Source organism: Nocardioides sp. J9, from assembly GCF_007829375.1.
Lineage (GTDB): Bacteria > Actinomycetota > Actinomycetes > Propionibacteriales > Nocardioidaceae > Nocardioides.
In genome coordinates, this window is the sequence record NZ_VLJQ01000002.1 from 1 (window position 1) to 56,849 (window position 56,849).

Annotated in this window: 52 protein-coding genes and 1 pseudogene (1 of these 53 running past the window's edge); 36 read left to right on the plus strand and 17 right to left on the minus strand. The window is 73.9% G+C overall.

Translation table 11 applies throughout. The annotated features are described in order from the left end of the window. Positions 1-116: 116 nt before the first annotated feature. The 4 genes from L615_RS00885 to L615_RS00900 form a co-directional block, all read right to left on the minus strand. On the minus strand, positions 117-695 hold the full coding sequence (locus L615_RS00885; protein ID WP_036518026.1) for a TIGR03086 family metal-binding protein: 579 nt from the start codon (positions 693-695) through the stop codon (positions 117-119). A gap of 3 nt (positions 696-698) precedes the next feature. After that, positions 699-1,724: a sigma-70 family RNA polymerase sigma factor gene (locus L615_RS00890; protein ID WP_084255219.1), complete on the minus strand. Its 1,026-nt coding sequence runs from the start codon at positions 1,722-1,724 to the stop codon at positions 699-701. A 94-nt stretch (positions 1,725-1,818) separates the two neighbouring features. Beyond that, positions 1,819-3,465 (minus strand): glycerol-3-phosphate dehydrogenase/oxidase, encoded by a 1,647-nt coding sequence (locus L615_RS00895; RefSeq protein WP_145723797.1) that lies wholly within the window; start codon positions 3,463-3,465, stop codon positions 1,819-1,821. After that, complete coding sequence (locus L615_RS00900; RefSeq protein ID WP_028656014.1) at positions 3,462-4,079, minus strand: TetR/AcrR family transcriptional regulator; 618 nt, start codon at positions 4,077-4,079, stop codon at positions 3,462-3,464. Before L615_RS00900 ends, L615_RS00895 begins: the two co-directional genes overlap by 4 nt. Before the next feature lie 17 nt (positions 4,080-4,096). Here L615_RS00900 and L615_RS00905 point away from each other — a divergent pair, with 17 nt between their 5' ends. After that, entirely contained in the window at positions 4,097-5,701 is a 1,605-nt protein-coding gene (locus L615_RS00905) for an FAD-binding oxidoreductase (RefSeq protein WP_261376513.1), read from the plus strand. Beyond that, complete coding sequence (locus L615_RS00910) at positions 5,698-6,621, plus strand: diacylglycerol kinase family protein (RefSeq protein WP_145723798.1); 924 nt, start codon at positions 5,698-5,700, stop codon at positions 6,619-6,621. Before L615_RS00905 ends, L615_RS00910 begins: the two co-directional genes overlap by 4 nt. 215 nt (positions 6,622-6,836) lie before the next feature. Here the strand turns inward: L615_RS00910 and L615_RS00915 are convergent, their stop codons facing one another. After that, positions 6,837-7,994, minus strand: a complete 1,158-nt coding sequence (locus tag L615_RS00915) for an acyl-CoA dehydrogenase family protein (protein WP_028656011.1) — start codon at positions 7,992-7,994, stop codon at positions 6,837-6,839. A 132-nt stretch (positions 7,995-8,126) separates the two neighbouring features. Here L615_RS00915 and L615_RS00920 point away from each other — a divergent pair, with 132 nt between their 5' ends. The 3 genes from L615_RS00920 to L615_RS00930 all read left to right on the plus strand — a co-directional run bounded on the left by L615_RS00920 (position 8,127) and on the right by L615_RS00930 (position 10,102). Next, entirely contained in the window at positions 8,127-8,804 is a 678-nt protein-coding gene (locus L615_RS00920) for a TetR/AcrR family transcriptional regulator (protein ID WP_145723799.1), read from the plus strand. 114 nt (positions 8,805-8,918) lie between these two features. Continuing rightward, positions 8,919-9,626, plus strand: a complete 708-nt coding sequence (ribA, locus tag L615_RS00925; protein WP_145723800.1) for a GTP cyclohydrolase II — start codon at positions 8,919-8,921, stop codon at positions 9,624-9,626. Beyond that, entirely contained in the window at positions 9,623-10,102 is a 480-nt protein-coding gene (locus L615_RS00930) for a MarR family winged helix-turn-helix transcriptional regulator (RefSeq protein ID WP_036518023.1), read from the plus strand. Before ribA ends, L615_RS00930 begins: the two co-directional genes overlap by 4 nt. Before the next feature lie 29 nt (positions 10,103-10,131). On the opposite strand, the gene L615_RS00935 is transcribed toward L615_RS00930, so the two are convergent. Beyond that, complete coding sequence (locus L615_RS00935; protein WP_145723801.1) at positions 10,132-10,821, minus strand: pirin family protein; 690 nt, start codon at positions 10,819-10,821, stop codon at positions 10,132-10,134. A 79-nt stretch (positions 10,822-10,900) separates the two neighbouring features. Here L615_RS00935 and L615_RS00940 point away from each other — a divergent pair, with 79 nt between their 5' ends. Then, the gene (locus tag L615_RS00940; RefSeq protein WP_145723802.1) at positions 10,901-12,262 is read left to right on the plus strand and encodes a GH1 family beta-glucosidase; all 1,362 of its coding nucleotides are present in this window, start codon (positions 10,901-10,903) and stop codon (positions 12,260-12,262) included. A 25-nt stretch (positions 12,263-12,287) separates the two neighbouring features. Here the strand turns inward: L615_RS00940 and L615_RS00945 are convergent, their stop codons facing one another. Then, complete coding sequence (locus L615_RS00945) at positions 12,288-13,232, minus strand: hypothetical protein (RefSeq protein WP_145723803.1); 945 nt, start codon at positions 13,230-13,232, stop codon at positions 12,288-12,290. Between the two features lie 31 nt (positions 13,233-13,263). On the opposite strand from L615_RS00945, the gene L615_RS00950 reads away from it, so the two are divergent. Then, entirely contained in the window at positions 13,264-14,232 is a 969-nt protein-coding gene (locus L615_RS00950) for an NADPH:quinone oxidoreductase family protein (RefSeq protein WP_028656006.1), read from the plus strand. A 145-nt stretch (positions 14,233-14,377) separates the two neighbouring features. Here L615_RS00950 and L615_RS00955 read toward each other — a convergent pair whose 3' ends face one another. From L615_RS00955 to L615_RS00965, 3 genes are all read right to left on the minus strand, one after another. After that, positions 14,378-14,908 carry a CAP domain-containing protein gene (locus L615_RS00955; protein ID WP_186449662.1) on the minus strand — a complete coding sequence of 177 codons (531 nt, stop codon included), beginning with the start codon at positions 14,906-14,908 and terminating at the stop codon, positions 14,378-14,380. Between the two features lie 116 nt (positions 14,909-15,024). Then, on the minus strand, positions 15,025-15,561 hold the full coding sequence (locus L615_RS00960) for a CAP domain-containing protein (protein WP_145723805.1): 537 nt from the start codon (positions 15,559-15,561) through the stop codon (positions 15,025-15,027). 159 nt (positions 15,562-15,720) lie between these two features. Continuing rightward, the gene (locus tag L615_RS00965) at positions 15,721-16,308 is read right to left on the minus strand and encodes a CAP domain-containing protein (protein ID WP_145723806.1); all 588 of its coding nucleotides are present in this window, start codon (positions 16,306-16,308) and stop codon (positions 15,721-15,723) included. Positions 16,309-16,493: 185 nt separating this feature from the next. Between L615_RS00965 and L615_RS00970 the strand changes: the two genes are divergently transcribed. From L615_RS00970 to L615_RS00980, 3 genes are read left to right on the plus strand one after another with little or no spacing between them, the layout of a single operon-like run. Next, positions 16,494-18,467, plus strand: a complete 1,974-nt coding sequence (locus L615_RS00970) for a M13 family metallopeptidase (RefSeq protein ID WP_145723807.1) — start codon at positions 16,494-16,496, stop codon at positions 18,465-18,467. Beyond that, positions 18,464-19,216, plus strand: coding sequence for a hypothetical protein (locus L615_RS00975; RefSeq protein WP_145723808.1), 753 nt, complete (start codon positions 18,464-18,466; stop codon positions 19,214-19,216). The genes L615_RS00970 and L615_RS00975 overlap by 4 nt, the downstream gene beginning before the upstream one ends. Positions 19,217-19,269: 53 nt before the next feature. Continuing rightward, positions 19,270-19,575, plus strand: coding sequence for a DUF2470 domain-containing protein (locus L615_RS00980; RefSeq protein ID WP_028656002.1), 306 nt, complete (start codon positions 19,270-19,272; stop codon positions 19,573-19,575). 67 nt (positions 19,576-19,642) lie between these two features. Here L615_RS00980 and L615_RS00985 read toward each other — a convergent pair whose 3' ends face one another. Further along, on the minus strand, positions 19,643-20,428 hold the full coding sequence (locus L615_RS00985) for a hypothetical protein (RefSeq protein ID WP_145723809.1): 786 nt from the start codon (positions 20,426-20,428) through the stop codon (positions 19,643-19,645). 187 nt (positions 20,429-20,615) lie between these two features. Between L615_RS00985 and L615_RS00990 the strand changes: the two genes are divergently transcribed. From L615_RS00990 to L615_RS01010, 5 genes and pseudogenes are all read left to right on the plus strand, one after another. Beyond that, positions 20,616-22,754 (plus strand): RecQ family ATP-dependent DNA helicase, encoded by a 2,139-nt coding sequence (locus tag L615_RS00990; RefSeq protein WP_028656001.1) that lies wholly within the window; start codon positions 20,616-20,618, stop codon positions 22,752-22,754. A gap of 200 nt (positions 22,755-22,954) precedes the next feature. After that, complete coding sequence (locus L615_RS00995) at positions 22,955-24,373, plus strand: hypothetical protein (protein WP_145723810.1); 1,419 nt, start codon at positions 22,955-22,957, stop codon at positions 24,371-24,373. 21 nt (positions 24,374-24,394) lie between these two features. Beyond that, positions 24,395-25,801 (plus strand): SNF2 helicase-associated domain-containing protein, encoded by a 1,407-nt coding sequence (locus L615_RS01000; RefSeq protein ID WP_145723811.1) that lies wholly within the window; start codon positions 24,395-24,397, stop codon positions 25,799-25,801. 59 nt (positions 25,802-25,860) lie between these two features. Then, positions 25,861-27,369: pseudogene (locus L615_RS01005) on the plus strand (DEAD/DEAH box helicase); the annotation flags it as partial. Then, a complete protein-coding gene (locus tag L615_RS01010) occupies positions 27,369-28,040 on the plus strand; it encodes an SWIM zinc finger family protein (RefSeq protein WP_036518016.1) in 672 nt (223 codons plus the stop codon). The pseudogene L615_RS01005 and the gene L615_RS01010, both read left to right, overlap by 1 nt. 147 nt (positions 28,041-28,187) lie before the next feature. Here L615_RS01010 and L615_RS01015 read toward each other — a convergent pair whose 3' ends face one another. Further along, the gene (locus L615_RS01015) at positions 28,188-28,907 is read right to left on the minus strand and encodes a PaaX family transcriptional regulator C-terminal domain-containing protein (RefSeq protein WP_261376514.1); all 720 of its coding nucleotides are present in this window, start codon (positions 28,905-28,907) and stop codon (positions 28,188-28,190) included. A 63-nt stretch (positions 28,908-28,970) separates the two neighbouring features. Here L615_RS01015 and L615_RS01020 point away from each other — a divergent pair, with 63 nt between their 5' ends. Beyond that, positions 28,971-30,002 (plus strand): crotonase/enoyl-CoA hydratase family protein, encoded by a 1,032-nt coding sequence (locus tag L615_RS01020; RefSeq protein WP_145723813.1) that lies wholly within the window; start codon positions 28,971-28,973, stop codon positions 30,000-30,002. A gap of 2 nt (positions 30,003-30,004) precedes the next feature. Then, positions 30,005-31,633: an acyl-CoA dehydrogenase family protein gene (locus L615_RS01025; RefSeq protein WP_145723814.1), complete on the plus strand. Its 1,629-nt coding sequence runs from the start codon at positions 30,005-30,007 to the stop codon at positions 31,631-31,633. A gap of 256 nt (positions 31,634-31,889) precedes the next feature. On the opposite strand, the gene L615_RS01030 is transcribed toward L615_RS01025, so the two are convergent. Next, a complete protein-coding gene (locus tag L615_RS01030; RefSeq protein WP_145723815.1) occupies positions 31,890-32,459 on the minus strand; it encodes a TetR/AcrR family transcriptional regulator in 570 nt (189 codons plus the stop codon). Between the two features lie 194 nt (positions 32,460-32,653). On the opposite strand from L615_RS01030, the gene L615_RS01035 reads away from it, so the two are divergent. The 6 genes from L615_RS01035 (at position 32,654) to L615_RS01060 (ending at position 40,297) form a co-directional block, all read left to right on the plus strand. Beyond that, complete coding sequence (locus tag L615_RS01035; protein ID WP_222430400.1) at positions 32,654-33,415, plus strand: polysaccharide deacetylase family protein; 762 nt, start codon at positions 32,654-32,656, stop codon at positions 33,413-33,415. A 58-nt stretch (positions 33,416-33,473) separates the two neighbouring features. Further along, on the plus strand, positions 33,474-35,063 hold the full coding sequence (locus tag L615_RS01040; protein WP_145723816.1) for a carboxyl transferase domain-containing protein: 1,590 nt from the start codon (positions 33,474-33,476) through the stop codon (positions 35,061-35,063). Positions 35,064-35,070: 7 nt separating this feature from the next. Beyond that, positions 35,071-36,960 (plus strand): biotin carboxylase N-terminal domain-containing protein, encoded by a 1,890-nt coding sequence (locus L615_RS01045; protein ID WP_145723817.1) that lies wholly within the window; start codon positions 35,071-35,073, stop codon positions 36,958-36,960. A 20-nt stretch (positions 36,961-36,980) separates the two neighbouring features. After that, positions 36,981-37,907, plus strand: a complete 927-nt coding sequence (locus L615_RS01050) for a hydroxymethylglutaryl-CoA lyase (RefSeq protein ID WP_051485861.1) — start codon at positions 36,981-36,983, stop codon at positions 37,905-37,907. An 81-nt stretch (positions 37,908-37,988) separates the two neighbouring features. Then, positions 37,989-39,068, plus strand: a complete 1,080-nt coding sequence (locus tag L615_RS01055; RefSeq protein WP_145723818.1) for a hypothetical protein — start codon at positions 37,989-37,991, stop codon at positions 39,066-39,068. 2 nt (positions 39,069-39,070) lie between these two features. Further along, entirely contained in the window at positions 39,071-40,297 is a 1,227-nt protein-coding gene (locus L615_RS01060; RefSeq protein WP_145723819.1) for a hypothetical protein, read from the plus strand. Here the strand turns inward: L615_RS01060 and L615_RS01065 are convergent. Next, on the minus strand, positions 40,258-40,956 hold the full coding sequence (locus tag L615_RS01065) for an EcsC family protein (RefSeq protein WP_145723820.1): 699 nt from the start codon (positions 40,954-40,956) through the stop codon (positions 40,258-40,260). The two genes, L615_RS01060 and L615_RS01065, sit on opposite strands and share 40 nt — an antisense overlap. Positions 40,957-41,034: 78 nt before the next feature. On the opposite strand from L615_RS01065, the gene L615_RS01070 reads away from it, so the two are divergent. The 4 genes from L615_RS01070 (at position 41,035) to L615_RS01085 (ending at position 43,735) form a co-directional block, all read left to right on the plus strand. After that, complete coding sequence (locus L615_RS01070; RefSeq protein ID WP_145723821.1) at positions 41,035-41,658, plus strand: hypothetical protein; 624 nt, start codon at positions 41,035-41,037, stop codon at positions 41,656-41,658. Between the two features lie 17 nt (positions 41,659-41,675). After that, positions 41,676-42,440 carry a leucyl/phenylalanyl-tRNA--protein transferase gene (aat, locus tag L615_RS01075; RefSeq protein ID WP_222430401.1) on the plus strand — a complete coding sequence of 255 codons (765 nt, stop codon included), beginning with the start codon at positions 41,676-41,678 and terminating at the stop codon, positions 42,438-42,440. Positions 42,441-42,538: 98 nt separating this feature from the next. Then, complete coding sequence (locus L615_RS01080; RefSeq protein WP_028655988.1) at positions 42,539-43,135, plus strand: hypothetical protein; 597 nt, start codon at positions 42,539-42,541, stop codon at positions 43,133-43,135. 174 nt (positions 43,136-43,309) lie between these two features. After that, positions 43,310-43,735, plus strand: coding sequence for a hypothetical protein (locus L615_RS01085; protein WP_028655987.1), 426 nt, complete (start codon positions 43,310-43,312; stop codon positions 43,733-43,735). A gap of 91 nt (positions 43,736-43,826) precedes the next feature. Here L615_RS01085 and L615_RS01090 read toward each other — a convergent pair whose 3' ends face one another. From L615_RS01090 to L615_RS01100, 3 genes are all read right to left on the minus strand, one after another. Beyond that, the gene (locus L615_RS01090; RefSeq protein WP_036518013.1) at positions 43,827-44,165 is read right to left on the minus strand and encodes a rhodanese-like domain-containing protein; all 339 of its coding nucleotides are present in this window, start codon (positions 44,163-44,165) and stop codon (positions 43,827-43,829) included. Between the two features lie 45 nt (positions 44,166-44,210). Further along, the gene (locus tag L615_RS01095) at positions 44,211-46,139 is read right to left on the minus strand and encodes a PKD domain-containing protein (RefSeq protein WP_145723822.1); all 1,929 of its coding nucleotides are present in this window, start codon (positions 46,137-46,139) and stop codon (positions 44,211-44,213) included. A gap of 80 nt (positions 46,140-46,219) precedes the next feature. After that, positions 46,220-47,065 (minus strand): IclR family transcriptional regulator, encoded by an 846-nt coding sequence (locus L615_RS01100; protein ID WP_028655985.1) that lies wholly within the window; start codon positions 47,063-47,065, stop codon positions 46,220-46,222. A 169-nt stretch (positions 47,066-47,234) separates the two neighbouring features. Between L615_RS01100 and kduI the strand changes: the two genes are divergently transcribed. The 9 genes from kduI to L615_RS01145 form a co-directional block, all read left to right on the plus strand. Continuing rightward, positions 47,235-48,050: a 5-dehydro-4-deoxy-D-glucuronate isomerase gene (kduI, locus tag L615_RS01105; protein WP_145723823.1), complete on the plus strand. Its 816-nt coding sequence runs from the start codon at positions 47,235-47,237 to the stop codon at positions 48,048-48,050. Then, entirely contained in the window at positions 48,047-48,817 is a 771-nt protein-coding gene (gene kduD / locus L615_RS01110; RefSeq protein WP_028655983.1) for a 2-dehydro-3-deoxy-D-gluconate 5-dehydrogenase KduD, read from the plus strand. The genes kduI and kduD overlap by 4 nt, the downstream gene beginning before the upstream one ends. 125 nt (positions 48,818-48,942) lie before the next feature. Then, positions 48,943-50,019 carry a sugar ABC transporter substrate-binding protein gene (locus L615_RS01115; RefSeq protein ID WP_028655982.1) on the plus strand — a complete coding sequence of 359 codons (1,077 nt, stop codon included), beginning with the start codon at positions 48,943-48,945 and terminating at the stop codon, positions 50,017-50,019. 2 nt (positions 50,020-50,021) lie between these two features. Further along, the gene (locus L615_RS01120) at positions 50,022-51,038 is read left to right on the plus strand and encodes an ABC transporter permease (protein WP_232221792.1); all 1,017 of its coding nucleotides are present in this window, start codon (positions 50,022-50,024) and stop codon (positions 51,036-51,038) included. Then, positions 51,035-52,594: a sugar ABC transporter ATP-binding protein gene (locus tag L615_RS01125; RefSeq protein WP_036518010.1), complete on the plus strand. Its 1,560-nt coding sequence runs from the start codon at positions 51,035-51,037 to the stop codon at positions 52,592-52,594. Before L615_RS01120 ends, L615_RS01125 begins: the two co-directional genes overlap by 4 nt. Next, positions 52,591-53,586 (plus strand): ABC transporter permease, encoded by a 996-nt coding sequence (locus L615_RS01130; RefSeq protein ID WP_028655979.1) that lies wholly within the window; start codon positions 52,591-52,593, stop codon positions 53,584-53,586. Before L615_RS01125 ends, L615_RS01130 begins: the two co-directional genes overlap by 4 nt. Positions 53,587-53,678: 92 nt before the next feature. Beyond that, the gene (locus tag L615_RS01135; protein ID WP_145723824.1) at positions 53,679-55,187 is read left to right on the plus strand and encodes an aldehyde dehydrogenase family protein; all 1,509 of its coding nucleotides are present in this window, start codon (positions 53,679-53,681) and stop codon (positions 55,185-55,187) included. Then, positions 55,184-55,846 carry a bifunctional 4-hydroxy-2-oxoglutarate aldolase/2-dehydro-3-deoxy-phosphogluconate aldolase gene (gene eda, locus L615_RS01140; protein WP_051485849.1) on the plus strand — a complete coding sequence of 221 codons (663 nt, stop codon included), beginning with the start codon at positions 55,184-55,186 and terminating at the stop codon, positions 55,844-55,846. Before L615_RS01135 ends, eda begins: the two co-directional genes overlap by 4 nt. 7 nt (positions 55,847-55,853) lie before the next feature. Beyond that, positions 55,854-56,849, plus strand: the 5' portion of a protein-coding gene (locus L615_RS01145; protein ID WP_028655977.1) for a sugar kinase. It continues 66 nt past the right edge of the window; the window shows 996 of its 1,062 coding nt (coding positions 1-996); the start codon lies at positions 55,854-55,856; the stop codon falls past the right edge of the window.

Consider the following 56,849-nt stretch of genomic DNA (forward strand, 5'->3'; position numbering starts at 1 on the left):
GACGCGCCTGCGGCGCGGGCGCCGCGCTGCCGCGCCGCGGTTGCCTCCGGCAGGTGGCACCGTCCCCCTGGCGGCAAGCCGAGGGCGTGGGGCCCAGGCGCGAGCTGGTCGCCGGCTCAGCGCCACGCGGCGTCGCGACCCAGCAGCGCCAGCACGTGCACCCCGGTGGGGGCGTCCACCGGGACCGGGCGCGGGGGAGCGAAGCGCGGGTCGTCGCCGAGCGCCACCTGGAGCGCCGTCGGGAGCAGGTCGGCGGCCAGGCGCTCGGGGATCGCGGACCCGCGCCCCGTCGTACGCCCGACGTCCCAGCCGTGGACCGTGACCTCGAGCGCGGCGATCCGCGCGACGGTGTCGACGGGCAGCGGGTGCCCGCCGACGTCGACGGTCGGGCTGGTCGCCTCCATCCACGCGTGCAGCAGGCCGCACGCCTTCACCTGCAGCCGCTCGACCCGCTCCACCAGCGGCGAGGGTCCGGAGCAGTGCAGGCCGACGGCACCGTCGGCGGCCTCGGCGAAGGCGTCGAGGGCGTCCTCCATGTGCGCCAGCAGGCCGGCGAGGGTCCACCCGAGACAGGGGGTGGGGCGGTCGACGTCGGCGCAGGTGGTCGTCGCGAGGGCGGCGCTGGTGTAGTCGAGCGCGCGCTGCAGGACGTCCAGGCCGGCGACGAGACCGGCCGGGGCCGGCTCGGCCGTCATGGCTCAGGCCGGGACGTAGTCGGCGGGCAGGCGGTCCGGCAGGCCGAACCGGGCGAACAGCCGCGGGTCGAAGAACGCGGTCACGTGCTCGACACGCAGCTCGTCGCCCGAGCCGGTCATCTGCAGCACCTGCAGGTGGAAGGGCTCGAAGTGGCCCTCGGGCTGGCGCATGTAGAGGCCGAACGCCGGCTGGCCGTTGGCGACCGTCTCGATCATCGGCATGTCGTTGGTGCCGCCGGGGCACTTGCTGCCGATCAGCTCGCCGATCGCCTCGCAACCGCGGTAGTGGTTGAGGAACGGCGGCATGTCCCACGTGGCGTCGTACTTGAGCAGCTGGACGATCTGGTCGATGTCCTTGCGCCAGAACGCCTGCAGGTAGGCGTCGAGCAGGGTGCGCTGGGCCTGGTCGAGGTCGGCCTCGACCGTGTCCGGGGTGAGACCGCGGTCGGCGAGCTGTGCGTGCGCGCGCTGCAGTGCCGAGTTCACCGCGGCGGTGGTCGTCTCGAGTGCCGCAGCGGTCTCGGCTGCTGACCAGCGCAGCACGTCGCGCAGGATGAGCACCGCGCGCTGGCGGGCGGGCAGGTGCTGCAGGGCGGCGACGAACGCCAGCCGGATCGTGTCCCGCTCGGCGACCTCGACCGCGGCGTCCGGGATCGGCTCGAGCCACGGCACCTCGTGGTCCTCGAGCAGCTCGTCGGCAGGGGAGGAGTCGGAGGTGCCGAGCCCGGTGGGCAGCGGGCGACGCGGCTTGCTCTCCAGGTTGGTCAGGCACACGTTGGTGGCGATCTTGTAGAGCCACGTGCGCACCGAGCTGCGGCCCTGGAAGCTCGCCGACGCCTTCCACGCGCGCAGGAAGGTCTCCTGGACCAGGTCCTCGGCCTCGTGCACCGAACCGCTCATCCGGTAGCAGTGCGCCATCAGCTCGCGCTGGTAGCGCCCAGTGAGGGTGTCGAAGTCCGCGAGCTCGTCGTGGGCGGGCGCGGTCGCCTGCCCTGCCAGTCCTGCCTGCTCGGTCACGGTGGTTCCCATCGCTGCCCCTGTGGTCTCGTCAGTCTGCCTGAGGAGGTGGACCGGGGGCGACGGGAAAAATCATCGCCGGGTCATCGCCGGGGTCATCGCGGGGTCATCGACCGGACTGCCGGGCGTGCGCCGCGACCACCTCGAGCGCCCGCTGCGCCGCCGGGACGGCGACCTCGCGGTCCGCGGGCACCAGGCCGACGCGGGTACGCCGGTCGAGCAGGTCGGCGACGTCGGCGGCCCCCTCGTGGGTGATCCCGAAGAAGAGCTCGGCCCAGACCGTGGGGACGGTGGCGTGGCCGGGTGCGATCGGCGCGAGGACCTCGTCGGCGGCCCAGCCGGACGCCTCGAGCGCCGCGTCGAGCACGAGGCCGGCGTCGGCGCCGTACCGCCGCACGAGGCGGGCGCGTCCGGGGTGGTCGGCACGGGCCGCCTCCTCGGCGAGCGCCTCGCGGGGCGCGGCGCCGAGCAGGGGGAGGGTGGCGGTGACGCAGGGGCCGGCGGTGAGGCCAGCGGAGGCGACGGCCGCGTCGACGGCGTCCTGGGCCATCCGGCGGTACGTCGTCAGCTTGCCGCCGACGATCGTGACCACCCCGGACGGGCTGGTGAGCACGGCGTGCTTGCGGGACAGGTCGGCGGTCGAGCCCTCGCCCGCGCCGTCGGAGGTGTCGAGCAGCGGACGGAGGCCGGCGAAGGCGCCGACGACGTCGGAGCGGCGCAGCGGCCGGGCGAAGGACGCGGAGACCACGTCGAGCAGGAAGCCGATCTCGACCTCGGTCGGCTCGGCGACGTCCGGCACGGGGCCGTCGACCGGCTCGTCGGTGAGGCCGACGTAGAGCTGGCCGTCGGGCTGGGGGAGCACGAGGACGAAGCGGTTGGTCTCGCCGGGGATCGGGGCGAAGACGGCGACCGCCAGGTGCGGCAGTGCCTCCGGTCGCAGGACGAGGTGGGTGCCGCGGGAGGGGCGCAGCCGGACGTCGTCGACCAGGTCGCCGGCCCACACCCCCGCCGCGTTCACGACCGTGCGGCAGGTGACGGCCAGGTCCGCCCCGGTGAGCTCGTCGCGCAGCTGCACGGAGGTGCCGGTCGCCGCGACCACCCGGGCGTGGGTGTGCACGGCGGCACCGCGGTCGGCGGCGGTGCGGGCGATCGTGGTGACCAGCCGGGCGTCGTCCTCGAGCTGGCCGTCCCAGCCGAGCAGGCCGCCGCGCAGGCCCTCCGTGCGCAGCGGCGGCGCGAGCTGTCGGGTCTCGGCCGCCGACAGCCGCCGGGGCCGGGGGAGGGTGTCGGTGCTGGTGCGGGCCGCCCGGCGGAGCAGGTCGCCGCCGACGAGGCCGGCGCCGGCGAGCGCGCCGAGCGGGCGGCTGACGCCGGGGCCGAGGGGGATGAGCGAGGGCAGCGGGTGGGTGAGGTGCGGCGCGGTGGTCTCCATCAGGATCCCGCGCTCGACAGCGCTCTCGTGCGCGATCGCGACCTGGCCCGAGGCGAGGTAGCGCAGCCCGCCGTGCACCAGCTTCGAGGAGAACCGCGACGTGCCGAAGGCGAGGTCGTGGGCGTCGACCGCGAGCACCCGCAGCCCGCGAGAGGCGGCGTCGAGCGCGACCCCCGCGCCGGTCACCCCGAGGCCGACGACGACCACGTCGACGTCGGTGGGCGCACCGGCCAGGCCGGGGGTGATCCGCCGGGGCGTGCGGGAGGAGCCGGTCGGGCTGGTCGGGCTGGTCGGGCTGGTCGGGCTGGTCGGGCTGGTCATGGTGTGAGGCTCCGTACGACGAGGGTGCGCAGCTCCGCGTCGAGGGCGGCGGTGTCCACCGCGTCGTCGACCATCGTGTGCGCGGACAGGACGAACCCGTGGGCGGCCAGGACGACGCCGCGGGCGATGGTGACCGGGTCGCCGGAGCGGATGGTGCCGGCCCGCTGGCCGTCGGCGACCGCGCCGGCGAGCACGCCGATGACCAGCTCCTGCGAGCGGCCGCGGCGGGCCAGCAGGTAGGGGAGGATCAGCTCCGGGTCGAGCTCGACGATGCGGGTGAACAGCTCGTTGTCGCGCAGCGCCTCGACCGTCGCCGCGACCGCGTCGGCGACCTGCTGGGGCGTCGGGGGGCCGGACAGGTCCACGCCGCGGGCGACCAGGCCGCCCCACTCGCGGGTCATCAGGTCGCCGAGCAGGGCCGGCATGTCCGGCCACGCGCGGTAGATCGTCATCCGCGAGACGCCGGCGCGGCGGGCGACCTCGGTGAGCGTCGTGCGCTTCCAGCCGACGTCGAGGATGCACTCGCGGGCGGCGTCGAGGTAGCCGTCGCGGGGGCCGGCCTGCTCTCGGGCCGGCGGCTGGCCTCCGGCAGGGTTGTGACGGTGTGACGCCATATGTCACACTGTAACACATGACGACCGAGCGACCCGCCGTGCTCCAGCCCGAGATGCCCGCCACCCGCTGGGGCGACCCGGCGCACGCGAGCGACCTCCCCGACGGCGTGCGTGACCTCGTCGGCATGGTCTTCCCGCTCCACGACACGCCCGCCCGTGAGGACGTCACCGTCCCGGCGCCGCGGCTGCCCGACGACCTGGTCGCGGGCCTGCGGGCGCTGCTCGGCGACGGGCACGTGCTCACTGACGACGCGACGCGCCGCCTGCGCACCCGCGGCAAGTCGACCCCCGACCTGCTCCGCCAGCGCACCGGCGACCTCGGCGACGCACCCGACGTCGTCGTACGCCCCGGCGGGCACGACGACGTCGCCGCCGTGCTGGCCTGGGCGCAGGAGCACCGGGTCGCGGTCGTCCCGTTCGGCGGGGGCACGGCGGTCACCGGCGGCCTCGTCGCCGACCCCACCGGCCTGGCCGGCGTGGTCTCGCTCGACCTCGGCCGGATGCGCGGGCTGCTCGCCGTCGACCCGGTCTCCTCGACCGCGACGCTCGAGCCCGGCCTGCGCGGCCCGGAGGCAGAGGCCCTGCTCGCGGAGCACGGGCTGATGCTCGGCCACTACCCGCAGTCGTTCGAGTACGCCACGGTCGGCGGGTTCGCCGCCACCCGCTCCAGCGGCCAGTCCAGCGCCGGCTACGGCCGCTTCGACGCGATGGTCGTCGGGCTGCGCGTCGCCACCCCGGTCGGCGAGGTCCGGCTCGGGGTGTCCCCCGCCAACGCGTCCGGCCCCGACCTGCGCGAGCTCTTCCTCGGCTCCGAGGGCGCCTTCGGCGTGATCACCGAGGTCACGGTGCGGGTCCGCCCGCTGCCCGAGGTGAAGGAGTACGAGGGCTGGCGCTGGCCCTCCTTCGCCGCCGGCGCCGACGCGATGCGCGTGCTCGCCCAGGCCGACCTGCTGCCGACCGTGCTGCGGCTCTCCGACGAGGCCGAGACCGCGATCAACCTCGCCGACCCCGAGTCCATCGGCGGCGAGGGCGGCGCCGACGGGGAAGGGCCGGGCTGCCTGATGATCACCGGCTACGAGGGCACCCCGGCCGCGGTCGCCGCGAAGAAGGCAGCCGTCACCGCCGCCCTCACCGGCCTCGGCGGCACGGCGCTGGGCCCGGAGCCCGGCGAGGCGTGGGCCGCGGGGCGCTTCGGTGCGCCGTACCTGCGCGACAGCCTGCTCGACGTCGGCGTCCTCGTCGAGACGCTCGAGACCGTCACCTTCTGGAGCAACCGGGAGAACCTCTACACCCGCGTGAAGTCCGCGCTCGAGGCGGCGCTGCCCGGCGCGATGGTGCTCTGCCACGTCTCGCACGTCTACGCGACCGGCTGCTCGCTCTACTTCACCGTCGCCGCCCCGGGTGGCGAGGACCCGCTGGCCACCTGGCTGCCCGCGAAGGCCGCCGCGTGCGAGGCGATCGTCGCCGCCGGCGCCTCGATCACCCACCACCACGCGGTCGGCACCGACCACAAGCCCTACCTCACCGCCGAGATCGGCGAGCTCGGCGCCGAGGTGCTGCGCGCGGTGAAGCGGGCCGTCGACCCGGCCGGCATCCTCAATCCCGGGGTGCTGGTCCCGTGAGCGAGCCCGCCCGGCGCTTCGCCTTCCTCGTCAACCCCGCCTCCGGGGGCGGCGCGGCCCCGAAGGTCGTCGTCCCGCTCACCCGCGCGCTGCGCGAGTCCGGCGCCGAGGTCGAGGTCACCTACACGACCTCGGTCGCCGAGCCCCCCGCCCTCGTCGGTGCCGCCGTGGAGTCGGGCGCGGTCGTCGTCGCCGTCGGGGGCGACGGGATGGTCTCCTCCGTCGCCGGCGCGGTCGCCGAGCGCGACGGGGTCCTCGCCGTCGTCCCCGCCGGGCGGGGCAACGACTTCGCCCGGATGCTCGCCGTCCCGCACGACACCGCTGCGCAGGCCCGCCTGCTGCTGGACGGCGCCGAGCGGCGGATCGACCTGCTCCGCGCGAGCCTGCCCGACGGCTCGTCGTGGGTGGTGGCCGGCTCGGTCTACGCCGGCGTCGACGCCCGCGCCGCCGAGATCGTCGACCGCTCGCACTGGCTCCCCGGCCGGCTGCAGTACCCCGTCGCCGCCGTGCGCGCCCTCGCGACCTACCGCCCCGTGCGCTGCGTCCTCGACGTCGACGGCGAGCGCAGCGAGCACCAGGCCGCGACGGTGGTGGTCGCGAACTCCCGCTACTACGGCAAGGGCATGGCGATCGCGCCGGCCGCGTCCGTCGACGACAGCCTGCTCGACGTCGTCGTGATCGAGGCCGCCGGCCGCCTCGACCTGATCCGCTCCCTGCCCCAGGTGTACGACGGCGGCCACGTCGACCTGCCCGAGGTGATCGTGCGCACCGGCCGCCGGGTCAGCCTGTCCGGCTCGCACACCGGCGGCGGCGCCGTACCCGTCGGCGCGGACGGCGAGGCGCTCGGCCCCCTGCCCGCTGCCGGCGCCGGGGAGCTGGTCGTGGAGCTGTTGCCCGCCGCCCTGCGCATCGTGGCGTGAGCCGGGGACAGTTTCGCCGGTCGACCGGCGAAACTCACGCCTGACCGACGAAGCTTTGTCGGTCAGGCGTGAGTTCTGTCGGTCAGGTTCGTGGGGATTCACCACCTAGGGGGTGAATCTCGGCCACTGGGCACACGAAACTACGGTCTCGGGGCCCTGATTTCGTGTGCCCAGTCGGGGTTTCACCACCCAGGTGGTGAAACCCCCACCCCGCCTCAGACCGGCGCCGGCAGCGACCGGCTGATGATCTCCTTCATGATCTCGCTCGTCCCGGCGTAGATCTGCGAGACGCGGAGGTCGGCCCAGGCCCGGGCGATGGGGTACTCGTTCATGTAGCCGTAGCCGCCGTGCAGCTGCAGGCACTTGTCGGCGACCTTCTGGGCGCGCTCGGAGCACCACAGCTTGGCCATGGCGACGGTGGGGATGTCGAGCTTGCCCTCGAGGTGCAGGCCGATGCACTCGTCGACGAAGGAGCGGGCGACGCGGGCCTCGGTGGCGACCTCGGCCATCTTGAACTTGGTGTTCTGGAAGCCCCAGATCGGGCGGTTGAAGGCGTGCCGCTCGTGGACGTAGCGCATGGTCTCGTCGAAGCAGAACTCCATCGCGGCGACGTTCGCGGCGGCGACGATGAGGCGCTCCTGCGGGAGCTGCTCCATGAGCTGGATGAAGCCCTGGCCCTCCTCGGTGCCGAGCAGGTTGGTGACCGGCACGCGGACGTCGGCGAAGGAGAGCTCGGAGGTGTCCTGGCCCTTCATGCCGACCTTGTCGAGCACGCGGCCGCGGGAGAAGCCGGGGGTGTCGGTCGGGACGATGATGAGCGAGATGCCGGCCGCGGCCTCCTCGGGGTTGGTCTTCGCGACCACCACGACGACGTCGGCCTGGGCGCCGTTGGTGATGAAGGTCTTCGAGCCGTTGATGACGTACTCGTCGCCCTCGCGGATGGCCTTCGTCTTCACGCTCTGCAGGTCCGAGCCGGTGCCGGGCTCGGTCATCGCGATGGCGCCGACGGCCTCGCCGCTGGCCATCTTCGGCAGCCACGCGTGCTTCTGCTCCTCGGTGCCGTAGGCGAGGATGTAGTGGGCGACGATGCCGTTGTGGAGCGAGACGCCCCACGAGCTGTCGCCGACCTTGGTCTGCTCCTCCATCAGGATCGCCTCGTGGGCGAAGGTGCCGCCACCGCCGCCGTACTCCTCGGGGATCGAGAGGCAGAGCAGGCCGACCTCGCCGGCCTTGTTCCACAGCTCGCGGTCGACCTGCTTGTTCTCGATGAAGCGCTCGACGTTCGGCTTGATCTCCTTCTCGCAGAAGGTTCGCGCGAGGTCGCGGAAGTCGTCGAGGTCGGTGGTCATCCAGGGGGAACGGCGCTGCGGCATGGGGGTGGGTCCTGTCGGCTGGTCGGTGTCTCGGAACTGGATACAGCCTGTATCGCAGGTGACAGGGTGCCATGTCAGAACGCTGGGTACAAGGTGTATCCATCAGGTCCGTACGGCGGTAGCCTGCTCGCCGTGGTGGACGTGGCGAAGTGGGTCGACTCGACCGTGCGCCGGCGCAGCGCCAAGGAGGCGCACGGCGACGGGCGGCGCGACCTCGTCGTGCAGGCTGCCGTCGCCGCCATCGAGGAGGGTGGCGCCGACATCGGCATGGGCCAGGTCGCCGAGCGCGCCGGCATCCCGCGGCCCAACGTCTACCGCCACTTCGCGAGCAAGGAGCAGCTCGACGCCGAGGTCGCGCGGTACGCCGCCACCGAGCTCATCGACCGCGTCCGACCCCACTTCCGGCGCACCGGCACGCCCGCCGAGATCGTCGGCGGCCTCATCGCGCCGTGCGTCGCGTGGGCCGCCGAGCACCCCCACCTGTTCCGCTTCCTGGCGGCGCAGCAGCAGACGAAGGCGCTGCACCGCGCCCGGCTCGGCCGCACCCGGCTGCTCAACGAGGTCGTGGACGCCGCCCGGTCCTACCTGCGCGCGACGCCGCTCTCGGCCGACCCGCCCGAGGGCGTGCTCGTCGGCGTGATGGGGATGGTCGACGCCAGCATCATCTGGTGGTTCGACCACCACGACGAGACCCAGGACGAGCTCGTCGCCCGACTCACCCGCCAGGTCACCGCGGTCCTCACCGACACCCTCGCGCAGTACGGCCTGGTCGTCCCCGACGACATGGTCTTCCGCCCGCAGCAGGACTGACCGGGCGCGCAGGAGAAAATCAGAGGCACAGCGGAATAGCCGCGTGCCGCCGGCGCTTGGACAAGTTGTTTCAACTTTGAAGCACCTGTTCCGCCCGGACCACCTGGAGTGTCGATGACCGCCTGCCTGACCCGTGCGCCGCGCGCCTCCACCACTCCCGCGACCGACCGGTCGGCCGCCCCGGCCGCCGAGGTGCGCACCCGCGTCGTCGTCCCCCTGCGCTTCGCCGACGGCTACGCCACCACCGCCGACGTGGTCACCTTCCACGGCCTGGCCGACGGCAAGGAGCACTTGCTCCTCGGCCTCGGCGCCTGGCGCGAGCGGGTGGCCGGCCTGGCCGGCGGCGGTACGGCGCCCCTGGTCCGCCCGCACAGCGAGTGCCTCACCGGCGACGTGCTCGGCTCGGAGCGCTGCGACTGCGGGCCCCAGCTGCGCGAGGCGGTCGAGCGGATCGCGGGCGAGGGCGGGTTCCTGCTCTACCTGCGCCAGGAGGGCCGCGGCATCGGGCTCTACGCCAAGCTCGACGCCTACGCCCTGCAGGACGCCGGCCTCGACACCTACGAGGCCAACCGGGCCCTGGGCCGCGGCGAGGACGAGCGCGACTACCGCGCAGCGGCGCAGATGGTGCGCGCGATGGGCGTCGACCGGATCCGGCTGCTGAGCAACAACCCCGACAAGGCCGCGCAGTTGGAGGCCTACGGCGTCGGCGTCGACGCGCAGGTCCCGACCGGGGTGCACCTCTCCGAGGCGAACCGCCGCTACCTCACCGTCAAGCGCGACCACACCGCGCACACCCTCGACCTCGACGGACTGATCGCGTGAGCACGGACACTGCAGACACCGCCGTCTGGCTCGGCGAGGACGAGATGGCGGCGTGGCTGCCGTTCATCCGGATCGTCCAGGCCCTGCCCCAGCAGCTCGACCGGTTGCTGCGCGAGGAGGCCGGGATCCCGCACAACTACTACGGGATGCTCGCCACCCTGTCCGCCCAGCCGGACCGCACCCTCACCATGGGCGACCTCGCCCGGCTCACCGCGTCCAGCCCGTCGCGGCTCAGCCACGCGATCGCCGCGCTGGAGCAGCGCGGGTGGGTCGAGCGTCGCCAGTGCCCCGAGGACAAGCGGATGCAGTACGCCACGCTCACCGACGCCGGCCTGGAGCTGCTGCGCAGCGTGGCGCCGCGGCACGTGGCGCACGTCCGCTCGCTCGTCTTCGACCGGCTCACCCCCGAGCAGGTGCGCCAGCTCGCGGAGATCTCTTCGGCGATCGTCGGCGACGCCGACCTCGGCGAGGCCTGAGCCGGTCAGCCGGTCAGCAGGTCAGCCGGTCAGGGCAGGGACCAGACCAGCAGCTCGGTCGGCACCGCCGCGGTCACGTCGTACGACGTCTCGCCGGTCACGCAGAACGCGTCGCCGGCGCTGAGCGGCTCGGCGAGCGAGGACCGCAGCAGCGCCCCGGTCGCGACGAAGGCGTGCACCCGGGGTGCCGCCGGCAGGGTGAGCACCTCGCCGGCGTCGAGCCGGGCCACGTCGAGGGCCGCGCCGGCCACGCCCACGGCGAGCGGGCCGCCGTCACCGACCACGCGGGCCAGGCCCCGGCCGGGGGCCGCGTCGACCGCCGAGGTCGCGTACCGCGGCGCTGCGTCGGGGTCGTCCGGCGTGAGCCACACCTGCACGAAGCGCGCCGGGCCGTCGCCACCGGCCAGCTCGGAGTGGCGCACGCCCGAGCCGGCGGTCAGCACGCCGCACTCGCTGGCGCCCAGCACCGCCTCGGAGCCGGTGCCGTCGCGGTGCACCACCGAGCCGGACACCACCCAGGTCACGATCTCCAGCCCGGCGTGCGGGTGCTCCTCGAAGCCGGTGCCCCGGGCCAGCAGGTGGTCGTCGTGGCACACCATCGGCCCGAAGGACATCCGCTCGGGGTCGAGGTTCGGCCCGAACGAGAAGGAGTGGTGGGTGAGCCGCCCGGCCTCCCGCTCGACGAACCGGTCAGTTCCCCTGCGGATCTCGACGTTCACGTGACAGATTGTGCCCGTGCCCGTCGGTGCACGCCGCGTCAGGCTGCCGTCCGGGCCTGCTCATGGGAGGGTGGGCGCGATGGAGGACAGGGTGAGGGACCTGGCCGAGCGGCTCCCGGGAGGGTTCCGCTTCGGCACGAGCACGGCGGCGTACCAGATCGAGGGCGCGGTCGACGAGGACGGACGCGGTCCGTCGGTGTGGGACACGTTCACCGCGCAGCCGGGGCGGGTCGTCGACGGCTCCTCCGGCGCCGTCGCCTGCGACCACTACCACCGCTGGCAGGAGGACGTGGCACTGCTGCGCCGGCTCGGCGCCGGCGGCTACCGCTTCTCGATCGCGTGGCCGCGCATCCAGCCGACGGGAAGCGGCCCCGCGAACGCGAAGGGCCTCGACTTCTACGACCGCCTCGTCGACGGGCTGCTCGACGCCGGCATCGCGCCGATGGCGACCCTGTTCCACTGGGACCTCCCCCAGGCGCTCGAGGACGACGGCGGCTGGCTCAACCGCGCCACCATCGACCGCTTCGCCGACTACGCCGCGATCATGGGTGAACGCCTCGGTGACCGGGTCGCCGACTGGGTGCCGGTCAACGAGCCCAACGTGGTGACGCTCATGGGGTACGCCACCGCCATGCACGCGCCCGGCAAGGCGCTCATGTTCGACGCGCTCCCGGTCGGGCACCACCTGCTCGTCGCGCACGGCCGCGCCGCGATCGCCCTGCGCGCCGCGGGTGCGCAGAGCGTCGGCTGCGCCAACAACCACGCGCCCATCTGGCCCGGCAGCGACGACCCCGCCGACGTCGGGGCCGCGAAGCTCTTCGACACGCTCTGGAACGGGCACTACCTCGAGGGCATGCTGCTCGGCCGCTACTCCGACGACATGATGATGCTGCTCGAGGACCACGTCCGCGACGGCGACCTCGCCACCATGCGCCAGCCCCTCGACTTCTACGGGGTCAACTACTACAACCCGATGCGCATCGCCGCCGCCGACGAGGAGGCCGAGCTGCCGTTCGAGTTCCGCGACGTCCTCGGCTACCCGGTCACCGACTTCGGGTGGCCGGTGGTCCCGGACGCGCTGCGCGAGTGGCTGATCATGTTCCGCGCCCGCTACCGCGCAGCCCTCCCGCCGATCGTCATCACCGAGTCGGGTTGCGCCTACAACGCCGGCCCCGACGAGCACGGCGTCGTGGACGACCGGGCCCGCATCGACTACCACGCCAGCCACTTGACGGCCGTGGCGGAGGCGGTCGAGCGCGGCGTCGACGTCCGCGGCTACTACACGTGGTCGGTCATCGACAACTTCGAGTGGGCCGAGGGGTACACCCAGCGGTTCGGCCTCGTGCACGTCGACTACGACACCCAGGTCCGCACGCCCAAGCGGTCCTTCGACTGGTACGCCGACCTGGTGGCCCGGCACCGCGCCGCGCACCCGGCCTGACCCCGCCCCCGGCGGACCGGGGCCCTCACTCGAGGTCCCTGATCTCCTCCCACTCCACCGGCTCGGCCGTCGCCAGCACCCGGCCGAGCTCGTCCGCGTCGGGCAGGTCGCCCGACCCGTCGCTGAACCAGACGACCAGGGAGCCGCCGGTGCGCTCGGCGACGACGTACTCGTCGTTCCCCTGCCTGGACAGCACGTGGTAGCCGTCGCCCTCGCGGCAGTCGTACCAGGCGCCCTCCGACCGGTCGCAGGTCATGTCCTGCTCCGGCTCGCGCGTCACGTCGAGCGTGAACCTCGGGGGATCGACGGCGTCGGGGTCCGACTCGTAGGTGATGCCGTACTCCGTGACCTGCCCGTCGGTGGTGCGGTACGAGGAGTACACGGGCTCGAAGCCGTCGACCTCGGGGAGCACAGGGGTCAGCCCGGAGGCCTTCAGCCGGGCGACCTCGGCCGCGTCGTCCCGGGCGTCGTCGAGGGCGCTCCCGGCTGTTGGGGCGAGGGCGAGCCCGAACAGCCCGAGCAGGAGCAGCGCGACACCGGCGACCACCGGCGCGGCGTCGCCCGTGCGCTGGACGGTGACTGCGGCAGCGACCGCGGCGACGGCGGCGGCAGGGAGCCCGGCGAGCAGGGCGACCACCCCGTTGCCCGGCGGGTCGCCGACCCCGGCGACGACGAACACCCCCACCAGCACGACCACGACGTACCCGCCCGTCGCCAGCAGCACCAGGCTCAGCGCACGTCGTACCAGCAGCGCCAGGAGTCCGCCGACGGCGGCTGCCGCGGCGATCGCGCCGAGGAACCAGCCCCATAGCCCGGCGTCCGACGTCACGCCGAGGACGCCGTAGGTGGGCAGCACGAGGAGGACGCCGGCGAGGAACGCGGCGAGGGTGTGGACCGGCACGCCGTCGGCCCGTTGCGGGGCGGGCGCGGTCGCGCCGGGGGCGGACGCGGGCTGCTGGGTCGGGGGCACGACCGCTTCCCTTCCCCCTAGGCTGCGGTCCATGCGCGCAGTCCAGGTCATCACCACCACCGGCCCCTCCGACATCGTCGTCAGCCAGGACGCGCCCGCCCCCGAGGCCGGGCCCGGGCAGGTGCTCGTGGAGGTCCACGCCGTCGGCGTCTCCTTCCCCGACCTGCTGCTGACGAAGGGGCAGTACCAGCTGCGCCCCGAGCCGCCGTTCACCCTCGGCGTCGACTTCGCCGGGGTCGTCGTGTCCGGCGACGGCTTCGAGCCCGGCCAGCGGGTCACCGGTGTCGGCTCGCACGGCGGTGCCGCCGAGCTCGTCGTCGGCTCGAGCGAGAACGTCTTCCCGCTGCCCGACGAGATCTCGTTCGACGAGGCCGTCGCGCTGCCGATGAACTACCTCACCGCGCTCTTCGCCCTTGACGAGCGCGGCGACCTCCACCCGGGCGAGACCGTCCTGGTCCACGGCGCGGCCGGCGGCGTCGGCACCGCGACCATCCAGGTCGCCAAGGGCCTCGGCGCCACCGTCATCGCGGTCGCGAGCACGGAGGAGAAGCGCGCCTTCGCGCTCGCCGCCGGCGCCGACCACGCGATCCCGGTCGAGGGCTTCAAGGACGCCGCCCGCGAGCTCACCGGCGGCAAGGGTGTCGACGTCGTGATGGACGTCGTCGGCGGCTCGCTGTTCACCGACTCCCTGCGCTCGCTGGCCCGCGAGGGCCGGGTGCTCGTCGTCGGCTTCGCCGCCGGCGAGGGCATCCCCGAGGTCAAGGTCAACCGTCTGCTGCTCACCAACACCGACGTCCGCGGCGTCGGCTGGGGCGAGTACGCCTTCTCCCACCCCGGCTACATGCGCGAGCAGTGGGCCCGGCTCGTGCCGATGATCGAGTCCGGCGTGGTCAAGCCCCCGGTCGGCAAGGTCTACCCGATCGACCAGTTCGGCCAGGCCCTGCTCGACATGGACGGCCGGGCCGCGCTCGGCAAGCTCGTGGTGCGGATCCGGGACTGAGCCCGGCGGCGCCCGGCGCACCTGGTGGCTGCTTCCCGGACTTGTTGACCCTTGCAGCAGTCAACAACCTCGGGAATCACCACCGAAGCGGTGATTCCTGCGCACCCACGGGACCAGTGGCACCGGTGGGACCAGTGGGACCGGCCTACCGCTTCCCGAGGTCGATGGTCCACCAGACCTGGGTGTCGGTCCGGACCACGCCGGCGCCGAGGTGGCGCAGGCGGCAGTCGAGCAGGATCCGGCGGTGCAGCGGGCTGCGCAGCCCCAGCCGTACGGCGGTGCGGCCGGTCCGGGGGCCGTAGGCGATGACCTCGCCGAGCATGCGCGGCCGGGTGTAGCCGGCCCGGACCACGCGGCGGGCGAGGACGGCCTCGCCGGGCAGGCGGTGGGTGAGCCGGTCCCGCCGCGCCATCCGGGCGCTGTGCCGGCGGGCGGAGACCCGCAGCGGTGCGGAGACCTTCAGTGCGCGGCAGCCGGCGCGGGCACGGGCCCGGTTGACCACGGCCACCGCGTCCTGCTCGAGCGCCTGCACCGCGCCGACGCGGGCGGAGAGCCGGACGGGGTCGACGCCGGTGGCGCCGCGGTCGAGCGCCGCCACCGCGGCCGGCGGTACGCCGGCGGTGCCGGTCAGTGCGAGCAGGACGCTGAGGGGCCCGAGGAGCAGCAGGAGGCGCACGCGGCACATCATGGTGGCTGCGTCACCTGCTCCGCAGGCGTTTGCCCGCGTCCCGGTGCGAACGGTCAGCGGTGGCCAGCAGCGGCGAGCAGCGGGCCGCGACGGTCAGCGACCGGTCAGCGACGGCGGCCGAAGTTCTGGGTCCAGAACATCCGTACGCCGTTGAAGACCACACCGACGCCGATCTCGCGCAGCGAGCAGTCGGTGATGTTGCGGCGGTGGCTGGGGCTGCCCCACCACGCGCGGGTGGTGGTGGACGGCGTGCTGAAGCCGGCGGCCACGTTCTCCGCGACACGGGTCCAGCGCAGGTAGCCGGCCCGGGTGATCCGCCGACCCAGGGTCGGCTCACCCGGCAGGCGGTGCGACATCGTGTTGGCGGCAGCCATCCGCTTCGAGTGGCGGCGGGCGGCGACGCGCAGCTCGCGGTTCTTGCGCAGCGGGCGGCAGCCGGCGCGCTCGCGCTGGGCGTTGGTCCGTGCGACCACGTCGTTCTCCAGGAGGGCCCGGACGGTCAGCTGCAGCTTCGCGCTGCGGATCACCACCGACGTGGTCGGCGTGCCCGCGGCCGTGGCCACCGGCGTGGTGGACGGTGCGACAGCGACGGCCAGGAACAGCATGGTGACAGCGACGAGCCTCAGAATCCCCCGGTTCATGACATCAAGGCTCCGTGAGCAGGTGAGGGTGCCACATCGAGGCTCCGGCCCCGCTTCGGTAGTCCGAAGGAACTATCACCAAGCAGATTCCAGACAAGATCGCTCCCAGGGTGGACCGGATGCGGTCACCACCCCTCGAAAGGGGGTTGTGAGCTCGGCTCAGCGCCGTCCGAAATTCTGCGTCCACCACAGCTGGCCGCCCGACAGGACCACACCGACGCCGAGGTCGCGCAGGCGGCAGTTGAGGATGTTGCGGCGGTGCCCGGGGCTCTGCATCCACGCCCGGACGACGGCCGGCGGACCGCTGAAGCCGCGCGCGACGTTCTCCGCGACGAGCCGCCAGCCGCGGTAGCCGGCGTTGGTGATGCGGCGGCTGAAGTAGGGCTCGCCGGGCAGCTGGTGCGACATCTGGTTCCGCATCGCCATCCGCACCGTGTGCGACCGGGCGGACTTGCGCAGGTGCCGGTTGCTGCGCAGCGGCGCGCAGCCGCGCTTGCGGCGCTCGACGTTGGTCAGCCGCAGCACGCGGTCCTCCAGGAGCCGCTGGACCAGCAGCCGCGTCGGTACGACGCCCTGCAGCCCGGGTGCGGCCCGCAGTGCCCCGACGGACGGCCCCGCGGCCGCGGCCTGCGCGGCCGGGGCGGCGGCGGGCAGCGTGGCGGGGACGATGGTGAGGGCCAGCCCCAGGGCCATGCCCAGCACCAGCCCGGGCACCCGGCCGGGGACCAGTCGCGTGATCCTTGCCATGGACGGCGGATCGGCGCGGCGCCGTCCCTGCCTGAGCGTCCGGCGCCCGAATTGGGCCGTTGGTCCCGGCGTGTCCGACCGACCGGACCCGTTGCCGAGGGGGTTGCCGAGGAGATGCCGAGGAGATGCCGGGGGGATGCCGAGGGGGCGCGAACGCGGTTGACGCCACGCCCTAGGCTCGCCCCGTGAGCATCCTCGACGACGCCCGTCCCGGCATGGACCCCGACATCCGCCCGCAGGACGACCTCTTCGGCCACGTCAACGGCACCTGGCTGCGCGAGGTGGAGATCCCCTCGGACCGGTCCAGCTGGGGCCCGTTCGTCCAGCTGGCCGACCAGGCCGAGGAGGACGTGCGTGCGATCATCACCGAGCTCGCGGAGTCGGTCGCCGCCGGCACGCCGACCGGCTCGGACGACGCCCGCAAGATCGCGGACCTGTTCAACTCCTTCATGGACGTCGAGCGGGTTGAGGCTGCCGGCATCGCGCCGGCCCAGCCGCTCGTCGACGCCGTCGCCGGGCTGCGCGACGTCCGCGACGTCGCGGCGTTCCTCGGCGAGTTCGAGCGGATCGGCGGCTACGGCCTGTTCGGCTCCTACGTCGACACCGACGACCGCCAGTCCGACCGCTACCTGTTCCACGTCGTGCAGGGCGGGCTCGGGCTGCCGGACGAGTCCTACTACCGCGAGGACAAGTTCGCCGACATCCGCGAGGCGTACGTCGCCTACCTGAACCGGCTGCTCACACTCGGCGGGCACGAGGACCCCGCCGGCGCCGCGCAGCGGATCCTCGCGCTCGACACCGAGCTGGCGAAGGGCCACTGGGAGCGGGCCGAGACCCGCGACGTGCAGAAGACCTACAACCTGCTGACCGGCGACGACCTCAAGCAGCTGTGCCCGTCGTTCGACTGGGACGCCTACATCACCAACCTGGGCGGCCGGGTCAGCGGCGAGGCGGCGACCCTCGGCGAGGTCGTGGTCCGCCAGCCGTCGTACCTCGAGCACCTGTCGGGCGTCCTCGACTCGATCCCGGTCGAGCAGTGGCGTGACTGGTTCCTCTCGCGGGTGCTGCGCTCCGCCGCGCCGTACCTCTCCGACGAGTTCGTGCAGACCAACTTCGACTTCTACGGCCGCACCCTGTCCGGCACCCCCGAGCTGCGGGCGCGCTGGAAGCGGGCGGTGTCCTTCGTCGAGGGCGCGATGGGCGAGGCCGTCGGCAAGGAGTACGTCGCCCGCCACTTCCCGCCGTCGTCGAAGGCGATGATGGACGAGCTGGTCGCCAACCTGCTCGCGGCCTACCGCCAGTCGATCAGCAAGCTCGACTGGATGACGGAGGAGACCAAGCAGCGGGCCTACGAGAAGCTCGAGACCTTCCGCCCCAAGATCGGGTACCCGGAGAAGTTCCGCGACTACAGCGCGCTCGTGGTCGTCCCCGACGACCTGGTCGCCAACGCCCAGGCCGCTGCGGCGTTCGAGACCGACCGCCAGCTCGCCAAGATCGGCGCGCCGGTCGACCGCGACGAGTGGTTCATGCTCCCGCAGACCGTCAACGCCTACTACAACCCGGGCACCAACGAGATCTGCTTCCCCGCCGGCATCCTGCAGAAGCCGTTCTTCTCCCCCGACGCCGAGCCGGCGGAGAACTACGGCGGCATCGGCGCGGTCATCGGCCACGAGATCGGGCACGGCTTCGACGACCAGGGCGCGCAGTACGACGGCGAGGGCAACCTCAACGACTGGTGGACCCCGGACGACAAGGCCGCGTTCGAGGTGAAGTCGAAGGCGCTCGTCGCCCAGTACGACGGCTTCTCCCCGCGCAACCTGCCCGACGAGAAGGTCAACGGCTCGCTCACGGTCGGCGAGAACATCGGCGACCTCGGCGGCCTGACCATCGCGCACACGGCGTACCTCATCGCCGAGGCGGCCGCGGGCCGCGAGCCGAGCGCGGAGGACCGCAAGAGGCTCTTCCTCAACTGGGCCTACGTGTGGCGCACGAAGCGCCGCACCGAGCAGGAGCAGCAGTACCTCACCATCGACCCGCACAGCCCGCCGGAGTTCCGCGCGAACATCGTGCGCAACCTCGACGAGTTCCACGAGGTGTTCGGCACGCAGCCCGGTGACGGCCTCTGGCTCGAGCCGGACGCCCGCGTCCGGATCTGGTGAGCGGGACGCCGCAGCGCAAGGGCGGTGGGGGGAAGCCGACCTGGCGCACCTACCGCCAGCCCGACGCCGACGAGGTCGAGCGCGAGGACCGCGACCGGGACGGCCACCCGCTCCCGCGGCCGGTCGAGGTCGCGACTCCGCCGAGCGCGGCGCCCGCCAGGTCCCGCGGCCGGAGGTGGGCCGTGGTCGCCGTGGCCMCCGCCGTGGTGGCCGGCGGCGCCGTCTTCCTGCTCACCCGGGAGGGCGGACCGCTGGCGGCGGGGCCCGAGCCGTACCCGCACGAGGAGACCTACCAGCCGATCCTCACCGCGGACGGCCTCGACCGGCTCCTCGTCGCGATGCGGGAGCAGGTCGGGTCCACCGAAGTGCTCGACGCCTGGTTCGAGGGCGACGACGAGATCAGGTTCCAGGCGCCGCCGGGCGAGTCGGGCGACCTGGCCGGCGAGTGGCGCTGGGACGGCACCACGCTGGAGCAGTGGGCCGCCTACACGCCCGACGAGGGCCGGCAGCCCTTCGACCTCGCCGACGTGGACCCCACGGTGCTGGTCGAGCTCGACGAGCAGGCCCGCGATCGCTCGGACGGCGACATCAGCCGCAGCCTCGCGCACGTCGAGCGGCCGCGCGACGACGTCGACCACTGGATCTACCTCAAGGTCACCGAGGTCGACCACGGCGGCGTCGTGCTCTGGTCCGACCTCGCCGGAGAGGTCGAGGACGACCTCACCTGGAAGAGCTGGCGCGACGACTGACCGGTCCGGGGGTCGTGTCGGGACGTGACCACCCGCCTGCCAAGGTGGGCGGCATGGCCCACCAGTTCGACCCCGCCGTCGTCGACGCCGTGCTCGCGCACATGAACGACGACCACCTCGACGACAACCTGCTCATCGTCCGCGCCGCCGGTGACACCGAGGCGACCGCGGCGTCGATGAGCGGCCTCGACGGCGAGGCCGGCACCTGGACCGTGATCGGCCCCGAGGGCCCCGTCGGCGAGCGGCGCATCCCGTGGCCCGGCGGACCGATCACCGAGCGCGCCGAGATCCGCCGCGAGGTCGTCGTGCTCTACGAGCAGGCCTGCGCGCAGCTCGGCGTCGAGCCGCGTCCGCACTGACCCGCACTGACCGCACTGACCCGCACTGATCCGCCCGGCAGGCCCGGGTCGCGGGCCGCCCCGCCGGTCAGCGGGGGCGGCCGAGGAGCGCCCGGACCTGGCCGCGCACCTGCTCGCGCGCGGCACGGACCGCGTCGCGCACCGGCCTGAGCACGGCAGCCACGGCCCGTCGTACGGCGCGGGCGGGGGCGACGACCACCGCACGCCAGGCCGCCCGGACCGCGTGCCCGACCGGCGTGAGCACGTGCCGGTAGGCCCGGACCAGTGGCCAGGTGACGACCCGCCACGCAGCGGCGAGGACGCGGCCCGCCGTGCGCCACGCCCAGACGGACGGATGCGCCAGGCCGCGCAGCAGCGGCCGCAGGCCGTGCTGCCAGAGCCCGCGCACCGCACGGCCGATCGCCCGGGCGACTGCCTCGATCGCGTGCACCACCGGCATCACCAGGTGGTCGAGCAGCCACACCCCGACCGCCGACACGACGGCGACGACGGGGAGCAGCACGGTCCGGCCCAGCCAGCGCACCGGTACCCACAGGACCGACAGCACCGGGCGCAGCACGGCGGCCAGCGCCCGGCCCAGCGCGGAGAGGAAGCGCTCGACCGCCCTGCCCACGGCAGCGGACGCACGACGCAGCAGCTCCCACGCGGCCCGCACGGGCAGCACCACCACGAGCGCGATCACGCGCGCCGGCCACAGCAGCCACCCGGCGGGCTCGGGCGTCGTACCGGCGGCGGCCGGGTGGCCCAGCGGCGCCGGCCCCTCGGGCGCGGAGGCGGCGGGCGGCTCGTAGACCGCGTACCGCGGCTCACCTGGCGTCATGGCGGCCATCATCTCCAGCGGCACCGAGACCATGCCGGTGAAGGCTCGGACGGGCGAGGGAAAAATAAGTGCAACCGCCGGCGTCTCGGGTCACCAGCGGTTGCAAGGAAGAAGTTAGTAGGTCGCGCCGGGCTTGTCAGGGTTTTCGCAGAAATTCGTCAGGCATCGGATCTGTGGACAAGGTGACGGGCCTGTCGGGCCCCGCTGGTAGACACGGGGCATGAGCTCCGACGCCGCGCCCAGCGCCACCCGCGACCGCGCCGAGGAGCACCTGCGCGCGCTCGTCGGGAAGCCCGACGCGCGGCTCTACGACGACCAGTGGGCGGCGATCGCGGCGCTGGTCGTGGAGCGGCGCCGGTCCCTGGTCGTGCAGCGCACGGGGTGGGGCAAGTCGGCGGTCTACTTCGTCGCGACGCTGCTGCTGCGCGAGCAGGGGAGCGGGCCGACGGTGATCATCTCGCCGCTGCTCGCGCTGATGCGCAACCAGATCCAGGCCGCCGAACGCGCCGGGATCCGCGCGGTGACGGTGAACTCCACCAACACCGAGCAGTGGGAGGAGATCCACGCCTCCATCCAGGCCGGCGAGGTCGACGTGCTGCTGGTCAGCCCCGAGCGGCTCAACAACCCCGGCTTCCGCGACGAGGTGCTGCCCCGGCTCGCCGCGACCTGCGGCCTGCTGGTGGTCGACGAGGCGCACTGCATCTCCGACTGGGGCCACGACTTCCGGCCTGACTACCGCCGGATCCGCACGCTGCTGCAGGACCTGCCGACCGGCATCCCGGTGCTCGCGACCACCGCGACCGCCAACCAGCGGGTGACCGACGACGTCTCCGAGCAGCTCGGTGCTGACACCCTGGTCCTGCGCGGCAGCCTCGACCGGGAGTCGCTGCGTCTCGGCGTGGTGCGGCTCACGACCGCCGAGCAGCGGCTGGCCTGGCTCGCCGACCACCTCTCCGAGCAGCCCGGCAGCGGCATCGTCTACTGCCTGACTGTCGCGGCCACCCAGGAGGTCGCCGACTACCTGCGCAGTCGCGGGCACCAGGTGGCGGCCTACTCCGGCCAGACCGAGCAGACCGAGCGACTCGCCCTCGAGCAGGCGCTGATCAACGGCGAGGTCAAGGCGCTCATCGCGACCAGCGCGCTCGGCATGGGCTTCGACGCCTCCCTCGGCTTCGTGGTCAACCTCGGCGCACCCAACAGCCCGGTCGCCTACTACCAGCAGGTGGGCCGCGCCGGCCGCGGCGGCAACCTGCCGCCCGAGGGCGCGTCGGTCGTGCTGCTGCCGGCCGTCGAGGACCGCGACATCTGGGCCTACTTCGCGTCCCTGGCCTTCCCGCGCGAGGAGCTGGTCCGCGAGACCCTCGCCGTGCTCGCCGAGGAGGGTCGCCCGCTCAGCACCGCCGCCATCGAGCCGCGCGTCGACCTGTCGCGCAACCGGCTCGAGACCATGCTCAAGGTGCTCGACGTCGACGGCGCGGTCCGCCGGGTGCGCGGCGGCTGGGAGTCGACCGGTCGGCCGTGGGAGTACGACGCCGAGCGCTACGCCCGGGTGAGCGCTGCCCGCGAGGTCGAGCAGCGCGCGATGCTCGACTACCTCGAGACCGACGAGTGCCGGATGCTCTACCTGCGCCGCCAGCTCGACGACCCCGAGGTGCTCGCCGACCCCGGTTGGCGCTGCGGCCGCTGCGACAACTGCGGCGGCCTGGCGTTGTCCGTCGACGTGTCGACCGAGGCCGTCGCCCAGGCCGCCGACCGGCTCGCCCGCCCCGGCGTCCCGATCGAGCCCCGCAAGCTCTGGCCGACCGGCATGAAGGCGATCGGCATCGACCTCTCCGGCCGGATCAACCCGCCCGCCGAGGAGGGCCGCGCCATCGCCCGGCTCACCGACCTCGGCCACGGCCCCGCCCTGCGCGCCCTGTTCACGCCCGGCCCCGACGGCACCCGCTACGACGGTCCGGTCCCCGACTCCCTCGCCCGCGCGATGGTCGGCATGCTGCAGGACTGGCAGCCCAGGGTCGACGCCATCGTGGTCGCCGAGTCCGAGCAGCGCCCGCAGCTCGTCGCCGACCTCGCCTCCGGCCTGTCCCGCTTCCTGCAGGTCCCGGTCGTCGGCCAGTGGGCCGTCGTCGACCCCACCGTCGGCCCCGACCGCGGCGCCACCAACTCCGCCCAGCGCGTCGCCGCGGTCCAGCGCCGCTGCGCCCTGCGCCTCGACACCCCCGACGCGGTCCGCGACGCCCGGGTGCTGCTCGTCGACGACCGCGTCGTGACCGGCTGGTCCACCACGCTCGCATCGGTCGCGCTGCACCAGGCCGGAGCGGCGGGCGTCGTACCGCTCGTGCTGGCGGTGAACGCCTGAGCCGGGCGTCCCGACAAATTCGCCGGTCGACCGGCGAAACTAATTCTCGACCGACGAAACTTCGACGGTCAGGTGTGAGTTTCGCCGGCTGACCGGCGAAACTTGTGACTGGTGTGACGGTTGGGGTGCACCGCGACCTGACCCGCGAGCCCACCCCGACCTCCCCCGCCCCGGCGCCGCCACGCCCTAGATTGACGCGCATGAGTGACGACTCCCCGTCCCAGGACAAGCCCGCGTCCCGTCCGACGGCCGGAGGTGGCGACGGGCCGCCCTCGGGCGCGATCGACGACGGCGACGACACCCCCGAGGTCACGCCCGACGCCACCCCTGACGCTGCCGGCGACCCCGGCGACCGCGGCGAGACCCAGCCGATCCGTGCAGACGGCCCGCCGCCGCCCCCGCCGATGATGACCCCGGCCGACGCACCGGACACCGAGCTCGCGCAGCCGGCGCCGCCCGCCTCCCCGACCACCACGATGGTGCCGACGGCGCCCGACGGCACCCCCGCCGAGGGGTACGACGGCACGCCGCCCGGCCACGCCGGCGGGCCGGTGCGGACCGAGTTCCCGATGCGGGCCTCGCGGGCGGGGCTGACCGGCGCGGTCGTCGCGATCGGGACCGGCCTGCTGGCCGCGGCGATCGTCATCGCCTGCTTCAACGCCCGCGACGAGAACGGCGACATCGACTGGTCGCACTACGCCGTCGCGCTGGGCGCCAGCGCCGGCCTCCTGCTGATCGCGGTCCTCGGCGCGGTGTCCAGCCGCCGCGCCGGCGGCCGCGCCCGCGAGGAGGTCGTCACCTGGCCCGGTGTCGTGGGCAGCCTCGGCGCCGCGCTGTGCATCGGCATCGGCATCGACAAGGACGACGACTGGGTCGCCTACCTCATCGGCGCCGTCCTCGTGGTGCTCGGTGCGCTCGGCTACCTCGCCGCCCGACGGGCCGCGTTCGTGCTGCTCGCGATCCTCGGCCTCGCGCTGGTCTACGGCGTCGCGCTCGACGGCGTGGTCTCCGACGCGGTCGGGGACGGCCACCCGCAGGTCGTGATGGCCGTGCTGGTGGCGCTGTTCGTGGTCGTGGTGACCCTCCTCGGCTGGGCGCTGCCGACCCGGGCGGTGACCGGCGTGGTCGTCGGTGGGTTCGGGCTCGCCGTGTTCGTCGGGATCGTGGCGTCCTTCGTGGTCACCCGCTTCCTGGGCGGCCTGTTCGGCGGGTTCCTCGGCGGCTTCGGCGACCTGCCGGGGACCTCCGACCAGACCGGCGGTGCGGGCGGCCTCGACGACAGCGGCGGCCTGGGTGGGTTCGGCGACGCCGACCTCTTCGGCCGGGCCGGCTTCCAGGAGTCCGACGTGTGGTGGGTCGTCGCGCTCTTCGCGCTGCTCATCGTGCTGTGGGCGCTGGCCGCTGCGCTGTCCAACCACTCCGGCTTCAGCATCCTCGCGATCGCTGCGGCCGGCGTGCTCGTGCCGCTCACGGCGGCGGCGCTGGCGGTCGAGCGTCCGTCGGTGTGGGCCGCGGTGCTGGCCGCCACCGGCGGTGTGGTGCTGATCGGGGCCGCGCTGCTCGCGCGGGTCCGCGGTCGTCGTACCGCCTCCGAGCTGACCGCGGAACCAACTGTCTGACCCGGGCGTTAACGTCCCCATGTGAGCTTCGTTCCCGTCACCGGCCCGGCGACCTTCCGGGCCGGCGACGAGGACGGCCCGGCGCTGATCGAGTTCACCGACGCCGCGCCCGCCGGCCGCAGCGTGTCGCTGCCCGTGCGCGCCGCGCTGCCCGTGCTCAGCCGCGCGCACACCCGCGACGACACCCACCCGAGCGTCGCGCTCCTCAGCGGCGCCGCGCTGCTCGGGCTGCGCCTGGTCGCTGCCGGCAAGGTCGCGCCCACCGATGACGAGCGGCCCGGGTGGCGCGTCGAGGGTCTCGACGACGCCGACCGCGACGCCGTACGACGCCTCGCCGCTGCCCGTGCCCACGACGGCCTTCCCGCCGACGACGCAGCCCGGCTGGTCCGCGACGTCCTCGACGCGGTCGCCGACGCCATGCCCCGCGCGGCCCCGGCACTGCGCACCCGGCCGGGCCGGTCAGCAGCTAGTGCTGCCGCGACGACGGCCGCCTCCGCGGCGGGGGGGCGCCGCGCCGGGGCCGGGGAGGAGTTCGCCGACCGGGTCCGCAAGCGGCTCGCCGAGCGGGCGGCGCGTGAGGAGGAGGCCGAGCGCCGTTCGCGTCGTGCCGAGCTGCCCGACCTGGTGCGGGTCTCGCTGCGGGTCGAGGCCGACGAGGAGGAGCTGGTCGCCGGCGCGGTGCGGGTGGTGCTGCAGGTGCACGACGAGCGCGATCCGCTGCACGTCTGCGACGCCGCCCTGCTGTGGACCGGCTCCGAGGACGACCACGGGTTCGGTGCCCGGGCGCGGATCCACGCCAGCATCGCGTTGCGCGCCGCCGCCGACGTGTGGCCGGTGCTCGACCGCTTCCTCGCCCTGTCGGTGCCCGACCAGCTGACCCTCGACGGCGAGGAGATCTCCAGCCTCCTCGAGCGGGTCGGCGCGCTGCGCGAGGTCGGCGTCGACGTGCACTGGCCCCGCTCGCTGGGCCCCGAGCTGACCACCCGCGCGGTCCTCGACCGGCAGCGCGACCCGAAGGCGGGGGAGCGCGGTCCCGAGGAGCTGCCGCTGCAGGAGAGCCCGTTCTCGGCGCAGGGGCTGTTCGCCTTCTCCTGGCAGGTCGCCTTCCACGGCGAGCCGCTCACCGACGAGGAGGTGGCCGAGCTCGCCCGGGCCGCGAGCCCGGTGGTCAAGCTGCGCGGCGCGTGGACCGTCGTCGACCCGACGACGGCGCTGCGCGCCCGCAAGCGGCTGATCCGCAAGGCGACCGGCGCGCAGGCCCTGGCCGCCGCGCTCACCGGCACCACCGAGGTCCCCGCCGTCGACGACGAGCCCGCCACGGCCGACGTCGTCGTCGGCGCCAGCCTGCTGAAGGTCCGCGAGCAGGGGCTCGCCCCCCCCCCCCCGCCGCGGGCGGAGGCCCGGGGGGCCCCCCCCCGCCACCCGTGACCCGCTGCCCGAGCCGCCGGGCCNTCCCCGCCGTCGACGACGAGCCCGCCACGGCCGAGGTGCTCGCCGCCGCCACCCGTGACCCGCTGCCCGAGCCGCCGGGCCTGGCCGCGACCCTGCGCGACTACCAGCGTCACGGGCTGACCTGGCTCGCCGACCTCACCCGCCTCGGCCTCGGCGCCTGCCTGGCCGACGACATGGGCCTGGGCAAGACGATCACCCTCATCGCGCTGCACCTGCACCGCCGCGCCGCCGGGCTCGCCGGCGACGGTCCCACCCTCGTCGTGTGCCCGGCGAGCCTGCTCGGCAACTGGGAGAGCGAGGTCGAGAAGTTCGCCCCCGGCGTGCCGGTGCGCCGGTTCCACGGGGGCTCCCGCTCGCTCGACGACCTCGGCGGCGGGTTCGTGCTGACGACGTACGGCACGCTGCGTCGCGACGCCGCCACCCTCGCCGGCGTCGAGTGGGACCTCGTCGTCGCCGACGAGGCGCAGCACGTCAAGAACTCCCGCACCACCACCGCCCGTGCCCTGCGGCAGCTGCCCAACCGCGCCCGCGTCGCGCTCACCGGCACGCCGGTGGAGAACGACCTCACTGAGCTGTGGTCGATCCTCGACTGGTGCGTCCCTGGCCTGCTCGGCAGCCGTCAGGCGTTCCGCCGGGTGTGGGGTGCGCCGATCGAGTCCGGCACCGAGCCGACCAAGGCCCGCCAGTTCGCCGACCTGATCGGCCCGTTCCTGCTGCGCCGCCGCAAGTCCGACCCCGGCATCGCGCCCGAGCTGCCGCCGAAGACCGAGACCGACCACCTGCTCGGCCTCACCCGCGAGCAGGTGGTCCTCTACGAGGCCTTCGTCCGCGACTCGATGGAGCGCATCGAGCGTGCCGACCCCGACAGCCGCCGCGGCCTGGTGCTCGCCCTGCTGACCGGGCTCAAGCAGATCTGCAACCACCCGGCGCAGTTCCTCAAGCAGTCCGGCGCGGTCCGCCTCACCGGCCGCTCGGAGAAGCTGGAGCTCCTCGACGAGCTGGTCGCCACCGTCCTCGCCGAGGGCGGCGCCGTCCTCGTGTTCACGCAGTACGTCGCCATGGCCCGCCTCATCGAGCAGCACCTCACCAGCGTCGGGGTGCCACACCAGTTCCTGCACGGCGGCACCCCCGTCGCGCAGCGGGAGGCGATGGTTCGCCGGTTCCAGGACGCCGACGCCACTGACGGCGTGCCCGTCTTCCTGCTCTCCCTCAAGGCCGGCGGCACTGGCCTCAACCTCACCCGCGCCGACCACGTCATCCACGTCGACCGGTGGTGGAACCCCGCCGTCGAGGAGCAGGCCACCGACCGTGCCTACCGGATCGGGCAGACCAAGCCGGTCCAGGTGCACCGCATGGTCACCCGCGGCACCATCGAGGAGCGGGTCGCCCAGCTGCTCACCCGCAAGCGCCAGCTCGCCGACGCCGTGCTCGCCCGCGGCGAGGCGGCGCTGACCGAGCTGAGCAACGAGGAGCTGCGCGACCTCGTCACCCTCCGCAAGGAGCAGCGCCGCGAGGCGCTGCTGGCCGAGCAGGACGCCGACTGATGCGCACGACCTACGCCCGCCTCTCCCAGCCCCCACGCGGGGTCCGCACCTGGTGGGGCAAGGCGTGGCAGCGTGCGGTCGAGGAGGCGGCGTACTCCGAGGCCGAGCTCAAGCCCGGCCGCGCCGCCGCCCGCCGCGGCGACGTCGGCGGGATCAGCGTCGACGACGGCTCCCTGCTCGCCGCCGTCCGCGACGGCGACGACGCCTGGACCGTCGAGGTCGACGTCCCCGTCCTCGAGCCGGAGGTGCGCACCGCCCTCGTCGAGGTGGTCGCCGCCGAGTCCGGCCGGATCGCCGACCTGCTCTCCGGCACCTTGCCGCACGACCTCGTCGAGCACGCCGAGGAGGTCGGCGTCGAGCTGCTGCCCTACGGCGGCGAGCTGGCCGCCCGCTGCACCTGCGACCACTACCTCGACCCCTGCAAGCACGCGATCGCCGTCCTCGTCCAGGCCGGCTGGCTGGTCGACGAGGACCCGCTCGTCCTCTTCGCCCTGCGCGGCCTGCACCGCGAGGCCCTGCTCGCCGCCCTCCACGCCCGCGCCGCGGACCAGCCCGACGGCTCTGCCACCCCGGTCGTCGGCGAGCTCGCCGACGACGTCGAGCTCGCGGTCGACGCCGCCCTGCGCGCCCAGTCCCTGCTGCGCGACTTCGGCGAGCCGGACGACGCCTGAGCCGGCGCGCCCAGATCGCCCCACCAGTCACAGGATTCGCCGGTCGACCGGCAAAACTCACACCTGACCGACGAAGTTTCGTCGGTCAAGCAACAGTTTCGCCGGTCGACCGGCGAAACTGTCGCGACGTCCCGGACTCGCCCAGCCCTACCGCCCGATCGCCAGCGCGCGCAGCTCGGCCTGGTAGCCGGCGTACGCCGCCCGCATCTGCGCGGCCGGCCAGCCGTGCGGCAGCAGGGCGGCGGGGAGCAGCGGGTCGCCGGCCAGGTGGCGCACGACCTGCGCGGCGACGGCCAGCCGCGGGGTCGGGTCCTTGGTCGACCCCAGCGCGTCGAGCAGCTCGCGGCCGGTCGCGGCCCACGCGCGCAGGTCCCACAGTCCCGACGCCATCGCCGCCGGGTCGTCGTCGGGGACGGCGGTGAAGCAGCGCAGGACCGGGTCGTCGGCGTACCCCCGCGGCCGCGACAGGTTGGCCGGCCGGGTCCAGACGCCCTCGCGCAGCTCCGCCAGGCGGTACGACGCCAGCCGGTCCCGCAGCGCCGCGCGCTCCGGCCCGGGGCGACCGGCCACCACGACGACCGCGAGCTCCCAGCTGCCGTCCCACGGCGTCTCGGCGTCGAGGACGGCTTCGTCCTGCCGGCGCTGGCGCCGCGCGAGCCGCTCGCCCAGCACGTAGTCGCCGTCCTCGCGGTAGAGGTCCCCGGCGGCGACCGCGCGGGTGAGCGCGACCCGGGTGGTGGAGGCCGGGACGCCGAAGTGCTCGCCGGCGCGGACCAGCTCGGCCGACGACATCCGGTGCGGGTGCGACCCGAGCAGCAGGCTCAGCACCACCGAGCGGGCCGGCAGCGGGGCGAGGTCGACGGCCACGGCCGGGATCCTTCCACGCTACAGATCTCGACACAACTGTTTCCCGACGCGTAATGTCGTGCCATGACCGAACCCGCCGGGTGGCGCCGGCCTGCGCACGAGGGCCCCGACTCGCCGTACCGTGACGCCCCGCCGCCGAGCGAGGAGGTGCCGGCCTACCGGACGCTGACCTACGAGGTCGACGGCCGGGTCGCACGGCTGACCTTCAACCGCCCCGAGCAGGGCAACTCGATCACCCCGGACACCCCGGTCGAGCTCGCCGACGCCGTCGAGCGCGCCGACCTCGACCCGCGGGTGCACGTCATCGTGCTCAGCGGGCGCGGCAAGGGCTTCTGCGGCGGCTACGACCTCGCCGCCTCGGCCGAGGGGCTGATGGACGGCGGGCTCGTGGGCGGCGCCCCGCAGGTCGGCACGGTGCTCGACCCGACCGTGCAGGCCCACAACCACGACCCGGCCGGGACCTGGGACCCGATGGTCGACTACGCGATGATGAGCCGCTTCACCCGCGGCTTCGCGAGCCTGCTGCACGCGAACAAGCCCACCGTCGCGAGCATCCACGGCTTCTGCGTGGCCGGCGGCACCGACATCGCGCTGCACTGCGACCAGATCGTGATCGCGGCCGACGCCAAGATCGGCTACCCGCCGACCCGGGTCTGGGGCATTCCGTCCGCCGGGCTGTGGGCGCACCGGCTGGGCGACCAGCGCGCCAAGCGGCTGCTGCTCACCGGCGACACGCTCACCGGCCGCGAGGCCGCCGAGTGGGGCCTGGCGGTCGAGGCGCCCGAGCCCGAGCAGCTCGCGGAGCGCACCGAGGCTCTGGTCCAGCGCATCGCCGCGATGCCGCTCAACCAGCTCGTCATGGTCAAGCTCGCGCTCAACTCCGCGCTGCTCGCCCAGGGCGTCCAGAACAGCCAGATGATCAGCACCGTCCTCGATGGCGTCGCCCGCCACACCCGCGAGGGCTACGCCTTCCAGCAGCGCGCCGCCGACGTCGGCTTCCGCCAGGCCGTCCGGGAGCGCGACGCCGCGCCGTACGACGACCACGGCCCGCGCACCAGCAACGTGACCAACCAGCACACCAGCACCGAGGGATGACCATGTCCAGCACGCACGACGTCACCAACCAGGTCCCGCCGCTCGTCGGCCACGACACCTCCGCCGACCCCGCTCTCCTCGAGGGCATCGAGCGCGAGGGCGCCGCGTGGGCGCTGCCGGAGATCCGCGAGCTCGGCCGCCTCGCCGGCACGCAGGAGGCGATGGACTGGGGCCGGCTCGCCGAGCGGGTGCCGCCGAGGCTGCACACCCACGACCGCTACGGCCGCCGCGTCGACGAGGTCGAGTACGTCCCGGCCTACCACCAGCTCATGGAGACCGCGGTCAGCCACGGTGTCCACGCCGCGCCCTGGGCCGACGACCGCCCCGGCGCACACGTCGCCCGCGCCGCGAAGTTCTACGCCTGGAACGTCGACGCCGGGCACGGCTGCCCGATCTCGATGACCTACGCCGTCGTACCCGCCCTGCGGGCCAACCCCGAGCTCGCCGCCCGCTTCGAGCCGCTGCTCACCAACCGGGTCTACGACTTCGGCCTGCGCGACCCCGAGGCCAAGGCCGGTCTCATCGCCGGCATGTCGATGACGGAGAAGCAGGGCGGCTCCGACGTCCGCGCCAACACCACGACCGCGGCCCCGCAGCCCGACGGCAGCTACCGCATCGTCGGGCACAAGTGGTTCACCTCGGCGCCGATGTCCGACATGTTCCTCACCCTCGCCCAGGCGCCCGGAGGGCTGTCGTGCTTCCTGCTCCCGCGGGTGCTGCCCGGCGGCGATGCCAACCCGATCCGCTTCATGCGGCTCAAGGACAAGCTCGGCAACAAGTCCAACGCCTCCTCGGAGATCGAGTACGACAACGCCGTCGGCTGGCTCGTCGGCGAGGAGGGCCGCGGGGTCAAGACCATCGTCGAGATGGTCAACATGACCCGCCTCGACTGCGTCATCGGCTCCGCGTCCGGCATGCGTTCCGCGCTCGTCCAGGCCGCCCACCACGCCCGCCACCGTGCCGCTTTCGGCAAGCTCCTCATCGACCAGCCGCTGATGCGCAACGTGCTCGCCGACCTCGCGGTCGAGTCCGAGGCCGCGACCACCGCGATGATGCGGCTCGCCGGCGCCAACGACCGCGCGATCCACGGCGACGCCGGTGAGGCCGCGCTGCGCCGCCTCGCCCTCGCCGCGACCAAGTACTACGTCTGCAAGCGCGGACCGGTCCTGGCCAACGAGGCGCTCGAGTGCCTCGGCGGCAACGGCTACACCGAGGACTTCGACCTCGCCCGGATCTACCGCGAGCTGCCGCTGCTCTCGATCTGGGAGGGCTCCGGCAACATCGCCGCCCTCGACGCGCTGCGCGCCATCGGCCGCGAGCCCGAGTCCCTCGACGCCTTCTTCGTCGAGGCCGAGCTCGCCGTCGGCACCGACCCGCGCTACGACGACGCGGTGGCCTCGCTGAAGAAGGAGCTCACCCAGTTCGACGACATCGAGCTGCGCGCCCGCCGCCTCGTCGAGCAGATCGCCGTCGTCTTCCAGGCCGGCCTGCTCCTCCGGTTCGCACCCGCCGCCGTCGCCGACGCCTTCTGCGCCACCCGCCTCGCCCGCGACTGGGGCAGCGCCTTCGGCACCCTGCCCGCCGGCCTCGACCTCACCCCGATCCTCGACCGCACCGAGCCCGGGTTCTGAGACAGGGCCTGAGACGGGGCGGAATTGCTGCGGTAGTCCCGGGTCAAAAGCACCTTTCCACAGGGTTTTCGGTGCTTTTGACCCGGGACTACCCCGCTCCGGACCCCGGGCCAGACCCCTCGGCGGGAGGCGGCGAACGACGGTAGTCCCTGACGAAAAGCACCGCGACACGCCGTACGACGGTGCTTTTCGTCAGGGACTACCGCCCCGGCGGCCCTGCCTGTCACCAGCCGGGGACGAGGGGCGAGCTGAGGGGTCAGTGGGCGGGGGCGACGCCGAGGGCGGCGAGGGCCATGGAGGCCAGCAGGTCGCGCAGGCGGGCGTCGGGGACGGCGTGGCCGGCGCGGGGGGTGGAGTTGAGCAGGCCGAAGGCGGCCTGGGCGGCGGCGTACGACGACGGCTCGTCGAGGTGGGCGTCCAGCGCGCGCAGCTGGTCGGCCCACAGCGCGATGTAGGAGCGCTGGAGGCGGCGGACCTGGGCCCGGGCGTCCTCGGGCAACGACTCCCAGTCCCGGTCCTGCACGACGATCAGCGCGCGCTGGGTGAGCGCGAACTCCAGGTGCCAGTCGACCAGGCCGCGCAGCGCGGCGGCGGGGTCGCCCCCGCCCGCGGCGACCCGCTCGCGGCCGACCTCGAGCMGCCGTTCGCTGATCGACGTGAGCATCTCGGCCAGCATCGCCTGCTTGGACGGGAAGTGCTTGTAGAGCGCCGGTCCGGAGATCCCGCAGGCGGCGCCGAGCTCGGCGACCGAGACCCCGTGGAAGCCGCGCGCCGCGAACAGGTCCGCCGCGGTGGCGAGGATCTGCTCGCGCCGGGATTCGCTCATTGCGACAGGTTAGCGTTCGTTCACCCCGCGCGGGCCGACGCGCCAGGACCAGCCAGGACCAGCCAGCACGAGCCTGACAACCGAACGACCCGCCCCGGCGTCTGACTCCTCGACAGCGAGGAGGGGACATGGGTCCAGGGGAGCAGCGACCGCGACCGGTGCGGTGGGACCGACCGGCCCGGTCGGGGTGGGGCGTGGCGGTCCTGGCGGCCGCGGTGCTGGTGGCGACGGCAGCCGGCGKGCTGCCGCGCTTCGCCGCAGAGGTCGTCGACGACCCGGACGCCGCCCGCGTGGTCGTCGTCCCCGCTGCCGCACCCGGGGCGACCGACCCGACTGCCGACCCGACCGCCGACCCGACCGCCGAACAGAACGCACCCAGCCCGCCCCCGCGCCGGACGCCCGGCACCCGCCGCGTCCTCCACCTCACCTTCGACGACGGCCCGGACCCGCGGTGGACGCCGCAGGTGCTCGACGTGCTGCGCCGCCACGGCGTGCGCGCGGTCTTCTTCATGGTCGGGCGCAACGCCGAGGCGCACCCCGACCTGCTGCGCCGGGTACGACGCGAGGGCCACCTCGTGGCCAACCACACCTGGAGCCACCCGCGGCTCACCGACCTGCGCCCCGCCGGCATCCGCGCCCAGCTCGCCCGCACCGACGCCGCGCTCGGCGGCGAGGTCCGCTGCGTGCGACCGCCGTACGGCGCCACCGGCCCCCGCGTCGACCGGCAGGTCACCGCGCGAGGCCAGCGCAGCGTGCTGTGGGACGTCGACCCGGAGGACTGGGCCCGGCCCGGGGTGGACCGCGTCGTGCGCCGCGTGCTGCGCCAGGTGCACGACGGGGCGCGGATCCTGCTGCACGACGGCGGCGGCGACCGCGCGCAGACCGTCGCCGCGCTGGACCGGCTGGTCCCCTTGCTGCGGGCGCGCGGCTACGCCTTCGGCCTGCTGGACTGCTGAGCGGACGGGGCTCGGGAGGGGCTTGTCAGGAGAGGTTAATGATCGTTAACCTGAGGTCGTGTCCCAGACCAGCACCGAGACCCCGGCCGGCGACGAGACCAGCGCCGACGCCAGCGCGCAGCCCAGCCTGCGCGAGCTGAGCGCCGAGCTGCGCGAGCGCCTCGCCCGGGTGCGCCAGGGCGGCACCGAGTCCGCCCGCGCCAAGCACACCGGGCGCGGCAAGATGCTGCCGCGTGATCGCGTCGACGGCCTGCTCGACCCGGGCAGCCCGTTCCTCGAGGTGGCGCCCCTGGCGGCCTACGGCATGTACGGCAAGCCCGGCGACGACTATGCCGTCCCGTCGGCCGGCGTCGTCGCCGGCATCGGCCGCGTGCAGGGCCGCAACTGCCTCGTCGTCGCCAACGACGCGACCGTCAAGGGCGGCACCTACTACCCGATCACGGTCAAGAAGCACCTGCGCGCGCAGACGATCGCGGCCGAGAACGACCTGCCGTGCATCTACCTCGTCGACTCCGGCGGCGCCTTCCTGCCGATGCAGGACGAGGTGTTCCCCGACCGCGAGCACTTCGGCCGGATCTTCTTCAACCAGGCCAACATGTCCGCCCGCGGCATCCCGCAGCTGGCCGCGGTCATGGGTTCCTGCACCGCCGGCGGTGCCTACGTGCCGGCGATGTCGGACGAGACCGTCATCGTCAAGGAGCAGGGCACGATCTTCCTCGGCGGCCCGCCGCTGGTGAAGGCCGCGACCGGTGAGGTCGTCAGCGCCGAGGACCTCGGCGGCGGCGACGTGCACGCCCGCAGGTCCGGCGTCGTCGACCACCTGGCCGACGACGACGCGCACGCGCTGCGCATCCTGCGCGGCATCGTCGACACGCTGCCGGCCCCGGCGCCGCGCGAGCGGGTCGAGGTCGAGGAGCCGCTGGAGGATCCCGAGACGATCTACGACGTCGTGCCGTCGAGCACCCGCACGCCGTACGACGTCCGCGAGGTCATCCGCCGCCTCGTCGACGGCAGCCGGCTGCAGGAGTTCAAGCAGCTCTACGGCGAGACCCTGGTCTGCGGGTTCGCCCGCATCCACGGCCACCAGGTCGGCATCGTCGCCAACAACGGCATCCTGTTCAGCGAGTCGGCGCTCAAGGGCGCGCACTTCGTCGAGCTGTGCAACCAGCGCGGCATCCCGCTGCTGTTCCTGCAGAACATCACCGGCTTCATGGTCGGCCGCGAGTACGAGAACCGCGGCATCGCCCGCGACGGCGCCAAGCTGGTCACCGCGGTCGCCTGCTCGGTCGTGCCGAAGCTGACCGTCGTCATCGGCGGCTCGTTCGGTGCCGGCAACTACGGCATGTGCGGTCGCGCCTACGACCCGCGCTTCCTGTGGATGTGGCCCAACGCCCGGATCTCGGTGATGGGCGGCGACCAGGCGGCCAACGTGCTCGCCACCGTCGCCGGCCGCGAGGACGACGAGGCGTTCAAGGAGCCCATCCGCGAGCAGTACGAGACCCAGGGCTCGCCCTACTACGCCTCCGCCCGGCTCTGGGACGACGGCGTGATCGACCCGGCCGACACCCGGCGCGTCCTCGGCATGGCGCTCGAGGTCACCACGGCCGTCCCGACCCCCGAGCCGTCCTACGGCATCTTCCGGATGTGAGCGAGCGATGACCCAGATCCAGTCCGTCCTCGTCGCCAACCGCGGCGAGATCGCCCGCCGGGTGTTCCGCACCTGCCGCGCCCTCGGCCTGCGCGCCGTCGCGGTGCACACCGACCTCGACGCCGACGCGCTGCACGTGCACGACGCCGACGTCGCGATCCGGGTGCCGAGCTACCTCGACGCCGACGCCGTCCTCGCCGCCGCGAAGGAGGCCGGCCCGGCCGGCACGGTCGCGATCCACCCCGGCTACGGCTTCCTGTCGGAGAACGCCGCCTTCGCCCGCGCCGTCACCGGCGCCGGGCTGGCGTGGGTCGGCCCGACGCCCGAGGTCATCGAGCAGATGGGCCGCAAGGACGCCGCGCGCGACCTCGCCGTCGCCGCGGGCGTGCCCGTCGTGCCGTCGTACGCCCTCGACGAGGACCCGGCCGGCTTCGCCTACCCGGTGCTGGTCAAGGCCGCCGCCGGTGGTGGCGGCAAGGGCATGCGCGTGGTCCGCTCCGCCGCCGAGCTGCCCGAGGGCATCGCCGCCGCGAAGCGCGAGGCGGCCAGCGCGTTCGGCGACGACACCATCCTCATCGAGAAGTACGTCGAGCGCGGCCGCCACATCGAGGTGCAGGTCCTCGGCGACGCCCACGGCCACGTCGTGCACCTCGGCACCCGTGAGTGCTCGGTGCAGCGGCGCCACCAGAAGGTCATCGAGGAGGCCCCCGCCCCCGCGCTCGACGACGAGCTGCGCGAGCGGATCCACTCCTCCGCGGTCGCCCTCTCCGCGTCGGTGGGCTACGTCAACGCCGGCACGATCGAGTACCTCCTCGACGCAGGTGAGTCGGGCACCGGCGAGTTCTACTTCCTCGAGATGAACACCCGCCTCCAGGTCGAGCACCCGGTGACCGAGATCCACAGCGGAACCGACCTGGTCGCCCTGCAGCTCGCCGTCGCTGGCGGCGCCCCGCTGCCGTTCGACCAGGCCGGCATCGCCTTCGGCGAGCACGCCATCGAGGCCCGCATCTACGCCGAGGACGCCTTCGGCGGCTTCCTCTTCAAGGTCGCCGGCACGCGTGAGTTCGTCACCGCGCTCCAGCTCGACACCAAGCTGGACGGCTTCCTGCCGCAGGCCGGTCGCGCGGACGTCGTGCACTGGCCGGCGGCCGCGCGGGTCGACCACGCGCTGGAGTCCGGCCAGGTCGTCAGCACGTCCTACGACCCGATGCTCGGCAAGGTGATCGTCTCCGGCCGCGACCGCGAGGCCGCCCGCCGCGCGCTGGTCGCCGCCCTCGACGACACCGCGATCCTCGGCCTCACCACCAACACCGGCTTCCTGCGCGAGCTCGCCGCGAGCGACGCCTTCGCCGAGCCCGGCGGCATCGACACTGCCTGGCTCGACCGGCACGAGGTGCCGCCGCCGGACCCCGCCCCGGCCCGCGCGATCGCCGCCCGGCTCTGGCTGGACACGCACAGCGAGCAGTCCGGCCCGTTCGCCGGCGACGGCTTCCGGATGGGCGGCCCTGCCGCCGCGCCGACCGTCGAGCTCGACGAGGTCGCGACCGCCGCCCCGCGGCTCCCAGCCGGCACCGTCGCCCGGGTCACCGGCCACCACGTCGAGCTGGCCCACCACGGCCAGCGGTTCGTGTTCACCCGCCCCGACGCGAGCACCGACCACGGCGTCGCCGCCGGTGACGGCACGATCGTCGCCCCGATGCCCGGCACCGTCCTCGACGTCCGCGTCGCCGAGGGCGAGGCGGTCACCGAGGGCCAGGTCCTCGGCGTCGTCGAGGCGATGAAGATGGAGCTCGCGCTCAAGGCGCCGTACGACGGCACGGTGGCCACCGTCAGCGCGTCGGTCGGCCAGCAGGTCGCCCTGGGCGCGGTGCTGTTCGTCGTGGAGGAGGGACAGTGACGGTGCAGGCGCCGCTGCCGATGGTCGTCCCCGAGCCGGGGCTGCCGGCGAAGGTCACCATCTACGAGGTCGGTCCCCGCGACGGCCTGCAGAACGAGCAGGTCGCCGTGCCGACCGCGGTGAAGGCCGAGTTCGTGCAGCGGCTGCTGCAGGCAGGCCTGCCGGTGGTGGAGGCGACCAGCTTCGTCCACCCGAAGTGGGTGCCGCAGCTGGCCGACGCCGCCGAGCTGATGACCGGCCTCACCGCCGACCTCGGCGACCGGGCGCGCGAGCTGCCGGTGCTGGTGCCCAACCAGCGCGGCCTCGACCGCGCCGTCGAGCTCGGCCTTCGCCACGTCGCGGTCTTCGCCTCCGCGACCGAGACCTTCGCCGAGCGCAACCTCAACCGCACCCTCGAGTCGCAGTTCGAGATGTTCGAGCCCACCATCGACCGTGCCCTCGCCGAGGGCATGGACGTGCGCGGCTACGTCTCGATGTGCTTCGGCGACCCGTGGGAGGGCGCGGTCCCCGTCGAGCAGGTCGTTGCCGTCGGCAAGCGGCTGCTCGACCTCGGCGTCGGCCAGCTCAGCCTCGGCGACACCATCGGCGTCGCCACCGCCGGCCACGTCCGCGCGCTCGTCGCGGCCTTCGTCGACGCCGGCGTGCCGGCCGACCGGCTCGCGCTGCACTTCCACGACACCTACGGCCAGGCGCTCACCAACGTGCACGCCGGCCTGCAGTCCGGCGTGACGACGTACGACGCCTCCGCGGGTGGCCTCGGCGGTTGCCCCTACGCGAAGAGCGCCACCGGCAACCTCGCCACCGAGGACCTGGTGTGGTTCCTCACCGGCCTGGGCATCGAGCACGGCGTCGACCTCGGCTCCGTCGTCGCGACCAGCACGTGGATGGCCGGGCAGCTCGGACGACCGAGCCCCTCGGCCGTCGTCCGCGCCCTCGGCACGGCCTGACGCTGCGGCCCGGCCCCCACCCGGGGCCGGACGGGCCGACCTGTCGGCAGCACGGCAGTCGGACACCCGTACCGTTGGGCCATGGGTCGAGCTCGCGTCTGGGGATGGGCAGCCGCGCTGCGGGAGGGATCGACCACTCCGTGGGAGGAGTGGCCGGACGACGCGTCCGGTGAGGGCCCCGCCTTCGCCGACGAGCTCCCGGGCGCGCAGCAGCTGGGCCTGCTTAGGCGGCTGAACCTGACCGGCCGCGGCCGTCGCGACCTGCCGGTCCTCGGCGACGACCGGCCCGGCCCCTTCGGCCCCCGACCCGTCGACCCCGACGCGCTGCCCGACGGCGAGCTGCTCCGCGTCGCCGCTGCCCTCATCGCCGACGACGTCGCCGCGGCCGCGGACGAGGCGGTCGACGAGCGCAGCCTCGGCGAGCGCGTCCGCACCGTGCACCGCCCGTGGGTGCGCTCGTTCGTGGTCGTGGGCGTGCAGTGGCGCGCGGACTCGGTGCGCGCGGGCCTCGCCGCCGAGGGGCGACCGCAGGGTGGCCGCCGGCCCACGGCTTACCTGCTCGCCGACGACCTCGGCGCCGTCCTCGCCGACGCCTGGACCGCCCGCGCCTTCGACCAGGGCGGCCCGACGTGGCCGGAGTTCCTGCGCAACTCCGCCAGCTTCGGCCACCTGCCGCCGCGCGCCGACCTCGCGCGGATGGCCCGCTCCGCCGCCCACAAGTACGGCGCCGACCGGGTCACCGTCGTCCTCGACCCGACGCAGCTCGCGAGCGAGCTCGGCGTCCCGCGGCTGCAGGAGCCGCCGCGGCTCGGGGCGCACGCGGTCGACCTGGTCCGCCGCGTCGGCGAGCCGCTCGGCCTGCTCGTCGACCACGCCCGCCGTCCCGGCCTGCTGCGCGCCACCCTCGGCCGCCGCCTCGACGGGAAGGGCGGGGCGCGGCTCACCGTGCCGCCCCGCCACGCCGTCTGGCTGAGCACGATGGCCGAGCGCACCCGCCACGACCTCGCCGCTGCTGGCTACCCTGTGCTCGGCGATCTCGACCGGCTGCTGCCGGGCGACCTCCCCGAGGAGCCCGTCGTGCCGGTCGACGCCGAGGTGCTGGCGCTCGCGCTCGGGCTGCTCCTCGACCCGGTGAGCGCGAGCCAGAAGGAGGGCGCGTAGGGATGGCGGACCGCATCCTGCTCCACGTGGGGACGCCGAAGACCGGCACGTCGTACCTCCAGGACGTGCTCTTCCAGAACCGGCCGACCCTGCTGCGCAACGGCGTGCTCTACCCCGCCGACCGCTTCGACGAGCACTTCCTCGCCGCGCTCGACCTCATGCGCCTGCGCTGGGGCGGGCTGGAGCGCGAGGCCGTCGGCGCCTGGGACCGGCTCGCGCAGCAGGTCCGCGAGCACGACGGCACCGCCATCATCAGCCACGAGATCCTCGCGACCGCGTCGCGCAGCCAGGTCCAGCGCGCGCTGTCCTCGCTCGGCCACGAGCCCGGCGGTGGCGGCACCGAGGTGCACCTGGTCATCTCCGTGCGCGACCTCGTGCGCCAGATCCCCGCCGAGTGGCAGGAGAACGTCAAGCACCGGGCGCGCTTCAAGTTCTCCCGCTTCCTGGAGCTGATCCGCGACCCCGAGCGCAACCACCGCGTGGGTGCGTGGTTCTGGGGCGTGCAGGAGATCCCGGACATCCTCGACCGCTGGGGCGCGACGATCCCGCCCGAGCGGGTCCACGTCGTCACGGTCCCGCGGCCCGGCGGCCCGAAGGAGGTGCTCTGGCAGCGGTTCAGCAGCGTCTTCGGCCTCGACGACCTCGACCTCGACCTCGGCACCGAGCGCTCGAACCCCAGCCTCGGCGTGCCCGAGTCCGCGCTGCTGCGCCGGATCAACCAGGCCTGCACCCGCGACCTGCCGCCGGTGCACTACCGGCCACTGGTGCGCGAGCTGCTCGCCCACCAGACCCTGTCGCGTCGCACCGACTCGCCGCGCCTGCGGCTGCCACCGAGCGAGTACCCCTGGGTCGCCGAGCTGACCGAGCAGTGGATCGCCGAGCTCGCCGAGCGGGGGTACGACGTCGTCGGCGACCTCGCCGAGCTGCGCGGGGACGAGCCGGACGCGGAGACCTGGGCCGACCCCGACCGCCCGCGCGAGCGGGAGGTCAACAAGGCCGCGCTCGACGCGATCCGGGCCCTCCTGGTCGAGGCTGCCGAGCGGCAGGCCGAGGCGGAGCGGCTGCGGGCGAAGCTCGAGGACGCCAGGCGCGACCTGATCCGCTCACGCTCGCCCCGGCTGATGCGCACGATGGAGTGGACGGTGCGCCGGCTCGAGGACAGCCCGCGCGGACGGCAGGCGCTCGGCGTCTACCGCCGGGCCCGCGGGCGCAGCTCCCTGTCGGCGTAGCGGCCGATCCGCCAGGTGCTCCACGCGTCGGCGCCCAGGCCGACCGCGCCGCCGACCACGGGCACCCGCTTGCCGACGGTGGTGGCGATCCGCTTGCCGATCACCCGGCCGATCAGCTCGTTGGCCAGCACCGTCGTCATCGTCTGGTCCAGCGTGGGGTCGTGCTGCGGCGCGGTCGCGACGGCCATCGGCGGCGCCGGCAGCTGGGCCTTCTTCACCATCCGCTGCACCGTGTCCTCGCCGAGGATGGTCTCGAGGATCGCGTTGCGCACGCGGGGGTCGTCGAGGTCGTAGCCGCGCAGGTGGGCGATGCCGGCGACCATCCGGCTCTGGATGAGGGCCAGGCCGGCGATGTTCGCAGGCGCGACCACGGCAGCGGTGAGCAGGCCGCCGAGGTTCGTCGCGAAGCCCCCCACGCCGGCGTACAGCACGTGGTTCTCGATGACCTCGCGCACGGCCTTGTCGACGTTGCCGTGCTGCTCGCGCAGCTGCTCCTCCGCAGCCTGTGCCGCCGGCGGCAGGGGGCCGACGCCGTTGATCGCCCGGTGCAGCGCCTCGCGCACGAACGACTGGGTCAGTCCGGGCGCCATCTGCGTGACCCGCGGCGCGAGCTGGCGGGCGGCCTCGACGGCGAGGCCCTTCTTCAGACGGGAAGCCATGCGTCGATCCTAGAGAGCGGGCGGGCACCCGGGCCCTACGCTGGGGGCGTCCCGCTCCCCGACGCCGAGGTTCCTGCCATGCGCCTGACCGTCCGCTCCCTCGCCGCTGCCGCCTCGGCCGCGGCGCTGGCGCTCTCCCTCACGGCCTGCGGCGGGGGAGACGACGATCCCGGGGAGCCGCGAGCGTCGGCGAGTGCCACGGAGTCGGACGGCGGGTCGGACGGCGGCTCGACCGACGGGTCGGCCGACGGGTCGGACGGCAGCGAGGGTTCCGCCGGCCCCGGCGCCGCGTCCACCGACGGTGAGCCGGGGGAGCCCGGCAGCACCAGCGCCCCGCAGCCCGCCGACAGCGACCTGTGCACCGCCCTGTCGGGCGTGCTCGAGGTCGTCGCGCCGATCCAGGGCGAGCCGGACGAGGCGGACTGGGGCCGGATCCAGGAGGCGTACGCCGCCCTCGGCGACGCCGACCTGCCGAAGGGCGCGACCGCCCGCCACCGGCAGGGCCGCGACGCCGCGGTCGGCGCCATCACCTCGCTCAGCTGGCGCGAGGCGCAGGAGGCCTTCGACGACCCGAGCGGTCGCGTCCCCGGGCTCTCCGACGACGACCAGGCGAAGGCCAGCGAGTTCTTCGCCTGGTCCGGCCAGCAGTGCCCCTCCGTGCTCGGCACCGGCGACCCCGAGGGCTCCGTCACCACCCAGTGACCACCTGACAGGCAGCCGTGACCAGCCCCGTCGAACCCCCGCCGACGTCGTGGGTCCTCCCGAGCCGGGAGGACCTGGCCGCGCTGCCCGTCCTCGATGCGCCGCTCGACCCCGACGACCCGGAGCTCGACGACCCCGACCTCGCCGCGCACGACTCGAGCGACCTGGTCGCGGTCGGGGCCGACCTCGAGCCCGGCACGCTGCTCGCTGCCTACCGGCGCGGCCTGTTCCCGATGCCCGAGGGTCGCTCGGTCGGCTGGTGGTGCCCGGCCCGGCGCGGCGTGCTGCGGCTGGACCGGTTCAAGGTGTCGCGGTCGCTGCGCCGCTCCGCGCGCACCTTCGAGGTCCGTGTCGACACCGCCTTCGAGGAGGTCCTCGCCGGCTGCGCGGACCCGCGCCGCCCGCACGGGTGGATCGATCGCCGCATCAAGCGCGCCTACACCGAGCTCCACCGCCTCGGCTGGGCGCACTCGGTCGAGACCTGGCGCGACGGGCGCCTGGTCGGTGGCCTGTACGGCGTGGCGATCGGTGGCCTGTTCGCCGGTGAGTCGATGTTCCACCGGGAGACCGACGCCTCGAAGGTCGCGCTGCTCGGGCTGGTCCGCCTGCTCTCCGCGGACGACGACGGAGCGGCGGGGCGGCGGCTCGTCGACGTGCAGTGGGCGACCCCGCACCTGGCGAGCCTGGGGGTGGAGCAGGTCCCGCGCTCGTCGTACGTCAGCGGGCTGGAGGCGCTGCTCGCCGTCCCGCACGCCGAGTTCCGCGCTCCGTGCATGGACTGAGCCGGACCGGGCAAGGGACGGGGGGACCCGGCCGTGCCTGCCGGCGTCCCCGCGCGGGCACGTCCCGTCCCGCGCCCCCCAGGGAAAGGAACTCTCGGATGACTCCCATCAAGCGACCGCTCGCGGCTGCCGGCGCCGGCGCACTGCTCGCCCTCGCGCTCACCGCCTGCGGCGGAGACGCGCCGACCGACGCGTCGACCCGTGACTTCTGTGACGCGGTGCAGGACATCTTCGAGACCACGAGCGAGGTCCAGGGCGACGAGCCCACCGAGGACGAGTGGGAGGAGATCCAGGACGCCTACGACGACCTCGGCGAGGTCGGCACGCCCGACGACATCGGCGACTCGGAGCGCAACGGCTTCGAGGTCGTGGTCGACACGATCACCGGCCTCGACTACGACGAGGCCAAGAAGGTCTTCGCCAGCGAGGACGACAGCATCCCCGGGGTGTCGGAGGAGGAGGACAAGGACGCCGACGCGTTCTTCGAGTACGTCGAGGAGAAGTGCGCCGACGCGCTGGAGCCGGGCGGGGCGACGTCCGACCCGGTCGAGCCGCCGCCGAGCGACCTCGGCACCCCCGACCCGAGCGAGGTCCCGACCGAGGTGCCGTCCGACTTCCCGACCGACCTCTCGCCGGAGGAGCTGGAGAGCCTGCAGTCGGAGCTGGAGAAGCTCACGGAGTCGCCCGCCGAGTGACCGGGGCGACCGGGGGCTGACCGCGGGTTGTCCGCGAAATCGCGGGCAGGCGGAGCCGTCCGGTGCGTAGGGTGGCCCGACGGGGCAGGGTCGGGCCGGGAACGGCGCCGGTCCGTGCCCCTCGTCCATGTGCGGGCGCTCCTGCCCGTGCCCCCCAGAAAGGAACCCCTCGGAATGACTCCGATCAAGCGACCGCTGGCTGCCGCCGGCGCCGCCGTCCTGCTCGCCCTCTCGCTGTCCGCCTGCGGCAGCGACGGCGCGCCCACCGACGCCTCGAAGGCCGACTTCTGCAAGGTCGTCAACGACGAGGGCGGTGGCGAGGAGGCCTTCGAGGCCGCCTCGAAGGGCGACTGGGACAAGCTCCTCGACCTGCTGAAGGAGCAGGCCGACGAGGTCGAGGAGGTCGGCACGCCCAAGGGCATCCCGGACGACGCGCGCGAGGGCTTCGAGATCCAGCTCGACGCCGTCAAGGACATCGACGCCAAGGACCTCGAGAAGGCCGTCGAGAGCCAGGAGGACCCGTTCGAGGCCGGCCTGTCCGACGCGGACAAGAAGAAGATCGAGGCCTACGAGGAGTACGAGAACGAGACCTGCGACTGAGTCGCTGGTCCGCGGCACGACCTCGGCGCACCGAGCGCCATCGTCCGGCCGGCCCCCGTCGGGGGTCGGCCGGTTGTCGTTCCGGGGTCGGTCAGATGACCGTGGCCGGCTGGCCGGTGTCGGACACCATCGCCCGACCGGCCCGCTCCCAGCCGATCATCCCGTCGACGAGGTTGACCACGTCGTAGCCCTGCTGAGCCAGGTAGGCCACCGCTCGCGCGGACCGGCCGCCCGCCTTGCACACGACGAGCGTCTGCGGCGCCTCGAGCTCCACGAACTCGCCGAGCCGCGCCGGCAGCTCCATCAGGGGGATGTGCACGGCGCCGTCGATGTGCCCCGCCGCCCACTCGTCGTCCTCGCGCACGTCGAGCACCACCAGCTCCTCGGGCAGCGGGTCCGGCACGTTCTCGATCTCGACGCTGGGGATCATGCCGCCCAGCCTAGGACGCCGCCGGGCGGTCGCTGCAGCCGCCGGTCAGCGCCGGACCCGGAAGGTCCACGTGCGCACCGTCGCGTTGCCGAGCGCGTCGCGCACGACCAGGCGGACCCGGTGCCGACCGGGAGGCAGCGCCTTGCGGGCCTGCCAGCGCACGACGTCCCGGCGGGCGTCGTACCTCCCGGCGACCCGGCGCCCGTCGACGCGCAGCACCACGCTGCGGGCCCGCACGGCCGACCAGCGGTCGACCACCCGGGCGCGCACGAGGGGGGTGCGGTCGCGGGTGCCGCCGACCGGCCGCAACCGCGCCACCGCCGGCCCCCGGGTGTCGACCCGCCAGCGCCGCACCGCCGGGGACGGGTCGACGTTCCCCGCCCGGTCGACGGCGCGCACGCGCAGCACGTGTGGCCCGTCGCGCAGGCCGCCGAAGGTGGGGGTGGCGGCGCAGTCGCGCCACCGACCCGCGTCGAGCCGGCAGCGGAACCGCCCCGGCTCGTCGCTGGAGAGCCGGAAGCGCGCGTTGCGGGCGCGCACCGTCCCCGTCGGCCCGCCCCTGAGCGTGGTGCGCGGCGCCACCGTGTCGGGCAGCACGACCACGTCGACGCTCGCCGCGGTGCTCTCGCCGCCGGGTGCGGTCACCGTCACCGTGGCCGTGCGCGTTCCCGGCGAGGTGTAGGTGTGGTTGGGGTCCGGGCCGGTCCCGGTGTGCCCGTCGCCGAAGTCCCACGCGTAGTCGAGGTCGGCCGTGCTGGGCACCAGGTCGGCGCAGCCGATCCGCAGCGCCGGGTTCACCGGGTCGTGGATGACGATCGAGACCGCCTTCGCCCCCGCCCGGACCGGCTGCGCCACCACGACCTCGCCGCTGGCGCCGCTCGCGTCGGAGGTGAACGGCAGCCAGACCTCGTTCTCCTCGGCGAAGGGTCGGCCCTCGTCGAACCGGAAGTGCGCCCCGCCGCGGGTCGCCGAGGTGCACGGCTGCTCGTGCACGTGCACCTGGTGCGCCGCCTCCGGCGCCAGGCCGGTGACGTCGAGCGCGGCCAGGGTCCGGCCGCGCGAGCGGACCAGTCGTGCGGTGCCCGACAGGTCGGGGAAGGTGTCGACCCCGTCGGCGTACGCGGTGAAGGAACCAGCCGTGCCGACCTCGGTCGTGAAGGCGACCGGCAGGGGCGCCGTAGCGCCGGGTGCGTGGTCGGCGTGGGCGTGCACGTCGGGCAGGCCGCCCGGGTCGGCGCCGACCGTGACGACCAGCTCCTGGCGGAACACGCCGCCGTTGCCGTCGTCGACGGTCAGCACCGCCGTGTAGGTGCCGGGAGCGGTGTAGGTGTGAACGGCGTGCGGCGTCCACGCACTGCCGCCGGGAGCCTCGGGGTCACCGTCGCCGAAGTCCCAGTGGTGCGTGAGCGGGTCGCCGTCGGGGTCCGTCACGTCGGCGGTGAGCTCGACCTCCAGGGGGGCGGGGCCGTGGTCGGGGGAGGCCGTCGCCGTCCCGGTCGGCAGTGCGTTCGCGGCCTCCTCGACCACGACGACGCCCCACATCACCGTGCCGTGCAGCGAGCAGACGTAGTGGTAGGTCCCCGGTTCGGTGAAGGTACGACGCACCGGCGGGTCGCCTGGGACCCGGTACTCACGCACCGGCTCGGACCACGGGCTGCGGACGTCCTCGGAGGTCAGGTCGTGCTCCATCGCGGCCGCGTCGAAGCGCCACTCCACGGTGTCGCCGGGGCGGATCGTGATCGTGTTGCCCCCGGTGTCGACCGACTCCCACCGGCTGCCGTCGGCGTCGTCGACGGCGTCGACCACCCAGGTGCGGGGCGCGGGCTCGTCAGCGGCCACCCGCGCCGGCGCGACGGCGAGCAGTCCGAGGACGACGAGCAGCGCGGTGGCGACCGGTGCGAGCGGCCCTCGCCGGTCGCGCAGGAGGTGGCGGGCACGCCGGGCGGCGCGGAGCGCGGAACGGGTGGGGGACATCGTTGGCCCTTTCGCGGAGGCAGTGGGCCGAACGATGTTCGCATACTGGAACCGGGTTCGTCACCCGGTCGCGCTCGAGGTCAGCGCACGAAGCTGTTGTCGTGCTCCGCCGAGAGCCGGGCGCGGATGCTCAGCAGGGTCTCGACGATGTGGTCCTCGCGCTCGGGGGTGAGCCGGCTGATCGGGACCGCGACGCTGATCCCGTCCTGGACCGGCCGGGCGAAGGGCAGCGCCACGCCGAAGCAGCGCACGCCGATGCACGACTCGTCGCTTTCGGAGGCGTAGCCGAGCCGCTCGGCGTCGTCGATGATCGTGAGCACCGCGTCGCGGTCGGTCACCGTCTTCGCGGTGAACGCGGCGATCTCGTCGGGGACGAGCGCCTCGCGCGCCTCGCGGCTGTGCTCGGCGAGGATCGCACGGCCCAGTGCGGTGGAGTACGCCGGGAGGCGGCGTCCCACGGGGGTGTGCATCCGCAGCGGGTGCAGCGACTCGCGCTTCGCGGTGTAGATGACGTCGGCGCCGGCGAGGCGGCCCAGGTTGACGGTCTCCTCGGTCGCGGACGCGATCTCGTCCATGATCCCCTGCGCCCGGGCCAGCACCGGGTCGCCGGAGAGGTAGGCCGAGCTGACCACCAGCGAGCGGATGCCCAGCTGGTAGATGCTGCCGGTCGGGTCGGTCTGCAGCCAACCGCGGTCGGTCATCGTGCGCAGCAGCGCGTGCAGGCTGGACTTGGGGATGCTCAGCCGGGTCGAGAGCTGGAGCTGGGTACCGGGGCCGTTCGCGGCGATCTCGTCGAGCAGGTCCAGCGCGCGGGCCGCGGACTTCACCGGTCCGGCGGCGGCGCCACCGGTGCCGGTGCTCGTGGTGCTCGTCGTGCCGGCGCCACCGGCGCGGCCGTTCGACGTGCTGGTCGCCTGCTGGGCCATGGGTCCCCCAAGGGTGTGCGGTCGACGCGTCCCACAACGCGTCCTCGCCCCGACTCTAGCGGCTGTTCGCATACATGGACGAGCTTCAGGCCCTTGACCGTGACCCGCGTCACGTTGTAGCGTCCCGGTTCACAGATACGAACACAGTTCACGAAATCGAGGAGCCCCCGTGATCCAGGTCCGCTATTCCACCTCACCGTCGAGCGTGGAGACCGCACGCGCCGCGGACCTTCGCGAGAACTTCCTCGTCGACGACCTGTTCCGGGCCGGCGAGGTCCGCGGCACCTACACCCACGACGACCGGCTGGTCATCGGCGGCGCGGTGCCGGCCGACGGCCCGCTCGAGCTCCCCGCCTGGGACGTGCTCGGCACCGACTCCCACCTGGCCCGGCGCGAGCTCGGCATCGTCAACGTCGCCGAGACCGGCCACGTCCTGGTCGACGGCGAGAAGTTCGAGCTCGCCCACCTCGACGGCCTCTACGTCGGGTGCGGCAGCGAGGTCTCCTTCGCCGGGGAGGACGCCGCCTTCTACTTCGTCTCCGCACCGGCGGGCACGAAGCACCCGACCACCGTCGTCAAGCACGCCGAGGTCGAGCCGGTCGCCATCGGCACCGACGCCGGTGCCAGCGCCCGCCACCTGTACCGCTACGCGTGGGGCGAGCAGCTGCAGACCTACGGCCTCCAGTTCGGCGTCACGGTCATCGCCGACGGCTCGGTGTGGAACACCATGCCGCCGCACCTGCACGACCGGCGCACCGAGGTCTACCTCTACGTCGACCTCGACGAGGAGGACCGGGTCTTCCACTTCCTCGGCCAGCCGGGCGCCACCCGCCACCTGGTCGTCTCCGACCGGCAGSCCGTCATCTCGCCGCCGTGGTCCATCCACTCCGGGGCCGGCACCGGGTCCTACGCCTTCATCTGGGCGATGACCGGCGAGAACAACGTCTACACCGACCTGTCCGGGGTCCCCCTGGAGGAGCTGTGACCACTGCCGCCACGCGCTCGCCCTTCGACCTCACCGGTCGCCGGGCGGTCGTCACCGGCGCCGGCCGCGGACTCGGCCAGGGCGTCGCCCTCGGCCTCGCCCGCGCCGGGGCGGACCTCGTCCTCCTCGGGCGGCCGGGCAGCCAGGTCGACACCGAGAAGGCGGTGCGCGAGCTCGGCCGTGACGTGGAGGTGCTCGACCTCGACGTCGCCGACCTCGACGCCGTGCAGCAGGTCTGCGCGGAGGTCAACCAGCGCCACCGCGTCGACGTTCTGGTCAACAACGCGGGGACCATCGAGCGCGCCGACGCCGTGGACGTCGAGCCGGCCGCCTGGCAGCGGGTCCTCGACGTCAACCTCACCGGACTGTTCTTCCTCTGCCAGCAGCTCGGCCGCCCGATGGTCGAGCGCGGCAGCGGCAAGGTCGTCAGCATCGCCAGCCTGCTGTCCTTCCAGGGCGGCATCCGCGTCCCGGCGTACGCCGCCAGCAAGCACGCCGTCGCCGGGATCACCAAGGCGCTCGCGAACGAGTGGGCGCCGGCCGGCGTCCAGGTCAACGCGATCGCCCCGGGCTACATGGCCACCGACAACACGGCCGCGCTGCGCGCCGACCCGGACCGCTCGCGACAGATCCTGGAGCGGATCCCGGCCGGGCGCTGGGGCTCCCCGGCCGACGTCGCCGGGGCCGCGGTGTTCCTCAGCTCCCCCGCCTCCGACTACGTCAACGGGCACGTCCTCGTCGTCGACGGAGGCTGGATGGCCCGCTGACCCGATCCACCACGTCCACCACGTCCACTCCCGTCCACCCTTCGTCGACGCCGCTCGGGGCGCCCAACCGCTTCCTCCCACCCCACCCGCCGGAACCACACGGCACCAAGAAACGAGGATCAACGATGACCCGCACCTCCCGCCCCGTCGCTGCACTCTTCAGCCTCGGCCTCGCGGCCGTCGCGCTCGCCGGATGCAGCGAGGGTGAATCCACCGCCAGCGCGGACGCCGGCTCCTGCGAGCCGTCCGACGTCAAGCTGGTCGGCCAGGTCCGCAACGAGTCCAACCCCTACGAGGCCGCCTGGCTCGACGGCGGCGACGCCTTCGCCGAGTCCGTCGGGCTGGAGCAGGAGCGCCTGACGTACGACGGCGACTCCACCAAGCAGCAGGAGCAGGTCCGCCAGCTCCTGGCCGGCGACACCGACTGCCTCGTGATGAACGTGCTCCCCAACGGCGACGCCGACACCACCCCCATCGTCAAGGGCGCCGACCAGGCGGGCGCGTACCTCGTGACGCAGTGGAACAAGCCCGCCGACCTCGACCCGGCCGACTACGACCGCTGGGTCAGCCACATCACCTACAACGGCGTCGAGTCCGGCCAGCAGATCGGCGACGCGCTTGCCGAGGCGATCGGCGGCAAGGGTGGCATCATCGCCCTCCAGGGTGTCCTCGACACCGCCGCAGCCAAGGACCGGTTCGCCGGCCTCGAGGCCTCGCTGGAGAAGAACCCCGACGTGAAGCTCCTCGACCAGCAGACGGCGAACTTCTCGCGCGCCGAGGCCCTCGAGGTCACCAAGACACTGCTCACCAAGCACGGCGACGCGGTCAAGGGCATCTGGGCCGCGAACGACGACATGGCCCTCGGGGCGCTCGAGGCGCTCAAGCAGGCCGGCCGCGACGACGTCGCCGTCGTCGGTATCGACGCCGTTCCGGACGCCCTCACCGCGATCCAGGACGGCACGATGACCGCGACCGTCTCCAGCGACGGTCCGTGGCAGGGCGGCATCGGCCTCGCCATCGGATTCTGCGCCGCGACCGGTGAGATCGACGTCGCCGACCTGCCGGCCGACAACCGGGCGTTCTTCGCCGAGCAGTTCCTGATCACCGACGAGAACGTCGCCGACTTCGCGACGCCGGCCACCGACGCGGCCGACTTCGAGTGCGACAACGTCTTCGACCGCGTGGCAGGTCCGCTGTCGTGACCATGACATCCCCCGCCGAGCACGCCCGGGACACCGAGGTCGTCGCGGCGCGCCCCCAGCCTCGGCGGGGGGTGTCGCTCCGGGACGCCGGCCCACCGGCTGCCCTCCTGGTCGTCGTCGCGGTCTTCGCGGCGCTCAGCCCGCAGTTCCGCAGCGTCGCGAACTTCCAGAACATCGCCGACGCGGCTGCCGTCCTGGCGGTCGTCACCTGCGGCATCACCTTCGTGCTGATGATGGGGTCGATCGACCTCTCGGCCGCCGGGGTGATGGGGGCCTCCGCCCTCGCCGTCGCCCTGCTGGTCGAGAACAACCGCAACGGCAACGACCTCGGGCTGCTGGGCATCGCGATCGCGGTGCTGCTGGCCGCCGGCCTCGGCGCCCTGAGCGGGCTCGCGCTGGTGCTGCTCAAGGTGCCGTCGTTCATGGCCACGCTCGGCGTCTCGGCCGTCGGCCTCGGTGTCGCCACCCTCATGTTCAACGGTGTCCAGCCCAACATCTCCGACACCATGCTCGAGGGCTGGGCGACCGGCCGGTTCCTCGGCTTCTCGTGGCTGACCTGGATCGCCGTCGGCTGCGTCCTCGCCGGCTGGCTGGTCCAGCGCTACACCCGACTGGGGCGCTACGCCTACGCCATCGGCGGGGCCGAGGAGGTGCTCGCCCTGTCCGGGGTGCGCGTGGCGCCGTACAAGGTCGCCGTGTTCACCCTCGCCGGGGCCTTCTACGGCCTCGGCGGCGTCATGGTCACCAGCCAGCTCGGCGCGGGGCTCGTCCAGGCCGGCAAGGGCTACGACTTCGCCGCGATCACCGCGGCCGTCGTCGGCGGCACCCTCCTCACCGGCGGCCGGGGCGGCGTCCTGCACTCCGCGGTCGGCGTGCTGCTCATCGTCGTGCTGACCAACGGCCTGGTCCAGATCGGGATCAGCCCCTACTGGCAGGGCGGTGTGCAGGGCCTGATCGTGGTCGCCGCGGTCGCCGCAGCAGTGATCCCCCAGCGACGCAGGAACCAGGTGGTGAAGTGACCATCCATCTCGACAAGGAGGCCCGCGTGCCCAACCCGGCGACCGTGCCGGCACTCGAGGTGCGCGGCCTGGTGAAGCACTACCCGGGCGTCAAGGCGCTCGACGGCGTCGACCTCGTCGTCCGGCAGAACGAGGTGCTCGGCCTCGCCGGCGAGAACGGCGCGGGGAAGTCGACGCTCCTCAAGGCCCTCGTCGGGCTCGTGAAGCCCGACGCCGGCGAGATCTGGGTCCGCGGCGAGAAGGTGCGCCTGCGCAGCGTCGTCGACGCGGCGGACAAGGGCATCGGCATGGTCTTCCAGGAGCAGTCCCTGGTGCCGAACCTGACTGCCGCGGAGAACATCGTGCTCGGCTCCGAGGGCCGCGGCGTGCGCGGCGGCGTCTACCGCTGGGACACGATGCGCCAGATCGCCCAGGAGCAGCTCGACAAGATCGGCTCCAGCATCGACCCGCTCGCCCGCACCGACACGCTCTCCTTCGCCGACCGGCAGATGGTCGAGATCGCGAAGGTGCTGCGCATCGAGCAGCGCAGCCAGCACCCACCGGTGATCATCCTCGACGAGCCGACCTCGGTGCTGGAGTCGAAGGAGATCGAGACCCTCTTCACGCAGGTACGACGCCTGCGCGAGTTCGCCTCCGTCGTCTTCGTGTCCCACCGGCTCGACGAGGTGCTCGACGTCTGCGACCGGGTCACCGTGCTGCGCAGCGGCCAGTCCGTCGGCGAGGTGAGCACCGAGGGCGCCGCCCCCGACGAGCTGCACCGGATGATGATCGGCTCGACCGGGTCGGACGACCACTACCACGACAACCTGGCCGAGCGGCCCGACGAGCCGCGCCCGCGGCTGAGCGTGCGGGGCCTGTCCGGCAAGACCTTCCGCGACGTCGACCTCGACGTCGCCGCCGGCGAGATCGTCGCCATCGTCGGCGTCCACGGCTCCGGCCGGGAGGACGTGTGCCGGGCGCTCTTCGGTGCCGAGCCGACGACCTCCGGCGAGGTCACCCTCGACGGCGAGGTGCTGCACCTCTCCGGCACCCGGGCCGCCTGCTCCGCCGGCATCGGCTACGTCCCGGCCGAGCGCAAGACCGAGGGCATGGTCGGGCCGATGTCGGTCGCCGACAACATGACCCTGACCCGGCAGAAGAGCCGCTGCTCCGGTCCACTGGTCGCGCCGCGCAAGCAGGCCTCGCTCGTCGACTCGTGGATCAAGCGGCTATCGATCCGCACCCCCCACCGCGGCACCGCCATCCAGCGGCTGTCCGGCGGCAACCAGCAGAAGGTCGTGCTCGCCCGCTGGCTCGTCGGCGGCGACATCCGGCTGCTGCTGCTCGACCACCCCACCCGCGGCCTCGACATCGGCGCCCGCTCGGAGGTCTACCGCCTCATGCGCGAGCTGTCGAACAGCGGCGTCGCGACGGTGCTGCTGGCCGACAGCCTGGAGGAGGCGATCGGCATGGCCGACCGGATCCTCGTGATGAACGACGGCCGGGTGGCGACGGAGGTCTCCTGCCCCTCGGGTGCCAAGCCGACGCCGCTGGACCTCGTCAAGGAGATGGTATGACCACCCCCGTCATCCCCCGGCCGGCTGCGGAGCCGGCGGTCGCGGCGCACCACCCCACCGTCGGCGAGCGGCTGACGTCGTTCATGCCGGTGATCGCCCTGGTCGCGCTGCTGACCGCCCTCTCGATCGCCGACCCGGGCTTCTTCACCCAGCGCAGCCTCACCGCGGCGGCGATGACGGCGGCACCGCTCATCGTGCTCGCGGCCGGTGCGACGCTGGTCGTGCTCTGCGGCGGCATCGACCTGTCGATCGCCGCGATGGCCTCGCTGTCGACGGTCCTGCTCGCGCTGTGGCTGCCCGACCTCGGTGGGCTCACCACCCCGGCGGTCATCCTCGTCGCCGGGGCGATCGGGGCCGTGCAGGGACTGGCCCACGTGCTGCTGCGGATCCCGTCGTTCATCGTGACCCTCGGCGGGATGAGCATCTTCTCCGCCGTCGCCCTCGTCGTGTCCGACGCCGGCACCGTGCCGGTCCTCGACGACTCGTCGATCTCGTGGCTGAACCTGTACGTCGCCACGCACGTCCCGATGTCGGTGGCCGTCGCGGTGCTCGTCGTCGCCGCCATCGCCAGCGTCGTCCGGTTCACCCCGCTCGGCAGCTGGGTGACGGCCACCGGCTACTCCGAGTCCGCGGCCCGCCTCGCCGGCGTCCCGGTCGACCTGGTCAAGGTCGGCGCGTTCTGCATCTCCGGTGCCTGTGCCGGGCTCGCCGCGGTCATGCTCGTCTCGCGCAACTTCAGCGGGAACCCGTCCATGGCCGACAACCTGCTGCTCCCGGCGGTCGCCGCGATCGTCGTCGGCGGCACCGCGATCACCGGCGGCCACGGCAGCCTGTGGCGCAGCCTGGCCGGGGCGCTCGTGGTCACCCTGCTCCGGGTCGGGCTGCCCATCGTGGGCGTCCCGTCGGCGTACGAGCAGATCCTCTACGGCGCGATCATCGTCGCCGCCGTCGCCCTGACGCTCGACCGCTCGAAGGTGATGGTCATCAAGTAGCGCTCCTCGCCCCCACCCACCGGAACCACCCGAGATCCCCGGTGCGGCCACCACCCGCACCCGTCCGTACTCCCGACGCCAAGGAAAGCGACATGACCACCACCGTCAGCAACGACACCGCCAGCCTGCTCCCGTCCGTCAGCTCCTTCCTCTCCTCCCCCCGGCAGCTGCTCATCGACGGGGAGTGGGTCGACGCGCAGGACGGGCGCACCTTCGCCACCCTCAACCCCGCGACCGAGGAAGAGCTCGTCCAGGTCGCGCAGGGCTCCGCCGCGGACGTGGACCGGGCGGTCGCCGCGGCCCGCCGCGCCTTCGAGGCCGGCTCGCCCTGGGCGCGGATGACGCCGCGCGAGCGCTCGCACCTGCTGTGGCGCATCGGCGACCTCGTCGAGGCGCACGCCGACGAGCTCGCCCAGCTCGAGGCGCTGGACAACGGCAAGAGGGTGGAGGCCGCCCGCGACGGCGACGTCGCCACCACCGCCGAGCTGTTCCGCTACTTCGCCGGCTGGGCCACCAAGATCGAGGGCACCACCATCCCGATGTCGGTGCCCGGCCGCGACTTCCACGCCTACACCCGCCGCGAGCCGATCGGCGTCGTCGCCGGCATCGTGCCGTGGAACTTCCCGCTGCTGATGGCCGCCTTCAAGATCATCCCGGCGATCACCGCGGGCAACACCGTCATCCTCAAGCCGGCCGAGCAGACCCCGCTCACCGCGCTGCGCCTGGGCGAGCTGCTGCTCGAGGCCGGCGTCCCCGCGGGCGTCGTCAACGTCGTCCCCGGCTTCGGCGACACCGGCGCCGCCCTGGTCGACCACCACGGCGTCGACAAGGTCGCCTTCACCGGCAGCACCGAGGTCGGCAAGAAGATCGCCGCGGCCGCTTCGGGCAACCTCAAGAAGGTCTCGCTCGAGCTCGGCGGCAAGGCTCCCAACATCATCTTCGACGACGCGGACATCGACGCCGCCATCGCCGGGGCCGTGCTGGGCGGCTACTTCAACGAGGGCCAGTGCTGCGTCAACGGCTCGCGCCTCTACGTCCACCGGGCGGTCTTCGACGAGGTCGTCGAGGGCGTCGCCAACGCGGCGCGGGCGATCCGCGTCGGCAGCGGCTTCGACCCGTCGACCGACATGGGGCCGCTGGTCTCCCAGGAGCAGCACGAGAAGGTGCTCGGCTACATCCGCAGCGCCCTCGCCGACGGCGCCGAGGTCACCGCGGGCAGCGCGGACCGGGTGGGGGAGCGCGGCTACTTCGTCCAGCCGACCCTGATCACCTCCGTGACCGAGGACATGGCGGTGCAGACCGACGAGATCTTCGGGCCGGTGGTCACCGCCATCCCGTTCGACTCCGAGGACGAGGTCGTCGCCGCGGCCAACAACACCGTCTACGGGCTGGCTGCCGGCGTGTGGTCGAAGGACATCGGTCGCGCGCACCGCGTCGGCGGCCGCCTGCGGGCCGGCACCGTGTGGCTCAACACCTGGCACGCCGACGACGTCACCCTGCCCCGGGGCGGGTTCAAGCAGTCCGGCTGGGGTCGCGAGCTCGGTGCGTTCGGCCTCGACGACTACACCGAGCTCAAGACGGTCATCGCCGAGCTCCGATGACGCACGCCGCAGAGGTGCTGGGGCGTCACCGCGTCGTCCCGGTCGTCGTCCTCGGCGACGTCGACCGGGCCGACGGCCTCGGTGAGGCCCTGGTCCGCGGCGGCCTGCCCGTGGCGGAGGTGACCTTCCGGTCGCCGGACGCCGCGGCAGTCCTGCGCCGCCTCGCCGACCGCGGAGACCTCGTGGTCGGCGCCGGCACGGTGCTCACCGCGGAGCAGGTGGACCTGGCCCACAGGTCGGGCGCCGGCTTCGTGGTGAGCCCCGGGTTGAGCGTGGCCGTGGTCCACCGCTGCCGGGCGCTCGGACTCCCCGTCCTGCCGGGGGTGAGCACCGCCAGCGAGATCATGCGGGCCCTCGACCAGGGGCTCGACCTGGTGAAGTTCTTCCCGGCCGAGCCCAGCGGCGGCCTGCCCGCGATCAGTGCCCTGGCCGCCGCCTTCCCCCAGGTGACCTTCGTGCCGACCGGCGGGATCTCCGCCCGTCTCGCGCCCGACTACCTCGCCCACCCCGCCGTGGCCGCCGTCGGCGGCAGCTGGATGGTCCCGCCCGACCTGCTCCGCGCCGGTCGGTGGGACGAGGTCACCGACCTCTGCGCGACCACCGTCGCCGCCGTACCCGGCGCGCTCGAGCCGCTCGTCCCCGGGACGGTGCGGGGGTGAGCGACCCGTGAGCCTGGTGCCGCTCCGGCCGGCGGACGAGTGCGAGCTCGACGTCGTCGCGCTCGGCGAGGTGATGCTGCGACTGGACCCGGGCGAGACCCGGATCCGTGCCGCGCGCCGCTTCGAGGTCTGGGAGGGCGGCGGGGAGTACAACGTCGCGCGTGCCCTCAGCAGCGTCTTCGGCCTGCGCACCGCCGTCGCGACGGCCCTCGTCGACAACGAGGTCGGCCGGCTGGTCGAGGCGCTGGTGCGGGCCGGTGGGGTCGACACCTCGCTGGTCCACTGGCGCGCGTTCGACGGCGTCGGCCGGGCGGCCCGCAACGGGATCAACTTCACCGAGCGGGGCTACGGCGTGCGCTCGGCACTCGGCGTCTCCGACCGGGCCGGGACGGCCGTCAGCCAGCTCGTGCCCGGCGACCTCGACTGGGACGACCTGTTCGGGCGCCGCGGCGTGCGCTGGCTGCACACCGGTGGCGTCTTCGCCGGCCTGTCCGACACAACCGCCGAGGTCGCCCGCGAGGCGATGGCAGCAGCACGCGCCCACGGCACCGTCGTCTCCTACGACACCAACTACCGGCCCAGCCTCTGGGCGGACCGGGGCGGCCAGGCGCGGGCCCGCGAGGTGAACCGCGAGCTGGCCGGCCTCGTCGACGTCCTCGTGGGCAACCCGTCCGACTTCAGCGACGACCCGCCCCCCGACGACCCGGCCGCTGCCGCCGAGCTGCTCGCCGGCTCCTTCCCCACCCTGCGCGTGGTCGCGACGACCCGGAGGGTCGTGCACTCGGCCGGCGACAACGACTGGCAGGGCCTGGCCTGGGCGCCCGGCCCGGGGCTGTGCGCGTCGACCGTCCGCACGCACCTGTCCGTCCTGGACCGGGTCGGCGGTGGTGACGGCTTCGTCGCCGGCCTGGCGTGGGGCCTGCTCACCGGGGAGGACCTCTCATCCAGCGTCGAGCTCGGTGCCGCCCACGGCGCCCTGGCGATGAGCACCCCCGGCGACACG

Bases quoted from the DNA above. Each gene is read 5' to 3' on its own strand.
- L615_RS01080 (WP_028655988.1), top strand. From the start codon at position 42,539: ATGACTCCCATCAAGCGACCGCTCGCGGCTGCCGGCGCCGGCGCACTG.
- L615_RS01065 (WP_145723820.1), bottom strand. From the start codon at position 40,956: ATGGCTTCCCGTCTGAAGAAGGGCCTCGCCGTCGAGGCCGCCCGCCAG.
- L615_RS00980 (WP_028656002.1), top strand. From the start codon at position 19,270: ATGGCCCACCAGTTCGACCCCGCCGTCGTCGACGCCGTGCTCGCGCAC.
- L615_RS00905 (WP_261376513.1), top strand. From the start codon at position 4,097: ATGACGACCGAGCGACCCGCCGTGCTCCAGCCCGAGATGCCCGCCACC.
- L615_RS01135 (WP_145723824.1), top strand. From the start codon at position 53,679: ATGACCACCACCGTCAGCAACGACACCGCCAGCCTGCTCCCGTCCGTC.
- L615_RS00985 (WP_145723809.1), bottom strand. From the start codon at position 20,428: ATGGTCTCGGTGCCGCTGGAGATGATGGCCGCCATGACGCCAGGTGAG.
- L615_RS01130 (WP_028655979.1), top strand. From the start codon at position 52,591: ATGACCACCCCCGTCATCCCCCGGCCGGCTGCGGAGCCGGCGGTCGCG.
- L615_RS01045 (WP_145723817.1), top strand. From the start codon at position 35,071: ATGACCCAGATCCAGTCCGTCCTCGTCGCCAACCGCGGCGAGATCGCC.
- L615_RS01010 (WP_036518016.1), top strand. From the start codon at position 27,369: ATGCGCACGACCTACGCCCGCCTCTCCCAGCCCCCACGCGGGGTCCGC.
- L615_RS00940 (WP_145723802.1), top strand. From the start codon at position 10,901: ATGGAGGACAGGGTGAGGGACCTGGCCGAGCGGCTCCCGGGAGGGTTC.
- L615_RS00950 (WP_028656006.1), top strand. From the start codon at position 13,264: ATGCGCGCAGTCCAGGTCATCACCACCACCGGCCCCTCCGACATCGTC.
- L615_RS00965 (WP_145723806.1), bottom strand. From the start codon at position 16,308: ATGGCAAGGATCACGCGACTGGTCCCCGGCCGGGTGCCCGGGCTGGTG.
- L615_RS01070 (WP_145723821.1), top strand. From the start codon at position 41,035: ATGCGCCTGACCGTCCGCTCCCTCGCCGCTGCCGCCTCGGCCGCGGCG.
- L615_RS01055 (WP_145723818.1), top strand. From the start codon at position 37,989: ATGGGTCGAGCTCGCGTCTGGGGATGGGCAGCCGCGCTGCGGGAGGGA.
- ribA (WP_145723800.1), top strand. From the start codon at position 8,919: ATGACCGCCTGCCTGACCCGTGCGCCGCGCGCCTCCACCACTCCCGCG.
- L615_RS01100 (WP_028655985.1), bottom strand. From the start codon at position 47,065: ATGGCCCAGCAGGCGACCAGCACGTCGAACGGCCGCGCCGGTGGCGCC.
- L615_RS00990 (WP_028656001.1), top strand. From the start codon at position 20,616: ATGAGCTCCGACGCCGCGCCCAGCGCCACCCGCGACCGCGCCGAGGAG.
- L615_RS01025 (WP_145723814.1), top strand. From the start codon at position 30,005: ATGTCCAGCACGCACGACGTCACCAACCAGGTCCCGCCGCTCGTCGGC.
- L615_RS01095 (WP_145723822.1), bottom strand. From the start codon at position 46,139: ATGTCCCCCACCCGTTCCGCGCTCCGCGCCGCCCGGCGTGCCCGCCAC.
- L615_RS01120 (WP_232221792.1), top strand. From the start codon at position 50,022: ATGACATCCCCCGCCGAGCACGCCCGGGACACCGAGGTCGTCGCGGCG.
- L615_RS01020 (WP_145723813.1), top strand. From the start codon at position 28,971: ATGACCGAACCCGCCGGGTGGCGCCGGCCTGCGCACGAGGGCCCCGAC.
- L615_RS01050 (WP_051485861.1), top strand. From the start codon at position 36,981: ATGGTCGTCCCCGAGCCGGGGCTGCCGGCGAAGGTCACCATCTACGAG.
- L615_RS01085 (WP_028655987.1), top strand. From the start codon at position 43,310: ATGACTCCGATCAAGCGACCGCTGGCTGCCGCCGGCGCCGCCGTCCTG.
- L615_RS00960 (WP_145723805.1), bottom strand. From the start codon at position 15,561: ATGAACCGGGGGATTCTGAGGCTCGTCGCTGTCACCATGCTGTTCCTG.
- L615_RS01060 (WP_145723819.1), top strand. From the start codon at position 39,071: ATGGCGGACCGCATCCTGCTCCACGTGGGGACGCCGAAGACCGGCACG.
- L615_RS01115 (WP_028655982.1), top strand. From the start codon at position 48,943: ATGACCCGCACCTCCCGCCCCGTCGCTGCACTCTTCAGCCTCGGCCTC.
- eda (WP_051485849.1), top strand. From the start codon at position 55,184: ATGACGCACGCCGCAGAGGTGCTGGGGCGTCACCGCGTCGTCCCGGTC.
- L615_RS00885 (WP_036518026.1), bottom strand. From the start codon at position 695: ATGACGGCCGAGCCGGCCCCGGCCGGTCTCGTCGCCGGCCTGGACGTC.
- L615_RS00915 (WP_028656011.1), bottom strand. From the start codon at position 7,994: ATGCCGCAGCGCCGTTCCCCCTGGATGACCACCGACCTCGACGACTTC.
- L615_RS00995 (WP_145723810.1), top strand. From the start codon at position 22,955: ATGAGTGACGACTCCCCGTCCCAGGACAAGCCCGCGTCCCGTCCGACG.
- L615_RS00895 (WP_145723797.1), bottom strand. From the start codon at position 3,465: ATGACCAGCCCGACCAGCCCGACCAGCCCGACCAGCCCGACCAGCCCG.
- L615_RS01090 (WP_036518013.1), bottom strand. From the start codon at position 44,165: ATGATCCCCAGCGTCGAGATCGAGAACGTGCCGGACCCGCTGCCCGAG.
- L615_RS00900 (WP_028656014.1), bottom strand. From the start codon at position 4,079: ATGGCGTCACACCGTCACAACCCTGCCGGAGGCCAGCCGCCGGCCCGA.
- L615_RS00890 (WP_084255219.1), bottom strand. From the start codon at position 1,724: ATGGGAACCACCGTGACCGAGCAGGCAGGACTGGCAGGGCAGGCGACC.